Source organism: Chryseobacterium sp. OSA05B (assembly GCF_019970065.1).
Classification (GTDB): domain Bacteria; phylum Bacteroidota; class Bacteroidia; order Flavobacteriales; family Weeksellaceae; genus Chryseobacterium.
This window is the reverse complement of the sequence record NZ_JAHXYH010000009.1, coordinates 57,672-115,342: the sequence shown is the minus strand read 5'-3', so window position 1 is coordinate 115,342 and position 57,671 is coordinate 57,672. Positions and strand designations below refer to the sequence as shown.

42 protein-coding genes (1 of these 42 only partly in view) are annotated in these 57,671 nt (G+C 37.6%); 34 read left to right on the top strand and 8 right to left on the bottom strand.

Translation table 11 applies throughout. The annotated features are described in order from the left end of the window. Positions 1–319: 319 nt before the first annotated feature. Positions 320–601 carry a hypothetical protein gene (locus tag LC419_RS22800; RefSeq protein WP_223609517.1) on the bottom strand — a complete coding sequence of 94 codons (282 nt, stop codon included), beginning with the start codon at positions 599–601 and terminating at the stop codon, positions 320–322. Positions 602–1,503: 902 nt separating this feature from the next. Here LC419_RS22800 and LC419_RS22795 point away from each other — a divergent pair. The 6 genes from LC419_RS22795 to LC419_RS22770 all read left to right on the top strand — a co-directional run bounded on the left by LC419_RS22795 (position 1,504) and on the right by LC419_RS22770 (position 10,008). Then, positions 1,504–2,733, top strand: a complete 1,230-nt coding sequence (locus LC419_RS22795; protein WP_223609516.1) for an aspartyl protease family protein — start codon at positions 1,504–1,506, stop codon at positions 2,731–2,733. 172 nt (positions 2,734–2,905) lie between these two features. Next, positions 2,906–4,030: a hypothetical protein gene (locus LC419_RS22790; RefSeq protein WP_223609515.1), complete on the top strand. Its 1,125-nt coding sequence runs from the start codon at positions 2,906–2,908 to the stop codon at positions 4,028–4,030. A gap of 332 nt (positions 4,031–4,362) precedes the next feature. Continuing rightward, on the top strand, positions 4,363–5,235 hold the full coding sequence (locus tag LC419_RS22785) for an ABC transporter ATP-binding protein (RefSeq protein ID WP_223609514.1): 873 nt from the start codon (positions 4,363–4,365) through the stop codon (positions 5,233–5,235). 4 nt (positions 5,236–5,239) lie between these two features. After that, on the top strand, positions 5,240–6,805 hold the full coding sequence (locus tag LC419_RS22780) for a hypothetical protein (protein WP_223609513.1): 1,566 nt from the start codon (positions 5,240–5,242) through the stop codon (positions 6,803–6,805). An 840-nt stretch (positions 6,806–7,645) separates the two neighbouring features. After that, the gene (locus LC419_RS22775) at positions 7,646–8,758 is read left to right on the top strand and encodes a hypothetical protein (protein ID WP_223609512.1); all 1,113 of its coding nucleotides are present in this window, start codon (positions 7,646–7,648) and stop codon (positions 8,756–8,758) included. A gap of 266 nt (positions 8,759–9,024) precedes the next feature. Continuing rightward, positions 9,025–10,008 (top strand): hypothetical protein, encoded by a 984-nt coding sequence (locus LC419_RS22770; protein ID WP_223609511.1) that lies wholly within the window; start codon positions 9,025–9,027, stop codon positions 10,006–10,008. 335 nt (positions 10,009–10,343) lie between these two features. On the opposite strand, the gene LC419_RS22765 is transcribed toward LC419_RS22770, so the two are convergent. Continuing rightward, positions 10,344–10,625, bottom strand: a complete 282-nt coding sequence (locus tag LC419_RS22765; RefSeq protein ID WP_223609510.1) for a DUF3817 domain-containing protein — start codon at positions 10,623–10,625, stop codon at positions 10,344–10,346. A gap of 908 nt (positions 10,626–11,533) precedes the next feature. Between LC419_RS22765 and LC419_RS22760 the strand changes: the two genes are divergently transcribed. The 14 genes from LC419_RS22760 (at position 11,534) to LC419_RS22695 (ending at position 34,678) form a co-directional block, all read left to right on the top strand. Further along, on the top strand, positions 11,534–11,980 hold the full coding sequence (locus LC419_RS22760) for a hypothetical protein (protein WP_223609509.1): 447 nt from the start codon (positions 11,534–11,536) through the stop codon (positions 11,978–11,980). A gap of 322 nt (positions 11,981–12,302) precedes the next feature. Further along, complete coding sequence (locus tag LC419_RS22755) at positions 12,303–13,889, top strand: histidine kinase (RefSeq protein ID WP_223609508.1); 1,587 nt, start codon at positions 12,303–12,305, stop codon at positions 13,887–13,889. A gap of 124 nt (positions 13,890–14,013) precedes the next feature. Next, a complete protein-coding gene (locus LC419_RS22750) occupies positions 14,014–16,584 on the top strand; it encodes a zinc-dependent metalloprotease (protein WP_223609518.1) in 2,571 nt (856 codons plus the stop codon). A gap of 6 nt (positions 16,585–16,590) precedes the next feature. Then, positions 16,591–19,920, top strand: a complete 3,330-nt coding sequence (locus LC419_RS22745; RefSeq protein ID WP_223609507.1) for a SusC/RagA family TonB-linked outer membrane protein — start codon at positions 16,591–16,593, stop codon at positions 19,918–19,920. Positions 19,921–19,931: 11 nt separating this feature from the next. Further along, positions 19,932–21,251, top strand: coding sequence for a RagB/SusD family nutrient uptake outer membrane protein (locus LC419_RS22740; protein ID WP_223609506.1), 1,320 nt, complete (start codon positions 19,932–19,934; stop codon positions 21,249–21,251). A gap of 74 nt (positions 21,252–21,325) precedes the next feature. Further along, positions 21,326–22,090: a LytTR family DNA-binding domain-containing protein gene (locus LC419_RS22735; RefSeq protein ID WP_223609505.1), complete on the top strand. Its 765-nt coding sequence runs from the start codon at positions 21,326–21,328 to the stop codon at positions 22,088–22,090. Further along, positions 22,066–22,545 (top strand): hypothetical protein, encoded by a 480-nt coding sequence (locus LC419_RS22730; RefSeq protein WP_223609504.1) that lies wholly within the window; start codon positions 22,066–22,068, stop codon positions 22,543–22,545. Before LC419_RS22735 ends, LC419_RS22730 begins: the two co-directional genes overlap by 25 nt. Before the next feature lie 221 nt (positions 22,546–22,766). Continuing rightward, entirely contained in the window at positions 22,767–23,861 is a 1,095-nt protein-coding gene (locus tag LC419_RS22725; protein WP_223609503.1) for a hypothetical protein, read from the top strand. Positions 23,862–23,984: 123 nt separating this feature from the next. Next, on the top strand, positions 23,985–24,851 hold the full coding sequence (locus LC419_RS22720) for a hypothetical protein (protein WP_223609502.1): 867 nt from the start codon (positions 23,985–23,987) through the stop codon (positions 24,849–24,851). Between the two features lie 447 nt (positions 24,852–25,298). After that, on the top strand, positions 25,299–27,386 hold the full coding sequence (locus LC419_RS22715; RefSeq protein WP_223609501.1) for a type VI secretion system Vgr family protein: 2,088 nt from the start codon (positions 25,299–25,301) through the stop codon (positions 27,384–27,386). Between the two features lie 2 nt (positions 27,387–27,388). Then, the gene (locus LC419_RS22710; RefSeq protein ID WP_223609500.1) at positions 27,389–28,780 is read left to right on the top strand and encodes a hypothetical protein; all 1,392 of its coding nucleotides are present in this window, start codon (positions 27,389–27,391) and stop codon (positions 28,778–28,780) included. A 3-nt stretch (positions 28,781–28,783) separates the two neighbouring features. Then, the gene (locus LC419_RS22705; protein WP_223609499.1) at positions 28,784–33,112 is read left to right on the top strand and encodes a DUF6531 domain-containing protein; all 4,329 of its coding nucleotides are present in this window, start codon (positions 28,784–28,786) and stop codon (positions 33,110–33,112) included. A 25-nt stretch (positions 33,113–33,137) separates the two neighbouring features. After that, a complete protein-coding gene (locus LC419_RS22700) occupies positions 33,138–33,611 on the top strand; it encodes a hypothetical protein (RefSeq protein WP_223609498.1) in 474 nt (157 codons plus the stop codon). Between the two features lie 86 nt (positions 33,612–33,697). Continuing rightward, positions 33,698–34,678, top strand: coding sequence for a S41 family peptidase (locus LC419_RS22695; protein ID WP_223609497.1), 981 nt, complete (start codon positions 33,698–33,700; stop codon positions 34,676–34,678). A gap of 72 nt (positions 34,679–34,750) precedes the next feature. Here LC419_RS22695 and LC419_RS22690 read toward each other — a convergent pair whose 3' ends face one another. Next, positions 34,751–35,881, bottom strand: a complete 1,131-nt coding sequence (locus LC419_RS22690; protein ID WP_223609496.1) for an NAD(P)/FAD-dependent oxidoreductase — start codon at positions 35,879–35,881, stop codon at positions 34,751–34,753. 94 nt (positions 35,882–35,975) lie between these two features. On the opposite strand from LC419_RS22690, the gene LC419_RS22685 reads away from it, so the two are divergent. After that, positions 35,976–36,938 carry an AraC family transcriptional regulator gene (locus tag LC419_RS22685; protein ID WP_223609495.1) on the top strand — a complete coding sequence of 321 codons (963 nt, stop codon included), beginning with the start codon at positions 35,976–35,978 and terminating at the stop codon, positions 36,936–36,938. Here the strand turns inward: LC419_RS22685 and LC419_RS22680 are convergent, their stop codons facing one another. Further along, on the bottom strand, positions 36,939–38,297 hold the full coding sequence (locus LC419_RS22680) for a tol-pal system YbgF family protein (RefSeq protein ID WP_223609494.1): 1,359 nt from the start codon (positions 38,295–38,297) through the stop codon (positions 36,939–36,941). It lies immediately after the preceding gene. A gap of 310 nt (positions 38,298–38,607) precedes the next feature. Here LC419_RS22680 and LC419_RS22675 point away from each other — a divergent pair, with 310 nt between their 5' ends. The 8 genes from LC419_RS22675 to LC419_RS22640 all read left to right on the top strand — a co-directional run bounded on the left by LC419_RS22675 (position 38,608) and on the right by LC419_RS22640 (position 48,435). Continuing rightward, complete coding sequence (locus tag LC419_RS22675; RefSeq protein ID WP_223609493.1) at positions 38,608–40,410, top strand: serine hydrolase domain-containing protein; 1,803 nt, start codon at positions 38,608–38,610, stop codon at positions 40,408–40,410. A 178-nt stretch (positions 40,411–40,588) separates the two neighbouring features. Next, positions 40,589–40,933: a hypothetical protein gene (locus tag LC419_RS22670; RefSeq protein WP_223609492.1), complete on the top strand. Its 345-nt coding sequence runs from the start codon at positions 40,589–40,591 to the stop codon at positions 40,931–40,933. Between the two features lie 227 nt (positions 40,934–41,160). After that, positions 41,161–42,636 carry a response regulator gene (locus LC419_RS22665; RefSeq protein WP_223609491.1) on the top strand — a complete coding sequence of 492 codons (1,476 nt, stop codon included), beginning with the start codon at positions 41,161–41,163 and terminating at the stop codon, positions 42,634–42,636. Between the two features lie 4 nt (positions 42,637–42,640). After that, positions 42,641–46,252, top strand: a complete 3,612-nt coding sequence (locus tag LC419_RS22660; protein WP_223609490.1) for a response regulator — start codon at positions 42,641–42,643, stop codon at positions 46,250–46,252. Between the two features lie 3 nt (positions 46,253–46,255). Then, entirely contained in the window at positions 46,256–46,618 is a 363-nt protein-coding gene (locus LC419_RS22655) for a response regulator (protein ID WP_306666593.1), read from the top strand. Next, on the top strand, positions 46,619–47,449 hold the full coding sequence (locus LC419_RS22650; protein WP_223609488.1) for a protein-glutamate O-methyltransferase CheR: 831 nt from the start codon (positions 46,619–46,621) through the stop codon (positions 47,447–47,449). A 10-nt stretch (positions 47,450–47,459) separates the two neighbouring features. Continuing rightward, a complete protein-coding gene (locus LC419_RS22645) occupies positions 47,460–48,032 on the top strand; it encodes a chemotaxis protein CheB (protein ID WP_223609487.1) in 573 nt (190 codons plus the stop codon). A 40-nt stretch (positions 48,033–48,072) separates the two neighbouring features. Beyond that, positions 48,073–48,435 (top strand): response regulator, encoded by a 363-nt coding sequence (locus LC419_RS22640; protein ID WP_047456049.1) that lies wholly within the window; start codon positions 48,073–48,075, stop codon positions 48,433–48,435. Positions 48,436–48,796: 361 nt separating this feature from the next. Here the strand turns inward: LC419_RS22640 and LC419_RS22635 are convergent, their stop codons facing one another. Then, a complete protein-coding gene (locus LC419_RS22635) occupies positions 48,797–49,099 on the bottom strand; it encodes a hypothetical protein (RefSeq protein WP_223609486.1) in 303 nt (100 codons plus the stop codon). 190 nt (positions 49,100–49,289) lie between these two features. Here LC419_RS22635 and mug point away from each other — a divergent pair, with 190 nt between their 5' ends. Next, positions 49,290–49,814: a G/U mismatch-specific DNA glycosylase gene (gene mug, locus LC419_RS22630; RefSeq protein WP_223609485.1), complete on the top strand. Its 525-nt coding sequence runs from the start codon at positions 49,290–49,292 to the stop codon at positions 49,812–49,814. A 67-nt stretch (positions 49,815–49,881) separates the two neighbouring features. Here mug and LC419_RS22625 read toward each other — a convergent pair whose 3' ends face one another. The 3 genes from LC419_RS22625 to LC419_RS22615 form a co-directional block, all read right to left on the bottom strand. Continuing rightward, on the bottom strand, positions 49,882–50,283 hold the full coding sequence (locus LC419_RS22625) for a DoxX family protein (protein WP_223609484.1): 402 nt from the start codon (positions 50,281–50,283) through the stop codon (positions 49,882–49,884). Positions 50,284–50,392: 109 nt separating this feature from the next. Then, positions 50,393–51,013, bottom strand: coding sequence for a hypothetical protein (locus LC419_RS22620; protein WP_223609483.1), 621 nt, complete (start codon positions 51,011–51,013; stop codon positions 50,393–50,395). 67 nt (positions 51,014–51,080) lie between these two features. Beyond that, positions 51,081–51,680 carry a Crp/Fnr family transcriptional regulator gene (locus tag LC419_RS22615; protein ID WP_223609482.1) on the bottom strand — a complete coding sequence of 200 codons (600 nt, stop codon included), beginning with the start codon at positions 51,678–51,680 and terminating at the stop codon, positions 51,081–51,083. Between the two features lie 232 nt (positions 51,681–51,912). Here LC419_RS22615 and LC419_RS22610 point away from each other — a divergent pair, with 232 nt between their 5' ends. The 4 genes from LC419_RS22610 to LC419_RS22595 all read left to right on the top strand — a co-directional run. Then, positions 51,913–53,079, top strand: a complete 1,167-nt coding sequence (locus LC419_RS22610) for a cytochrome-c peroxidase (protein ID WP_223609481.1) — start codon at positions 51,913–51,915, stop codon at positions 53,077–53,079. Positions 53,080–53,176: 97 nt separating this feature from the next. After that, complete coding sequence (locus tag LC419_RS22605) at positions 53,177–53,965, top strand: SDR family oxidoreductase (protein WP_223609480.1); 789 nt, start codon at positions 53,177–53,179, stop codon at positions 53,963–53,965. A gap of 443 nt (positions 53,966–54,408) precedes the next feature. Then, positions 54,409–55,266, top strand: coding sequence for a DUF4240 domain-containing protein (locus LC419_RS22600; RefSeq protein ID WP_223609479.1), 858 nt, complete (start codon positions 54,409–54,411; stop codon positions 55,264–55,266). Positions 55,267–55,427: 161 nt separating this feature from the next. After that, a protein-coding gene (locus LC419_RS22595; protein WP_223609478.1) for a DUF2723 domain-containing protein crosses the window boundary here: on the top strand, positions 55,428–57,671 show its 5' portion. Its footprint extends 1,242 nt past the window's final position; only the first 2,244 of its 3,486 coding nucleotides appear in the window; it begins with the start codon at positions 55,428–55,430; its stop codon lies off the right edge, out of view.

The window sequence follows — 57,671 nt, the reverse complement described above, 5'->3', positions numbered from 1 at the left end:
AATCTAATTCTTTTTGTTGCATTCGATTCAGGAATTGTCATTTTCTAGCTTCTATATCCGGGACGTTATTTTTATCATTTGAATTGTGCAGATTTGCATTACTATTGTTGATTTTTTGGAGAATAATATAGGATATTCTTAATTATTGCAAGGATTTTATAGATCTTAAGTTTCTAATTTAAACTAAACTGAATTAAGCTATGAATATTATTTTGAATATAATCTAGATTATAAAGCCCCTAAATTTTTTAAAAATGACTTTTCAAATTAAACCATTAGTTGTATGCAGTATTTTTCTACAAAAAAGGGACTAGTGGAATTAGTCTTCACTGCATTTTATTTGACGGTATTCTGTTTCAGTGATTGTTTTATCACCTAAGAAATCAATTACCGAAGAGCTTTCTTTTACATCAGAAGTACTACAACCCCTTTTATCAATTTTTTCTTTGTTAACAAATTTCCAGCCAGAGTCATTATATACAGAGCCTGAGGGGCTTTTCTTAATTGTACGTTGATATTTGTCTCCATAACAGTCACAATTATTCTTACTACAAGATAAAATAGCGAGAATAATTCCCAACGTAGATACATACTTTTTCATAATTTTTATTTTATTATATCACTTTTTTTTAGTTTTATTATTGTTTTTAAGAAAATTTTAGACGTGTACATACTTTTGAAAATTAAAAACGTCTTATACTAAAATACTACTGTTCAAATTCTAAATTTTATTTAATTTTTAGAATTTGTATTTTTCTATGTATAGATGAACCTGTAATTTCGTCGTCATAAAAAATATGCCTAATTTAAAAACTAATATTATGGCGCAAAAATAATATTTCACTTTTTTTACAAGTTTATTTTTCTCGTTAATAATTGTTATGCGGTATTTAATAAATGTTATGCAGTGTTTATTTATTAAATATATAGTCAATATTTACGAATTATCTTGTTTTAAATTTTCGAATGACGAAAATAAAGAATTCAAAGTGTTTATATCATGATGATATTCGTTGTCTAACTCGTTTGTATATATTGCAATAATTACAAAATGATTTGGGGATTCATTAATTAAAACAAAATTTGCAAAATTGTAGATCGTATTTCATTTTCATATCGTATTGTGCGAATTTTAGTATTATTTAATTTTATTAACGTTATTTAGAAATGGAAAGTTAGTTGATCAACTTGTTATTTTTCTCTTTGATAACATTTTTACCTTTTGTTTAAAATTTAAGTAACAATTATTAATCATAATGATGGTGATTATTAGAAAATAATAACCTTAATTTGAATTCTATTATTGTGTTAATTTGATTAGATAGAATTTTTGATTAACCAAAATAAGTTTGGTAAACTTTGTTGTTTTTCAGCGGTGATTTTTCTTTATTATTCATCTATCAACGAAAAGCCATAATTAGATGATTATAACCTTCACGTTATGTATACAATAGTTTCTCTAAATATAGTATTTGATAATTAACACACAAAACTTTAAAATAAATGATTAATCTAATTTTTAAAATGTATTTTATTCTCGCATTGTTACTTGTGGCAGTGCCAGGAAAATTAAAAGCACAAAATTCTGATAAGGAAAAAGAATTGATCCGTATTCTCAATCTCGGAGAGGTTCATATAGACAAAGATGAGATTCTTCCAATAGAGATCATCGATGACATGATTGTTATTAAAATCAAAGTGAATGGAGTAGAAGAATCTTTTCTATGGGATAATGGTTTCTCTACATCAGCCCTGGACATAAGTATTCAAGATAAAGTCAAACTTACTAGTGTACCTTCATTGAAAGATTTTGATGCCAGGGATGGTAATGCTGTATTTGTCAAAATGAATATAAAATTTGCTGACAAAGTTGAGTTGGGCAGTGTAAAAATTACGAACACAACCTTTACAGATGTGGATTTTTCCAAGATGATTGGCAAAGTGAAAATTAAAGGAATTCTGGGTTCATCAATTATCAGCAAATTGAATTGGAGGTTTGATTTTGATCATAAAAAAGTAACTATTTCCAGGAATACTTTTACCGGACAGGGAATTGTTCTTCCTTTCGAAATAGATCCATACAATAATTATAAAATTCTTTTCGGGGTTAATTCCAGTATGGGCGTAGCGCAAATTGACTTTGGTTATAATGGAGATAAAATAGAAATGCCGATACAGACCCTGCCTATTTTTGGAAAAGTTAAAAAATCCACCACAATCGGGAGTATCGCTTCTTCAGTAAGTGGAATTTCGAAGGTTGATACCACATATACTATTAAAGAATTTGATTATAGAATAGGAGATAGTATCACCAAATTAAAAGATCCTGTAAAAATATTGCTGACAAATAAGGGCAGACCGGTCATAGGAAACCGTTTTTTCCGTCATTATAATATCTGTTTAAATAATTCAGCGGGAAGCATGATATTAACGCCCAGAATAACTTCTATTAGCAATTATCCGCAGAAAACATATGGGTTTTCTATCGCGATTCAAAATAATAAGTTTGTAGTAGTTGCTATCACAGATAATCCCAATGTTATTCGATATCCAGAGCTCAAGTTAAACGATGAGTTTATCTCGGTCAACGGCAAATCAGTTGACGACTTTATCTACGTATCTGATTTTAGGTTACTATTGATACAATCTCTATTGGCCAATAAATCTATTAAAGTTACAAGGAAGGACGGTAAAGAGTTTTTGCTTTCACCTAAGGAAGATATTTATAGATAATGCTGGAAAAATAGGTAATTATGAAAAATAGTCCAAAATTTTTATGTCGCTGGAATATGAACAGATCAAATGTATAAATTTAAGTTATACTGAATAATCAGATTTATTTTCTGCATTTAAATTAGGCGGTAAAAGGATATATAGAAACACGAAAATTTAATAGTATCAGATTATGAAAGAAAAGAATATTTTAAAAACAATTAATATATTTTTTCTGTTTTTAAGTTTCTTCTTAAATGCACAAAATCATTTATGGACGATTAACGATATCCGGCAAAATGAAGAAGAATTGATAAGATCATTGAAGAAATATGAGAAAAAACTGTCTAAAGATCAACTGAAAAAAGAATTTTTAATGCTTTTCAGGGAAAGACTGGCTTTTCACGAATCAATTGTTGATGGGATAATAAAAGAGAATGATGATAAAAAAGACTGGATCAATTGGATCAACAGAATAACATCTCTGAGGTATATCTACGACCTCTCAGCGTCCGCTCTTGCAAAGAATAATATTCCACAGAAAAATTTTAATACAGTCTTAGAACGTGTAACATCGCAGGCAGTCACCCATCTCTATGCAAGAGGTGTCAAAGCAGTTAACGATACCTCGGCCTCTAATCATCTTTCTGTGGCATACCGTACATTGAGTGTGGTGCAGCAATTACATCCTGGATATAAAGATACAGATGAATTATTGGCCGGTTTAAAATTATACGCAAACAAAACGGCCTATCTGGAACCTTTGGAAATGGGGAATAAAGGAAATTTTTTTCATGTAAAAATAGGCAGTTCTTCTTCTTTTGATGACCATATAAGAAATAAGATAGAAGAAGTGGTTAATCTAAAAGCTATTGGACTTAAAATTGAGAATGTGTCAACTCTAAAAAATGATTATGATATTTCAATCGAATGGACCCGCATTGATTATAATAATGGACATCATTTTAAAAACACCTATGAAAGAACGGGAACAGTCAGAAATAATACAGTCAAAGCGACTGTGGTTTATGAAACTCAGAGGATTAATTTAACTTCTTCTTTTGAGGTAGTAATCAAAGATAAACTAAGTAGAAGGACGATTAATTCACAAATTTTTAACAACACAGAATCTATAGATTACATTACGGCAAGTTATACTGGCGATAGTGCAGCTCTTACCCATGCAGATAATGAAGTCATTAACAATTCAAGATTTAATACGATTCATCAATTTAAGGGAGATTATCTTTATAGCTTTTACGATCAACATTTAAATCCTAAGATTGCTGAATTTATTATCGGGACTTTAGGTTGGTAGAAAGTTGATTTTATAATGCCTTCAAAATCTATTACGCAGTCATAAAGATATTACAATAATAATGTAAATTAATTGTTGAAAGATATTAAAGAAAAATGCTCAAAAGATTGTTAAAATAAGCAATTTTTAATCTAATATCAATTTATTTTTTTCATTTTCCAGTAAGGATAAGAATAAGGATGATCGAAAACCTTTTCAGGTAAGACTTTAAATAGAGAAAGATCTGTTGATACTATTATAATAGAGAGTGCATGTCTTATTTTTTTTAAATCACTCATCTCTATATATAAAATACTGAAAAACAAACAACTTGTAGTACAAAAATATTAATAATGCAACTTGAAATTAAAATAATCACAAAGATGTTTGGTAAAGGAATGGTAGGACTTTCAGACTTTTCCATCATCATTGAAAAAGGTGTGTTAGGACTTCTTGGACCTAACGGAGCTGGTAAATCTACTTTAATGAAAATTATTGCTACCATAAGCAAACCAACTTACGGCAGTGTATTACTGGATGGAGAAGACGTCGTTAAAAATCCGGATTTGATCCGAAAAATCTTAGGATATCTTCCGCAGGATTTTGGGGTATATCCAAATCTTAATGCTTATGAGTTTCTGAAATATATAGCGGCAATGAAAGGAGTTGGCGGAGCAGGTCTTAATAAACGTATAGATCTGCTTTTGGAAGGGGTAAATCTTACTGCAGATGCAAAACGTCCTATTGGCACCTATTCCGGGGGTATGAAACAGAGAATAGGCATTGCCCAGGCGTTACTTAATGATCCAAAAATATTAATTTTCGATGAGCCAACAGTAGGTCTCGACCCTGAAGAAAGGGTCCGTTTCCGTCAGTTAATATCAGAAATGGCTGGTGATGCTATTGTCATCGTTTCCTCACACATTGTTTCTGATATAGAAACAGTAGCCGATGAGGTCACTATCATGAAAAGCGGAATGCTTATCGAAAAGAATACAGCTCCGGAAATTATCAGTAATGTAGAAAATAAAATGTTTGAAATTACCCTTTCCCAGTCGGAGATTGAAAGGTTTAAATCACAATATCTGGTGGTGAATACCACAAGGCAATCGGACAAAACATTGCTAAGGTATATTTCAAGTACGAAACAGCCTGCAGCAAATTCCAGACCTGTTAATGCAACGCTGGAAGATGCCTATTTGTTTTTAATAAAAAATCAACCGTAATACGATGAGAAATTTATATAATATTATCAAGGGAGACTACCTGCAGCGCAGCCGTAGTTATGCCTTTCTCATCACATTAGCTGTGACAATCTATGCGGCGCATTCTTTTGTCCCGTTGCCTGATGCAAGCTATACAACATTGACGATCCCAGGATATAGAGGTGTTTACAATTCAGCCTGGGCCGGACATATTTCAGCGTTAATGAGTACGGTTATTTTATCTCTGTTTGGCTTTTACCTGATCAGCGGGGCCATCAAAAAGGATATTGATACAGAAGTGGGGCTAATTATAGCCTCTACTTCCATTACCAATTTCGGCTATCTTTTTGTGAAATTTCTGGGGAACCTAATGGTGTTGCTCACGATTTCCGCGATTGCTCTTCTCGCAGGCATTCTTATGTTTTTTATTCAAAACTCAGAATATCCTTTCCATATAGGAGATTTCTTGCGGCCTTACTTTTATATGGTTGTACCCTCCCTAATTTTAGTTTCTGGGTTAGCGATATTAGCGGAGGTTTTTCTAAGCCGGAAAACAATTCTTCAAAATGTACTGTACTTTTTTATCTTTACTTTTATGCTATCTGGTATGATGGAAAAGAATGATAAATACAGTTCCAATATACGGGATGGCTTTGGGATGGGAATTGTAACAAACAGTATTCAGAATCAGGTGAATGAACAGTTTAATGAAGATATTTCCGGGGTGTCTCTTGGCTACACTATCACAGAAAAAGAAAGTTTCAAGACTTTTGAATGGAAAGGTGTTTCATGGAATAAGTCATATTTGATAAGCAGATTGGTATGGATAGGATTTACCTTGTTGTTGGTTTATATTTCATCTTTTTTCTTTCACCGCTTCGATTTTAAAGTAACAATGAAAAGCAGCACGGTTCAAAAGACTTCACAAGAAAAATCAGCCGTAATTTCTTATTCTGGATTTCAAAGATCTAAATTGCCTCCCATAACGCCAGACTATGGTATTTCTTCATTTTTGAAAACAGAATTAATACTGATGATAAGGAAAGATTCCAAATGGCTCTGGCTTCTAAATATTGGTTTGTGGATCGCTATCATATTTGCTCCATTAAATACTGCCTATGTTTTTTTGCTTCCTGCTCTGCTTTTTCTGCAGGTGAACAGAATATCAGATTTGGCAACGAAAGAAGTGACAAACAAACTGTATTATTTTACTTTTGCTTCATACAAACCATTGCAAAGAATGCTTCCCGCGCAGATTCTTGCCGGAGTTTGCCTCTTAACTGTATTGGCATTACCCATGATCTTACGTTTATTACTAAACGTTAATTTTATATCGATCATACAGGTTTTAAATGGAGTGGTGCTTATTATAGCTTTAAGCATATTTTTGGGGATTGTAAGTGGTGGAAAAAAACTATTTGAAATCCTGTTTTTTCTACTGACTTATGCTGCTTTTCAGGCCCCTCAGATAAATTATCTGGGAATAATCGGAGACACCAATTATGCAATACTTATAGTTCTGTTGGGAACCAGTATTTTGTTACTAATTTTTAGTTTTATGATCAGAAAAATTCAGATAAGAAATGTTTAGATGAGAATTTAATTGGTATGAAAACAGGGAATTTTTTTCAATATTTTTTCAATTTCTGTATCGAAAGTTAAATTTGACTTTTACATATTGTTGAAATGTTCTATATTTACAACTAGAAATTAAAGCGTTCTTTCATTCAAGTTATAATAATTTTGCAGAAATAATATGTTTTATTATCTGGATCTATAATTTAAAAACCGTGGTGATTTCATCGTTTTTTTAGATTTGGAAAATAAAAGTAGCATAAATAAAGTATTTACTGAGCATGGGTAATTCCTTCACTCTTCGAAAAAAAAGCGATTGGAACAATAGATTTTTTAATCTGACTTTCAGTAGAAGTTGTGGCAATATCATGGCACCAATAATTTTGAAAGGCTAATATGGAGTACTGAAGCAGTTTTAGATGGGTAAGTTCGAATCCCTCTCTCTCCGCAAAAAAAGCCTTAGAATAAAATGTTCTAAGGCTTTTTTATTTCTGAATAAGATGTATTGATCTTATCTGGTATAGTCAAAATTTTCAAAAGCACTCAAAAGTAAAGGATCCAGGAAAGGCTGGGTACTGATTTATTTCTCATTTTAGATAAGGGTAATTTATTCGGGTTTTGATTGCCTGCCAATTCGTATATTTTTTAAAGCTCCTCCTCCTTATCTTTGACACTCATGAAAGTTTTTTATTAAGTACCTAATTCATAATAAATATTTATCTTAGCGACCAATGTCACGAAATGTGGATATAGGTATTTTTTTTTCGAGGTTTTTATATCTTTTGTTTCGTGGAAAATATTGCTAGGCGTCATTTTGTAAAAACAGTAACCAAAAAATATTAATTTAAAAAAATCTATGAGTTCAGCCGAAGTGATAAATAATACAAAATGGTTTTCGAAATTTTCATTATCGTTTTTAGCCATTGTTGGGGCTACAAATACTGCTCTTTTTATAATCTTACCTCTATTACCTTATAAAATTTCAAAGTTTATATTTCCTGTAGGATTTCTAGCATTAGGATTGGCCATACTATGCTCAATTGGTTTTTCTATTTATTGGCACAGAAAAGAAAATAACGGAACTTTTAATTCTATACAATACATTTCCTGGTTTTCAACATTGTTACGGTATTGGATGGCGTTTCTGCTATTGGATTTTGGCTTTCAAAAAATATTTGAAGTTAACTTTAATTATTCCTATCATATCAATGATTCTTTAGCAAGCGTATTAACGGGGCCGGAATTAACCTGGAAATATTATGGATTTTCTTACGGACTTGCTGTGATTTTGGCGTTTTTTCAAATTATTGGCGCTATTCTGTTGTTATTCAAGCGGACCACTTTATTAGGCATTACCATACTTTTACCGGTCATGCTGAACATTGTTTTGATTAATGTTTTTTATAATATTGGACCCATTACCTTATTTACTTCTATCCTGATAACATTAGGCTTGGTTCATCTGTTTTTACAGCAAAAAGTTGATATCATAAACTTCTTTAATCAACACAAAAATAAACTGCCCTCAATGGGTAATCATTTTTCACGCTCAATCGCTCGTGTGTTATGTATTCTAATTCCTTTATTGTTTGTCATTTACTATAATTATGACGTTCACCTTTCAAAAAAATATTTTGGAAAATGGAAAGTCACATCCATGATACGTAATGGGAAATTGGTTAAAGAAAATCAATGGCAACAGGATACTTTGGCCTGGAAAACAATTTATATTGAAGAAAGAGGAAAAATGTATTATTGTCCGAATCCATATATGTATGTGGATAGTACTTCACTATTTATGAAATACCATCACGATGATAAAGAACAGAATTTTAAGGTGATATCTTACGAAAAGAATCCGAATAAGCCTGACACAATTCCTGTTCAGATTAACAATTTTAGAAATAACTCAATGCAATGGAAAATGATTTTATACAAGGACACTATTCAAATGGAATTAAAGAAATAAAATTTTTAACAAAAAACGATGTTTAACAGCCGTTTGGTGAGATGGCGATATTTGATGCAAGATTAATAATCGTTTTGACGTATTGAAAAATAACTACAAAAAACTAAAACAGATCTTGATAAAATCTGTCCAATCGAATTTCCAGACATTTCCAAATATATCACTGTTTTTATAGTATGTTGTTTAGCTGGAAATACTCAATTTAATAGCATATAAACGTTGAGAAGAACGAAAACGTTATATGCCATCTTTATAACAAAAAAAATATGATCAGAAAATTATCCTTATTACCCTTTTTTATTTTTAGTTCTGCTTTTTCCCAGGAAAAATATGAAGACAGCATAAAAAACATTATTGAAAAAGACTTTGTTAACATTAAGGCAATGGATTTCAAAAATTTAGTTCCTTTTGAAACTGAAAAAGGAATGGGTTATTTAAATTCAAAAAACAATAAAATTGTTGTAAAGCCCAACTATTACAAATTAGATTTTGCTAAACCAAATTTAAGAGGGAATTACGATAATATTGCTTATTTTGAAATCAACAAAACAACTAAGAAAATGGAGGTGTTTTTACAGAATTGGCAAATTTTTGAAGATTCTCCAGGACAGGGTCCTATAAAAAAGGCATATGCAAAAGGGTTTTATGTAGTCAATAATTCAATTTTTTCTTTTTCAGACACTTATACTTACTGTCCGCAATTATTTAAATACAGGAATGAAGATTTTGCTATCGCGATTAAGGATGATAAATATGCAGTCATAAAACCAGATGGTGAAACTTTAAAAAACCTGGGTTTTGAGTATTCCAGTTTGCAAATTATAGACATAGGAAATGACAATATTTGGTTCAAGTACAAAACAATAGATGGAGAAGTGGGTTTCATCACAATGAATGGAGAGAAAAAGCTTATAAATGATATCATCAGCAATAGCAGAAGTCAAACAGAAGGTTATTTCTCTTTTATTGATTCAGAACATTCTACAAGAAGAAAGTACTACGGGTATTCTATTGAATCCAATGATGAATCATATGGAGTACTGGATTTGTTGACCATGACCTGGCTCATTAAACCACAGAAAGCACTTAAAATTGATGAAATTAATTACACAACGGATCAGAATGTAGACGAAAAATATGATTTAGAAGATAGAAAAAAATTAAAATTTTATTTTTTGGTTCGTGAAGAAGGAAAAGAAACAGCATATTATATTGACGACAAATTAAAAAAATACGTACCTAAAAAATAAAAAACCTATTTTTAAATGTTTACACTGTGATGTGTGATCACAAGAAGGCCGGATTCATGAAAAAAACGTACTGAACGATCAAATATTATTGTCTTGAAGTGTAAGGGTAGGAAAATCAATATTTTATAATTTCAATCCGCAGTTGTCAAAAACTACAGATAGGTTTGTCAGCTTGTAACTTTCCATTCTTAATTCAGAAGACGGTCGAATTATGACAGGACAAAATTTTCAGTCATTCAATGGTGTTGCCTTAAAAATTATTGAATGGATTGAGAAAAATAATTAAAATAACTGATCAGCAGGAAGATATGAACAGGGAACTGCCATCTCGTTCTTTATGAATATTCTTTTTTCAAGCTTCTATCCAGGATAAACGGAACAAACGGGAGTACCGAAGCTATGAGATACAACATAATTCTTTTAAAACTCCACCTGTATTTTATGGCGGCTAGCACAAGTGCTACCATAAATACAAGAAACAAAACCCCATGGATCCATCCAAAATATTTTACACCTTCCGGTATATTGAAAAAGTATTTTAAAGGCATTGCAATGAAGAGAAGAATCAGATAGGAAAGCCCTTCAACTAAAGCTGTTTTACGGTATATATTGATCATCTGAATCATTATAGTATCAAAAGATTATTTTTTGACAATAATAACTTATTTCATTGGAATAAACAACCGTGGAATCCTTCTTCTGAATGTAATCATGATTGTTTTACGTTGATGAAGAATGAAATTGGTGAAATGGTTCCTGTGAAGAATTATGATCAAAAGATCTGTTGTTTGGTGGCACTTTCAGATTCACATGATAAAAACAGTATCCATGAGCACATACAAGAGAGGTTCGAATCCTTCTATCTACTGAGAAGTAATAGGGAAGAGAAGTTGCAGGAAAAGGTTGGAATAATAGTCGCTGGTGACATACGAAGCGGTTTTATTTGATTTTGGCAATAGTTGCTAAAAGACGTTTTCAATATTTTATAGTATATTTGCAGCTCAATTTTTAATGGTATCAAATAAAGGTTAAAAGGGGCATCAAGTGCTCGAAAGTAATCTTCCCCATCTCCGCTGAAAAAAACTAATTCCATTAGAAGGCTAATGGAACTTTTTTATGTGAAAAAATCACGGATACAGGATGTAAATTTTTGGAGACCAGACGGAGTAGGATCCGGCATAACTGCTGAAAAAGCATATGGAAACAACACCCTCGTAATCGAATCAATACAATTGATTCCCTCTTTGCATCCTTTATAATAGGCAGAATGAGAATCAAAATTTGTGTTAGAAAAATAAACGGTCTGTAGTATGAATTAAGACTAGTTGATGCTTGATTGACGTTAGTGGCCCACGAAGTTAAATATGTTCTTAGAATTTTTAGTGAACAGAAATAGCTTCAGTAGAAAGAATTGTTCTTTTTTGTATTTTAGCATTCTGTAAACAGATAGATTGAGAGAGTTAGATCAACTTTATTGATCATTTAGGTTTACAGATTATTGTGTTAATTAAACTATTTAAATGTTATGAAAAAAATAACCATGGTAATGCTTCTTGTATTGGGAACTGCATTTGTGAATGCTCAAAAAATTGAGATAAAAGATGATAATGTTTTACTTGATGGTAAAGCTATACTCAAATCAGAGAAAATTAATACCTTCCAATACTCATTTTATACATTAGATGACAATGAAATCTTAATGTTTAGAATGTTTGATAATGAAACTCCACAATATCAGGCAGATGATTACTATGTTATCAACTTTATTGACCAGAGGGTCAAAGTTCAATGTACTGATTTCAGTCGTATAGTCAGTGGGCTGGGGATGAATTCAAAAAAAAATATGGAGAAACTCATGACTTGGCTTTTGAAAGAAAAAGTAATTACCCCTGAAGGAAAGGTGAATCCTGATAAAGTGGGTGTATTCTTTGATAAGTATGATGAGAAAATTCTGGAAAGAACAGTTAGATAGATATCAATAGTGGGTGGAATAATGATTATTGGAGATGATTTAATTAGCTAGATAATTTTCCGTTAAAAATAAATAGATCCATTAGATTTCTAATGGATCTATTTATTTTACTCTGTTGATTATCTGGGGTTAATACTGCTCAAAAATTAAAGGTTATATACAATATGATTGCATTTGAATAAGAAAGTTTAGATGACAAAATTTTAAGCACAATGTTGTTTTCACACTGGATTTATTTAAATGCAGAAGAGATAATTTCATTATCATGTTTGATAGATTAACTATTGAATGTAATGGTACAGAAGAAGCATAGAAGAAAAGAATGAAAATCGATTTTAAACATATATTAGCTCAGAAATCTATTTATATAGCGGCTTTGTCGGCCTGCTTCATTGCGGTGGTTGCGTTTGCTGTTTTGAGCTTCCTCATTACCCGTGACAGCCGGAAAAATAATGAAGGATTTGCGAAGAAGACCTTTTTTCAGAAATACGAAACGCTAGAAAAAGAATTCAGAAATATAGAAGAATATCAATACCTTCTGCGTGCCCTGATTCAGAAAGACGGATTGAAAAACTACAAAGAATATTCTTCCGTGCTAAATAATATGAACCGGAAAGGGAGCCTGCTGCCCTACAGCTGGTATTCCTATTATGACGCTGCTTCCGGAAAATCTGTAAGCAACAGGACGTTATCAGATGTGCTCACCAGGACGTCAGCAGATACAAAGTATACCAGAATAGAAAACAACAGATCCGGACATTTCAGAGATTTCCTGACCATGCGAAAAGATACCACTTATTGGGTAAGTTACGACTCGCTGGTGCTGCCGAAGAAAAATATACTCTATTACGGTTCTGCGGTAAGCCTTAACGACCTTCATGAGTATTTCTCCAATATCGATAAAAGCCTGAACAATTATGCCTATGTTTTCACCAAAGAAGGCATCTGTATTTCCCATCCGGAAAAGAAATATTTGGGAATGAATATCTTTGATTTTACAGATATTCAGCCAAAAGATACTCTATGCAGTACCATCAAATCAGGTTATACAGAAGGAACAGGGATTTCGGAGTATCTTAATCTGGAAGTTACCCGTTTCGTAAAACCTCTGAAAACGGATAATTTCGATGGCTATGCTGTGGTCAACCACGTGAATTTCCTGATCGATGAAAGTGTCAGCAATACAAAAATGTATACAGTCTATATTTTTCTGGCGGCTTTATTCCTTATTGTAGCGGTCTTTATTTTGTTTCACAGGGCTGCTAACATGGCATATAAAGAAAAAGAAAAGATACAGTCTGAGAAAAACCTGCTGTTGGTTGAGAATGAAAAAATGCACAGGGTAGAAGCCATGCACCAACTTCAGCAACTTAAAAACAATATCAATCCACACTTTCTTTTCAACTCGCTGAACGCTCTGTACATGCTTATCGGGATCAATAAAGATAATGCACAGCGGTTTACTATGAACCTCTCCAAGATCTACAGATATCTTATTGTGCCTCCACAGGAGAATATTGTTCCTGTAGCGCAGGAAATCAAGTTTATCCGGCAGTATATGGAGCTTCTCAAAAGCAGATTTGATGAAGAGCTGACCTTTGATCTGATCGTTCATCATCCCAAAAGTCTGGAAAAGCGGATTCCTTATCTATCCCTTCAGATGCTGGTGGAAAATGCCATCAAGCACAATATCGCGACCATAGATCATCCATTGGACATCCTCATTACCGTAAACGATGAAGAAATCACAGTGAGGAATACCTGGCAGCCCAAAACAGATGAAGATGTGCGGGGAGCTAAATTTGGAATTGACTATTTGAATCAGGTTTATGATTTTTTTAAAAAGAATTCTGTTAATATTTCTGTAGATGGTGAATATTTCATATGCATTTTGCCATTATTGGAATAAAAAATGAAATCCATTCACTCCCGAAATACTGCCTCTCACTCCCTAACGCTGTTGATATTATTTCTTTACGTATAGTTTTGCGAGCTGAAACTGAGATATCTAATAATTTGGAATGAATCGGACTATGGTAATGAAGAACTACAGACTTGCATTGTACTTAGGGCTGGCGTTAGCCTCACCGGCAGTACTGGCACAGAAAAAAGACACATTAAAAACAGATAAAGAAAAATCGGAGAAAACGGATGTTTCATCAAAAAAAGCAAAGAAAATTGATGATCTGATAAAAAAAGGAACTTATAAAAAAGGTCTTTTTAATACCATCCAGGTGAAGACTGATGTGTATTTTGAAATCCCAGACAGTTTAATGGGACGTCAGTTTTTGGTAGTCAATAAACTGTCTCAGGTACCGATGCAGGTGAATGAAGCCGGCCTGAACAAAGGAATGAACTATGAAAACAAAGTCATTTCCTTTCACCGTGATGCAGTAGCTAAAAAGGTATGGGTGAAAACAGTGGTTCCACAGGTATCATCACCTAAAAACGATGTGATCACAAAATCTGTGAAAGACAATTTTTCAGAATCTGTGATTGAGGTTTTTGATATTGAAGCGCAGAACAATGATTCTACGTCTGTAGCCATTAAAGTGAATAAGATTTTTGACGGAAATCAGAAAAGCTTTAATGATGTTTTGGCTAATGTAGGTCTTGGAGGATCTGTAAAGTCCAATCTTTCCTATATCGAAGGTGTAAAAACCTTTCCTCAGAACCTGGTCGTTAAATCTCAGCTGACAACATCTGTCAATGAAGGTGGAGTAGATCTGCCGGTTACCCTTGGAGTCACCACGAATCTGGTATTGCTTTCCAAAATACCGATGCAGCCGAGAATTGGAGATGCAAGAGTGGGGTTTTTCAGTGAAAAACACTGGGCATTCAATGACCGTCAGCAGAAAATGGATGAAAAACAGTTCATCACCAGATGGCGTTTGGAACCTAAAGATGAAGATAAAGAAAAATACTTAAGAGGTGAGCTGGTAGAACCCAAAAAGCCGATTATTTATTATATAGATCCTGCAACGCCTATCCAGTGGCGTGAGAAGATTATTGCAGGTGTTTTCGACTGGCAGGCCGCTTTTGAAAAAGCAGGTTTTAAAAATGCAGTGATTGCAAAAATGCCGGATGAAAACGATAGAGACTTTGACATTGATGATGTAAGATATTCGGTGATTACCTACGTGGCTTCCCCAAAATCGAATGCCATGGGACCTTCTGTGGTAGATCCGAGAAGTGGTGAAATCATCGAATCGGATATCATCTGGTGGCACAATGTGATGACTTCTCTTCAGGAATGGATGAGAATTCAGACCGGACCCATAGATGAAAAAGCACGCGGAAATGTATTCAGCGATGAGCATATGGGCGAGGCGATCCGTTTTGTATCGTCACATGAAGTGGGCCATACCTTCGGGCTGAAGCACAATATGGGATCTTCCTTTGCCTTTCCTGTAGAATTTCTGCGTTCCAAAGAGTTTACGGATAAAATGGGTGGTACTGCACCTTCCATTATGGATTATGCGCGATACAATTATGTTGCTCAGCCGGAAGATGGAGTTACCGCAATCACTCCAAAGATCGGAATTTACGATAAACATGCTATTGAATGGGGTTACCGTTGGTACCCGGATGCAGTATCGGAGAAAAAGGCGCTGAGAGACTTAATAGAAAAGCATGAAAATGACCCAATGTATTTCTACGGGGAGCAGCAAAGTTATCTGGAAACCATCGATCCGCGTTCGCAGTCTGAAGATTTGGGAGATGATGCAATGAAGGCCAGCGAGTACGGAATGAAAAACTTAAGAATCGTTGTAGACAACCTTCTGAAGTGGACCTATGAAGACGGAAAGACGTACACGGATGCAGGAAAACTGTACATGGGTGCTATCGGGCAGTGGGATCTGTACACAGGTCATGTGATGGCGAATGTAGGAGGAATTTACCTGGATAATACAGTTTTCGGAAGCAAGAAAAAAGCGTATGAAGCGGTACCTGCAGAAATTCAGAAAAGAGCGGTGGACTATTTGGTTAAAAACTCGATCCATCTTCCGGAATGGTTATTCTTTAACCCGATTACGGAGAAAACATATTCTGTGAAAAACTCCCCGATGGGACCATTTGAGCAGACTCCGTACACCTTAGCAAGAGGAATGCAGTATGCCAATATCTATTCCCTGCTGATGGACGACAGACTTCTGAGAATGATAGAAAACCAGTTGAAAAATGAAGTTTCAGGTTCAAAGGAAGAGATCTATACGGTGGAAGATTTATTCGACCAGCTTCGTGGATCGGTTTTCAGCAAAAAAGGAAGCCTGACGATTCTTGAAAAGATGACGCAGAAAAACTATGTAGACGCCTTGATCGTTTCCGTGAATAAATTATTTGAAAAAACGGCAGTGAAAGCCTTAAAGGTAGAAAATACACTGAACATCCCGATGATCTGTAATTTCCATGAAGAAGACCACGGTTTGAGGAATATCAACTACTCATCGATGAAAAGAGTATCTGAAGTCACTACCTATAAAAGGGCGGAACTACAGAAAATATTGAACTTATTAAATAAAAGTAAGAATAAAGGAGATGAAGCTTCCAGGGCTCATTACGCAGACTTGATCATCCGAATAAAAGAGGCTTTAAATAAATAATCAGCTATGAAAAAAACTCTAATACTTTTACCTCTTTTGGCGGCTCAGGTTGCATTGGCCCAGGAAAAGAAGACTATTACCGGAAAAATAGAAGACGGAAATACAACGACAGTTATTTCCGGAGCTTCTGTGAAGATAGAAACCCAGTCTGTTTCTACAAAAACTGATCTGGCAGGCATTATTGAAAGCGTATCTGTAGGGACAGTAACCGACAGTAACGGGAAATTTATTCTGGAAATTCCTGCAGACACCAAGTCTGTACTGGTAAGTTATCCGGGCTACGAATCCAGGGTGATTCAGATCAGTGATGGGCAGATCAATTATACGATAAGACTGATTCCTGAGGTTTCAGACAAAAATAAAATCCAGGAGGTGATCATTACCGGATATCAGAAGATTGAAAAACGTAAGCAGACTTCTGCCGTTACTACGGTGAAGATGGATAATATCAATCAGGCAGGTGTTGCCAGTGTAGACCAGATGATGGCGGGACAGATCGCCGGAGTAGTGGTGACTCCTGAGACCGGAGCTCCGGGAAGTCCGGCAAAGATAAGAATCAGAGGTACAGCTTCTCTTTCAGGACCGCAGGATCCGCTTTGGGTAGTGGATGGTCTTCCATTAGAAGGAAATGATGTTCCCAATTTCAGCGATAAAGATAATATAGACCAGCTTCAGAATTTTTCTATTGCAGGACTAAACCCTAATGATATTGAGGATATCACCATCCTAAAAGATGCTGCTGCCACTGCTATTTATGGAGCGAGAGCGGCCAACGGGGTGATCTCTATTACCACCAAAAAAGGAAAAAAAGGAAGCATGCGAGTTAATTTCTCAGCGGATACTTTTGTCACCTCACGTCCGGATTTTGACAAGCTTAATCTTCTGAATGCTTCTGAAAAAGTAGATCTGGAATTAATGCTTGCGAGCCGTGCAGATTTAACCTACCGTGCCGACAAAGGGGAGGTGATGAGAATTCTAATGAAAAACGGACAGCTTGATGCTTACAGAAGCGGAGGTTTGGGCGCATTGAATTCAATGACCCGTCAGCAATTGGATGGTTTAAGAAGCAATACCACAGACTGGGGGAAATTATTGTACAGAAACGCAATCAATAAGCAATACGGATTAAGTGTTTCCGGTGGAAGTGATCGTTCGGATTATTATTTCTCTCTGGGATATTATGACGAACAAGGAACAACGATCGGGACAGGTTTCGAACGTTATAACCTGACTTTAAAAAACAATTATAAATTAAGCGATAAATTAAATGCTGGAATCTCTGTTTTCGGGACCAGTAGCGAACGTACATCGTTTGTAACAGATGTGGATGCATCTATCAATCCTATCAACTACTCAAGAAATGCCAATCCTTACCTGAGTCCATACAATGCAGACGGAAGCTACAGATATGATCAGGATATAGATGGTGTAAAAGATGCCTATATCCCTTTCAATTTTCTTGAAGAAAGGGAAAATACAAGTTATACGCTGAAAAACCGTTCATTAAAAGCCATATTGGATTTAGAGTATAAAATTACCAAAGATCTGAAGATTACATCTCAGTTTGGCATGCAGTATGACAGCAACAAGACAGAAAAATTTGCCGCTGAAAATACGTACTCTACCCGAAAAATGAAAGAGGGAACGCGTTATTATAAAGATGGAGCATTCCGTTATTTCCTTCCCGCCGGAGGGGTAAAACAAAACTGGGATAATGAATTTTTCCAGTACAACTGGAAATTACAGGCAGCCTACAGTACAAAAATCAATGCAAGACATGAAATTGATTTAATGGCCGGAACAGAAATCCGCAGAACGGATGACAATACAACACTGACCAGAGCTTTTGGGTATAACAGCATTACCAGAACCGGGACACCTATCGTTTTTCCAAGTTCGAATTTTGCAGGAGATAAGAAGTATGAAACCTACCGTGAAATGGCACCCGTTGAGAATGCGTATGCTTCCATGTTTGCTACGGCTTCCTATACTTTCGATCAGAAATATACTTTCTTCGGAAGTGTGAGATATGACGGAACCAATTTATTCGGGGTGAATAAAAAATATAAATACCTGCCGATATGGGCTGTTTCAGGTTCATGGCTGGTAACGAAGGAAAACTTCATGAAGGATCTGACGGCTATTTCTAACCTTAGACTAAGAGCTTCTTACGGTCTGCAGGGGAATATAGACCGTAACACGTCACCGTTCTTTATCGGTGAATACAAGGAAACTACTATTCTTCCGGGAAGTAAAGAGAATATCATTAACGTAATCAGTCCTCCAAACGATAAACTTCGTTGGGAAAAAACAACCAACGTCAACTTTGGTCTTGATCTGGGAATGCTGAAGAACCGTGTGAACCTTACCGCGGATATCTACAGCAGAAAAGGAACGGATATGATCAGTATGAAAGAAACGCCACTCGAAACCGGGTTTGAATATACGATGATGAACTGGGGAAGCTTGACCAACAAAGGTTTCGAACTGGCGCTATCTACAAGAAATATCGATAAGGAAAATTTCAAATGGAATACCACCATCAACTTCGCGCACAACAAGAGTAAAGTACTGAGTGAGCAGCCCCGTAACAATGCCCTGCTTCCTTCAAGAGAAGGTCTTCCCGTAAATGCTGTATTTGCCTTAAAAACAGCTGGAATGGATGAAAACGGAAACCCGATGTTCTGGAAAGGAAATGAAAAAGTAAAAGCCGAAGATTTCTTCAAACTGTATGACGTATATGCAGACTTCCTTCCGGGGCAGCTTGTGGACACTAAGCTTTCCAACGAGGAGCTGAGAAACCTCTTCACATATGTAGGAGACAGAGATCCTAAATTTACAGGAGGTATTATCAACACATTCAAAATACACAATTTTGATCTGACGGTTTCTGCAACTTTCAATTTAAAACAAACCGTGATGAGAACCACTTCTTACCGTGGAATGGATCTGGACAGAGGGAGAAATTATACCAAAGATATCTACGAAGCCGGAACAACACTTCCGGGAATCACCAGTCCTGATATGGAAAGCAATCCGGGATGGATGGCCAATAAATGGTTTGCCGATAACCGTTCCAATGCCTACAGCTTACTTGATGTGTGGGCAAAGGAGATAAGTTATGTAAGAATCAGCAGCATCCGTTTAGGCTATACACTGCCTAAAGAATTTACCAGCCCAATGGGAATCAGCAGTCTGAGACTGAGCGTGGAAGGACGTAACCTTTTTGTGTTCAGTAATGGGTACAAGGGCTATTTTGATCCCGAAACCTATGGTAACATCTATGCACAGCCGATTACCAAATCAGTGACAGTAGGATTTAATGTTTCTTTTTAAAACTTGAAAAAATGAGAAAAATTACAACATTCATTGCGATCGCAGCCTTAAGCTTTTCCAGTATCGGATGTGACCGTTTTTTAGATATACAGCCTGAAGGGAAAATTATCCCGGTGAGCGTAGAGGATTACCGAAAAGTGCTTACATCAGCCTATTCCCAATATCCGGTGCATAAATCTTTAACCGCTCTGCGAACAGATGAGCTGAATATAGATGAAAGTCTGAATGAATTTAATGTCTACCGCGAAATTGCGATGTGGAAAGATTCAAATAATGATCAGGCCACAGCCGAGTTTCCATGGGTAGCTTTTTATTCCGTGAATTTTTATCTGAACCAGATCATCAACGAAGGAAGCAAGACCATGGCAGATTCTCCTGAAAAAAAGCAGATTCTGGCAGAAGCTTATGCACTTCGTGCGTATTTATATTTTGACATGGTTAATCTGTACGGGAAGCCTTACAACAGTGTTACAGCCGCTACAGACAGAGGGGTGCCGATCAGTCTTGAAATTGATCTTGAGCAGGTATTGAAACCTTCTTCCGTACAGGAAGTCTACGATCAGGTGCATTCCGATATCATAAAGGCAGAGGGACTAATGGTGGAAGAGAAGCAGCCGGCTGGAATCAATTACAGATTCTCAAAGGTAGCTTTGAAAGCATTTCAGGCGAGAACGGCCCTTTATCAAAGAGACTGGAACAAGGCTTTGAGCTATGCTGAGCAGACTCTTGCCGTTAAAAGTGAATTGAGCAATTTAAATACGACTGCTACTGCGCCTAACCATTATGCTTCTGTAGAATCTATTATGGCTTTGGATAATGCCCTGAATATTGGAGTGCAGAATGTATCTTATGCATCCACAGAACTGATTTCAAAATATAGTACGACGACAGACAAAAGGTTTAATCTTTATTTTGAAAAGAATGGCAGCAAATACAAAGTAATCAAAGGAGGAACTACAGATTTCAGAGTGTCTTTCAGAACAGCAGAGATGTATTTTATACAGTCTGAGGCATTATTAAAACTGAACAGACTGAGTGAGGCTAAAGAAGCAATCCTCAAAGTCCTGAAGAACAGATACACACCTGATGGATACATCACCGTTCAAAGCCAGATCAATCCAATGAACACTTCAGAATTCATGAATTTCATACTGGAGGAAAGATTCAGAGAATTTGCTCTGGAAGGCCACCGCTGGATGGACTTAAGAAGAGCAGATCAGAGAAAAATCATTCATAAAGTGAATGGTACGGAATATATTCTTCAGCAGAATGATGTGAGATATACCATAGAATTTCCTATGAGTGCTAAGAAGAATAATCCCAATTTATAACATTTCATATTAACAACCCGTGAAACCGCTAGAACTTAATCGTTTTAGCGGTTTTTTTGTACTTTTGTAATGTTATGAAAATTGCCATTATAGAAGACGAATTGCTGGCTGTGAATTATCTCAGAAACCTGTTGGACCAGCAAAGCATCGTCCCTGTGACGGAGATGGTGATTCTGCGGTCAAAAAAACAGGCCATAGACTTCTTCGAAAACCATTCAGCAGATCTTATCTTTATGGATATTCATCTCGGAGACGGGATGAGTCTGGAGATCTTTGAATCTGTGGAATTATTCACACCCATCATTTTTATAACCGCTTTTGACGAATATGCCATGAGGGTGTTCAGGCATTTCACGATAGATTATCTTCTGAAACCTTTTGAAGAAGAGGATTTACATAAGGCACTGCAAAAATTCATTTCCATCAGGTCTAATTTCGATCCAGAACCCGTCCTCAGATCTATTTCCTCACTACGACAGGCTGAAGGCCCTGAACTGATGAAACGCTTTATGGTCCGCGACGGAAATAAACTGAAATCAATAGATGAAGGAAATACAGCCTATTTTTTTGCCTCAGGAAAATATCTTTTTCTGACGACCGTGGACAACCAGACTTATATTTACGATGATACCATTAAAGATGTCATTCATAAACTGAATCCACAGCTGTTTTTTAAAATCAACCGTAAATTTATCATCAATAAAAACGCAATTGTTGAGATCATCAAGCATTCCAGCCAGAAAATAGAACTGAAACTGGCACCTGCTCCTGAAATCAATTCAGATGTATTTATCAGCAAAAGACAGATCACGGAATGTTTAAACTGGCTGAAAAGCTGATAGATTCTTATGAAAAATTCTATGGACACCAAAGCAAAAAATGCCCTGTGATGGATCAGAATGTGATCAATACGTATGCGGTTACGTTCGAAAATAAAACCATAAGCTGGGACGGATTTCGGGGAAAAGAAAATTGTAAGGTCATAGAAACCAATAATTTTTGCTTAACCTGTTTCTTAACCAGCTGGAAGTCTGTGTCACAAATCAACGATTCATTGCTGCCGGATATTAATGCAGCTTTGGCGGATCCCGCCTCAGAAATTGAAAGCGAGACGGCGCCAGTAGATATCATCATGTGTAATAATCTGGTAGATTTTTATGATCGTCAGGGCTATGTAAACAGTATACCTTTGCAGGATTTCAAAGAAATTGTAACAGGATGGAGAGATTTTCTGAACACACGTCCTTTGAACGGCGCAAAAATTTACTTTACCTTCTTTGGATTCTCTTTCTGATAATCAGATCTTGATAGGTAAGTTTAAAATATCAATCAAAATCCTGGATTTCTATACGTTGCTGTTGGGTAGAAATGAAATTTATCTATCTTAGTGGTTCATGTAAACGTAATTCCGAACACATTATATTTTATGTCAAAACGTGGCCGTTTTATAGTTTTTTATTCTATTTGGATTCACGGAAATGTAAGAAGTTTGGAGTGAGACAGAAATAAACGCCTATGAAAAATCCAGATCAAATACATTCATTTCAATCGACGATTAAAAAAACAGATTTTGGAATACTGACCACATTGTTGTCAGAAGCCGGTGTCTCGGCACATGGAAGTATTTCTTACGGGGATAAAACCCTTATGGCTAACTACGTTTACAATAAAAGCGGGACCTATAAATTAGTCTACACCATCATCGATAAAAACGGAAATGCTGAAAGTTTTGTAGAAGATGACGGGATTTTACCCACCTTATTTTTAAGTCCGAATCAGGAAAATTATGTTTCATTGGTCCCTTACCATCCTGATAAAGAATTAGAAATCAGTATTCCTGTTTTTAACCGTGAAAATACAGATTTGCCGAAAGGAAACAGACCTTTTACCGGGAAGTTCATTGGTACTACCGATCAGTTTTCAATCTTTCATGAGGCAGATATCTGGTCGGAAACCAAACCTGACAAAATGCTTTCCATTGAATTTAAAAACGATGCGGTAAAAAAGAAACACAATATTAAAATAGATTTGCCAAGGAATAATAAAATATTCATCAATAACGGTGAAATTCATTTACTGGCCAATGATAAAAAAGGTTGGTTGCACAGGCAGATTGATGAATTGGGAAATGTAATAAGGGAAAGATTGATCAATCCCAATAAAGAATGGTTTTGGGAGATACTCAGTTTGTCTTTCGATGAAAATTCCTACATCCTTTGTGAAGAAGAAGGGAAAATATCGGTGGAGGTCATCTCGCCGGATCTTCACTGTACCACTACAGATATAGCGGATATCGGAGATGAATTTTTCAATACCTGGCAGCCTGTAAAAATGGCTGAAAATACTTTTATCATCCAATTCAACGGAGAATTCGGAAACGGCTGGTTCACAATTAAAAATGATGAATTGTTGGAATTATTCTACAGCAAAAATGAAAAAGGCTATAAAAATATAATGACCGATGAAATAATACCTATGGATAAGGAAAATCTGATTAGTTCCAGTATCAACAAAACAGAGGAAAACAGTTATGCCGTTATCTTTTACTTATCAGATAGCCAGAAAATAAAAAATAAGGAATTACTTATTTTAAACCGAAGCCTTACATAATATCAGCAACCAACTTTCACAACTAAATTTCTAAAAATGACCATCAAATCAATTGTAATTATTCTGACCTGTATCATCTTTCAGACTTCCTGTTCTCAGAAAACAGAACAGAAAAAAAGTGAATTGAAAAATGAACAGACTAAAGTAAAAAAGGACTTAATTCCAGATAAAGATGATAAAGTTTATCAGGGAACTGTCAATTTAATTACTCAGAAAGACATTGATGAATTTGGGAAAAACAATTATACTTTTATTAATGGAAGTATGAATATTTGTGATATAAATTCTTCCGAATATTCTAAAGAAGAAATCAATCTAGATGCTTTAAAAAGTATCAAGATTATTAATGGTGGACTGCTTATTACAAGATTAGAAAATCTAAAATCTGTCAGGGGATTGGAAAATCTTGAAAAGGTGAACGGAGATTTTGTTCTATCCGGCTGTGGATTAAATTCAATCAGTACATTTGAAAAATTAGCGACCATAAGTGGTGACTTAGTTTTTGGAAATAATGATTTTAATGATGTAAAGCTTACTGCAATAACCGGATTTAATCATTTAACCGAGGTCAATAGTATCTTTATTTCGGGAAATTCGGGATTACAAAAGCTGGATGCTTTTCACAAAATAGAGAAGACCGGAACCATTCAGATTATGAACACCAGCCTTGAGAAAGTGGACAATTTTATAAATCTGAAAAATGTAAAAAACTTCTCGGTGGAATATTCATCGCCTTTAAAGGAAATTAATCTGGAAAAACTTGAAACCGTAAGCGGTTTATTCGCATTGAACGAAAATACGTACTACAATGGAAAAATTAGTATGCCCAACATCAAAAAAATAAATCACCTCTTTATTGTAGATAATAACGGGTTAGAAAATTACTGTGATTTTTCAAGTGCAATTAAACAAAATAAGATAGACACACTGTCTGCTGGCGGCAATAAAATAAACATGACAAAAGAGCAGATACTTGCAAAATGCAAATAAGGAAACGAGTAGTGCTGGCTCCCTGGTAATTACAATCATCAAAGTCATGTTCATTATTCTTGAGTATTTGTAATGTGTTAACCCATAGAGTTTTATTGTCTCATCATGATCCCGTGTTTTCCCCCTGAATTCAATCGTAGAAATACGACAATTTTCTAAAAAAGGGCTAATTCATTTGCCTGTGATTTTTTTATGTGATAAATTTCCACTACCAAACCACAGAAAAAACTTATGAAAAAAGCCGCATTAATCCGGAGCTGCCAATGATAAGCAGTTAGGCAGAGCTTACTCTTAAAAAGGCTCTGACAGAACCATCTCAGAACAATCAAACTGTACTTGCAACGGAGACCGATGCGGAGTACTGATTATTCATATGAGTCGAATGGTCTCATTTCTAACAAGGAAGAAATTCCTGTTCACATCCACACTACCGAAAAAAAGTATACCATGTTTCAAGAAGAAAAGAATCTGTCCAAGAAGGGACTAGATTCAGCTAAAATAGACATAGCAGACAATATCCAGGAAGTTGCAAAAATTAAAGATTCTAAAAAGGCCATATCACAGATCAAAACAGTAAGTGATACGGCGCAAAGTTTTATGAATCAGCCTCTTTTGCAAAATTCACCGACTGTTATAGAAAATAAAGTATGGGCAAAGCAGCCGACCTCCAATATCTTCAATGCCCAGGCCATACCTGAAAGTGCTGTTGCAGGAATAAACAGAGTGGTCAAACTTGAAATTTTTGTCGAAGGAAAACCAATCAAATTTTTCAAGCATTTTAAGCTGACCCAAAGTGCCGTTAAACATCATCAGTTTGATCTTACCCTGGCTCACGATACCTTAGGGAGCGCTGAAAACCATAATCTGGAAGAAGCCCAAAGCTTTCTGGGAAAAAGAATCACTGTGGTCTTCAAATACAAAGATGTAGAGGAGGGTCCTGAAAGAAATTTCGTCGGAGTCATTACCGAAGTAGGATTCGATCAGGATAACGGAAGCCTTGGAAATGTTATCCTTACAGGCTATAGCCCAACGATTCTGCTGGATTCCGCTCCGCATACGCAGAGTTTTGGAGGTAAGCAGGAAATAAGTCTTAATAATATTGCAGATCAGGTCATCAAAGAAGGTTTAGGCGCCAGTAAATTCGATGTCCGGGTAGATGCACAGTATGGGAATATTTCTTACAGTTCCCAGTATCACGAAACCCATTACAATTATTTGTCAAGAATGGCAGAAGCTTATGGCGAACAGTTCTTTTATGATGGTGAAGTGTTGCATTTCGGAAAACTGCCTCCTCAGCAAAAACCGGTAAAGCTTACCTACGGAAGCAATGTAGCTGATGTGAAAATCAAAATGTTAGCCCAACACGTAAAGCCTACGTTCTATGGCTATAACAGCAGTAAAAACGAAAAACTGACCGCAGGAGCTTCAAAAATCAGTCATACTTCAGATATTGCGAGACGTGCTTACGAAATTTCAGAAAAGACATTCATCACTCCATCATTAAGTATAGCCCCTATAAAAGCTTCAAAAGTGATGGATATCGATGTGTCCCAAAAAGGGGCTGCCGGAAGCAACTCAGTGGACGTATTCACCACTTCCGGAACCACTTCTGTACCCTTTTTATACCCGGGCTGTACTGCTGACATCGAAATGCGTAAACCGGACTCCAATGAGACCTCTTATTTTACAAAACTCATGATGACGGAAGTACGGCATGAAGTAGATGCAAGAGGCTATTATACAGGATCTTTTGATGCCATAGCTGCGGATACGGGATTTATGCCGAGACCTCAGTTCCATTATCCAAAAGCGGAACCCCAGTTTGCCAAGATTATTTCCAATACGGATCCACTCAATCAGGGAAGGGTACAGGTACAGTTTGACTGGCAAAACGGTCCCGATACCACAGAATTTATCCGTGTCATGACTCCCGATGGAGGAAGCAGTGATAAAGTAAGTAAAAACCGTGGATTTATGGCCATTCCGGAAGTGGATGATCAAATTATGGTCAATTTTGTTCACCAGCATCCCGACCGTCCTTTTGTCATGGGCGGAATGTTTCACGGTGGTGCCGGAGGCGGCGGCGGTCAGGGCAATAATATCAAAAGCCTCAGCAGTAAAAGCGGACATATCGTAAGCCTTGATGATGCCGGTGCGATCACCATCAAAGACAAATCAGGCGGAAACATCATAACGGTAGACGGAACCAATACAATTTCCGCCGTAGCCAGTAAGAAAATTTCTTTGGACAACGGAAAATCCTCTATTGTGATTGAGGATGAAACCATTACCATTCATGCTAAAAACATACATGTTGTAGGGGATACCATCGTTTCTGTGGGAAGCGGAAAAGCTGGTGTAGAACTGAGTTCGAAAGAAAATGTGGCAGCCATAAGCGGAGTGACGGTCACTGCATCCGGAAGTAAAGAAGTCCAGATCACTGGAAAAGAAACCAGCATCAGCGGAGCCAAGGTTTCAATGAATGGAGATGGGGAAACTATCATTACAGGAGGTTTGGTTAAACTGAATTCTTAACTATGGAAACATCTTCAATAGCACAGGAATATTATAAACTCCGAGATCTGTGGTCTGCTGCCGAAAAAAATAAGTCATGGAAACTGGCCGTTTGGGTAGCACAGTATGCAGATGTGGAGATTATCGATAAGTTTATGCAGATCGAGCAGTCTCCTGTGGGAGAAGCCAATGATATTTTTTTTCGTTTCGAAACCGAATACAATGGCAACAGGGAATGGTTTGAAGAACACTTATGGAATGAATTTCTCACCTGGTTTGTGCCCCATCCGGAAAAAGATAAAGACCTTCACCGGGCCCTTTGGGAAAACAATATGATCAGCGAAGCTTTTGTTCCGGATGATATGTTGCCTCCCAATATATCCAGTCTCTTTAGCGAGCTGGAACGCCTCAAGATGAGTATAACGGATCAGAGCGAAGATTTTTGTTTCTGTCTGTATTTTCCTCTTTCAGCTCATAGCAAGGAAAATATAGCCCACTGGTTTCAGCAGGTCATCGAAACGGTTCCGGATAATCTCCGCCTAGTAACCATGGATCTTGCGGAAGAAAGACGTGTGGAGCTGCAGGGTAAAAAGAACGGCGAGTCTCTTTATTATTATCTGCATCCAAAGCTCAAAATGGCAGAGGCTATTAAAAACGAGATGTACAAAGCAAGTGACAGCTATAATACGGTAGATCCGGATGCCAGATTCAGAAAGCAGGTCATTGTGGTCATGGATTCTACCACGAAGAAAATACAGAACCGTACAGATGTAGAAGTAAAACGTCTTTTAAATATCACAGACGAAATTGGAACGGTATCTTCTAAAATAGCAGGTTTACTTGTCGCATCACAGGCTTATTTTGCCATACAGAACACAAAAAAAAGCGAAGAATATACAGATAAAGCCCTTGAAGAGTCTTCAAAAGCGATGCAGGAAGATGATGCTACTGGATATCCGGTCTGGAAATCGTGCATGCTTTTAAAAGCCGCATTATTATATGGAAACAAAAAAACGGATGCAGCCTTAGTGATTTATGAGGAGCTATCGGAAAAAGCCTCCGAACGTCAGGATGTCTATTACATCATGGAGGCCAACAGGCTTATCGCTCATATTTATTACGAAAAAAATAATGTACAGAAAGCCTTTGAAAATGTCCTGTTTTCTTTGTCGGCAGGAGCATATTTAGATATCCGTGTAAGAAGACAGTCTACTTTTTTACATGCGGCTTTTATGGCACTTTATTTAGGCGGACAAATCAAAACACCCGCAGAAGTAAACGAAATAAAACTGCAGTTGGCAGATTGGTTAGGTGATGACTGGGAAATTTTATTAGCGCAGGCTGGAGTGGATTCAGCATCGTTAAAAATGGACCAGTCTGTTTGGAAAAAGCAATTATCAAAACTTAAAAACTAACCTATGTCTGATTTAATAGGAAAAGTAGCCACATCACCCGCCCCGCGAAGAGGCTTTGGTGAGCTTTTTGGAGAAGCCAAAAACAAACTGGATCATTTGCAGAAAGACATGGCCAGTATTTTGCCTGCCATGCCCGGAATGCCGGTTGGGAAATATTTTGATCTCGCGATCGGGATCGATTTCCATGAAACCATTTTTCCGCCAATGCCTTTGTTGCCGGTACCTCATATCGGGATGGTTTTCGATATTATGAGCGCCATCATGAATGCCATTTCAAGCGTTTTACCCGAACCTCCGGCTCCTCCGGCAGATGGCTCTGAGCCGCCAACAAGTTTAGCTTCCGTTTGTACAGCTATCGTCAATGGAATGAAGCCATCGGTTCAGGTTCACGGGCAATGGGTAGCTAATGCAGGTACGGGAATTCAGCATTTACCCGGGATCTTTTTACATATTCCGTTTCCGATCGTAAAACCTATTGCAAGTTCTGAAATGTTTTTGGGAAGCAGTACCGTTTTAGCAGATGGCGGGCCGTGCAGTACCCAGTTTCACCTGGCTTTATCATGTAACCTGATTGGGATTCCTGCACCGTTCCGTATTACAAAGCCAAAACCAAAGGTTGCTTTAATGGCACCTACCTCCATGCTGCTGATCATCACTTCAGCCGGAAAACCTGTTTTAGCAGGTGGTCCGCCGACTATTGATCTTTTCCAGCTGGCCATGAGTCTTGGTTTAAAAGGAATGGGAAAATTATGGAAAAAAGCAGGCAACAAATTACAGGATTTCATCCACAGAATTGAACCCAATAAACCTAAGCTGGCAAAAGTTTTACAGCCGGTAAAATGCCGCCTGTTCGGTGAACCTGTAGACGCCGCTACCGGAAGAGTATATTCTACAAACACCGATATTGAGTTATCCGGACCTATCCCATTTGTATGGCAGCGTACTTATTACAGTGACGCTGAGGTAAACGGGCCACTGGGCTTTAACTGGCATCACAGCTACAATATGGGGATTTTTGATCTTCAGAATGATTTTGCTTCTGTGCGTTTGTCAGACGGACGGGAAACTGTAGTTCCGTTGATAGGTTTAGGCGAAAAATATTTTAGCAGAAAAGAACAGTTAACCTTTAGTAAAGATGAAAAAGGCTATGTATTAACGGACTCCAATAAATTACAGTACAGATTCAACGGAGCATTGAATCAGGAAGGCTACAGAATGCTTTCTTCAATAACCACTGCAGATGGATTTACAATAAGTTTTGATTATCATTCCAACGGATGTTTAAAAAAGATAACAGACAGTACAGGCAAAATCATAAAGGTAGAAACCGATTCTGATCATCGCATTACCCGCCTCTATACCATTGCTGAAAACCGGGAGATCACCTATATTCAATACAGCTATGACGACCTGGGAAATATGGTACACAATAAAGACGTGATAGGAGCAGAAAAACATTTCCGCTATCAGGGGCATTTATTGGTTCAGCTGACCAACCAGACCGGACAGAATTTTTATTGGGAATACGAAGGAGCAGGTGATGATGCAAAATGTATTCATACCTGGGGTGATGGCGGAGTACTGGAATATTTTACAGAGTATCATCCTGGACACACCATTACTAAAAACAGTTTAGGTTTCACATCAGAATACTTTTATGATGAGAGCAAACTGATCTATAAAATAATAGACGAAAACGGAGGCGTTACCCATCAGAAATACAATCAGTATCAGGAGCTTGAATTAATAATCAATGCGGAAGGTTTCACTCAGAAATACCTGTACAATGAAAATGGTTTACTAAAAACAATTGAAAACGAAAATAACGGGCAGAGTCAGTTTCAATATGATGATGCATTCAATTTAGTTAAAATAACAAGTCCGGGAGGTGCAGAAATAGAATGGACCTATGACGAATTCAACCGGATTATTCAAAAGAAGCTTCCTTCCGGAGAAAAGTTGTATTATCAATATAAAGATAAGCACCTCAGAAAAATCACTGACGACAAAAACCGCGCGGTTCATTTTTTCTATGACCAGTCACATCAGGTGGTACAGATGATTTATCCCAATGAAACTTACAGCAAATGGGATTATGATGAATTGGGAAATGTGATAAGTGAGCGTGATCCAAGAGGAAATGTAACGTTCTTTCAATATGATGATGCCGGAAATGTGATCTACTTAAAAGAATCCGACGGAAACGAGCATTATTTCGAATATGATACCTCGTATAATATTATTCATGCGAAGGATGACTTACATGATGTGAGGTTCAGATATGGCAGTTTAGGGATTTTACTGAGCCGGACACAGAACAATCGTACAGTAAAATTCAGATATGATACTGAATTGCAGTTAAAAAGCATCAGTAATGAAAAAGGTGAAGTATATCGCTTTGCGCTGGACGGAGTAGGTGATGTGATCAGTGAATGGGGATTTGACGGATTGCACCGTCAGTACGAACGCGATGCGGTAGGCAGAGTGAAAAAAGTAGTCCGCCCGGATAACCGCTGGACAGAATATGACTATGACGGCATTGGAAATATCATTGCCGAACAGCACAGTGACCTTTCATTCACCGGATACAGCTATAATAAAGACGGATTTTTAATCGGTGGATTAAACCAGGATATCAGCATAAAAATACAGCGTGGAAAAGATGGCCGTATTATTAAGGAACAGCAGGGCCAGCATTGGGTCAGTAAAACGGCTGATAAACAAAATGATTCCTTACTGACCGAAAGTTCATTAGGAGCCTATATTACCAGCCAGTATAATCATTTCGGACAGCTCAATACCATGGAAAGTGGAAGCTGGAAAGCGCAATGGCAATATGATGCCACGGGGTTGGAAATACAACGGGATCTTACCGGCGGGATCAGCCAGATCACTGAGCATGACCAACAGGGACGGGTGATTCGTCGCAGCATCAACAGTCATAATGTGGAGAAAAACCGTACCCGGTACATGTGGGGAACGGCGAATCGCTTACTGAAAACCGTCAATGAAATCACAGGAACCAGTGCCAGTTTCAATTATGACGCGTGGGATAATCTGGTAAGTGGTACCTATCAAAGTGGTAAGGAGACGGATACCATTTATAAAGCTCCGGACGCTATCGGTAACCTTTTTGAAACTCCTAACCAAACTGACCGAAGCTATGGACCGGGTGGAAAACTGTTGACAGATATACGGTATAATTATTACTACGATGCAGAAGGAAACCTGATTTTTAAAGAATTCAGGAAAAGCACCCAACAGGCAGCTATTTCTTCTTCCCCTGTAGAGCATAAATACGGAATCAGCCTGATGGGAAGCGGCGTTGGCTGGCAGTATGAATGGAAAGGAAACGGAATGCTTGCCAAAGTGATATTGCCACAGGGCGGAGAAGTAAGTTTTTCATATGATCCTCTGGGAAGGCGTATTGCCAAGCAGTATAAAAATAGAGTGACCCGCTGGGTATGGGATGGAAATGTCCCTTTACATGAATGGCAGTATGAAGGGGAATTCCCGCCAAAGCTGAGTATTGATGAAGAAAATAATGTAGAGGAAGCTTCTGAATCTGCAGAAAATGTAATAACTTGGCTGTATCAGGAGGGAAGCTTCGTTCCTTGCGGGAAAATTGTTGGAGAGGAGGAGTTTAGCATTATCAGTGATTATCTCGGAACACCTACGCATGCCTATGATCAGGAGGGTATTCTTGTCTGGGAAAGGGAACTGAATGTATATGGTTCTCTGCGAAAAGGGGATAATGAATTTGTTCCGTTTTTGTATCAGGGACAGTATGTTGATAGAGAAACAGGATTGGCTTATAATCGTTTTCGGTATTATGATAATGAGAGTGGGAATTACTTAAGCCAGGACCCGATTGGGTTGAATGGAGGTTTGTCTTTATACTCTTACGTTAAAAATAGTAATTCTATAATAGATTCATTTGGGCTTAATGATATAGAATGGGTTGATCCTTCCAAATTAAACTATTCTCAGGCGTATGTTTCTGAAAACGTAAATGAGTATGTTAGAGATATGAAAAACGGTGACTGGGATTGGGAGCGATCAGGACCATTAAATGTTACGGATGTTGATGGGCAGCTTTTATCATTGGATAATAGAAGATTATTGGCAGCTCAGGAAGCTGGAGTAAAGAGTGTACCTATTAGAAAGGTAGATTTAAAAGATCCATTGCCTAAACCTGCTACCGGAGGAACCTATGGTAGTAATTTAAAGAAAAAATTGAATTCTAAACCTAAAGGATCAGATGTTCCAAGAGTACAATTACCTAATAACGGAACGCCGAATAAACCACAGATTGTCCCTAAGAGCCACTAGATATTTAATAAACAATAATTTAATAATGAGTAATGTTTTACAAGAGCACTGGAGCCTCTTAGAATTAGTTGGAATAGATTCAATGGTTTTTTCAGATGGGAGGATTAAAATAATTGATATTTTTTCTAAAGAGAATAAGGAAATAGTAAACACCTTTGGGAAGGAATATTATTTGAGTATGGTAAGAGAAACGGATCTGAATGAAATTGTAGAAAAATACGATGATGATATTTGGTCCAATTGTCAGATCAATGATCAGATTATAATAGATAATAAGTTCGTTTTCGTTTGTGGTGAGGGGGAAATGGGGAATGAAGGTTTTATAGTGAAACTTGATATGGATGGGACTATGATTTGGTCACTTTATAGTACAACATCAAATCCCTTTCTTAAATTTATTTGTTACAATGGACAATTGCAAGTGGTTTCATCCGCCGGATTTGCTGTTGTAGTAGATGTATCCACAGATAATATATCAATAGAAAATAATCTGTCATAAACAACAAGCTGTGCAAAGTCCAACTCTGCACAGCTTATTTTTTACCAAAAAGATTATCTTTACCGGATTCCAATGAATCCATAATAATGAAACAATTTTACATTCTGATCACCGGTTTTCTGATGTTTACAGGGATCAATACCAATGGGCAGTCTGACAGCGTCAAAAACTATGTAGTGAGCGCGCTTGATGTCATGAAGGCCAAATCGGTCAACAAACACCGGATCAACTGGGACTCTCTTTATACGGATTCCCGCAAAAAAGCAGAATCTCTTCATACGATTAGAGAGACCTATCCACTTATTAAAAATATATTGGGTGCTCTGAAAGATGCCCATTCCAATTTCTTTCCGCCAGAAATGGTTAAGGCCTATACATTAGGTTACAGAGCTACCGGGCAGGAATTTCCTGTTATTGAAACAAAAATGACGGAAAACCAGATCGCTTATATCAAACTTCCCGGAATTGCCTGTTATCATTTTGCAGAATGGGATGAGTTTGTCAACACATTTTATAAAAAAATTGAAAAGCTGAATGCACAGAACCCAAAAGGGTGGATTCTGGATCTCAGAGACAACGGCGGAGGAATGTTTTATCCCATGTTTGCTGCTCTGTCACCAATGCTGGATAAGAAAAATGTGATTGGAACCATAGATTCAGAAGGTAAATATGCGTTTTATGATTATGACGGCAAAGGAAACCTGTATGAGGGTAAACAGCTTGCCCATCATTTTAACATCAAAAAATTTCCTCAGCGCATTACGAAGCCAATTGTCGTAATGGTCAACAAAAAAACGTCAAGTTCTGGCGAATTCTGTACGGTTGCGTTTGCCGGACAAAAAAATACAATGATTATCGGGCAGAATACAATGGGACTGACCTCCGGAAATCAGGAATACAAGCTTTCCGATGGAGCATTTCTTATTTTAACGATAGGAAATATCGTAGACCGTAACAAAAAAGAATATGCCAAAGTAGGTGAGGGATTTACTCCAAATATACTGCTGGAAGACCTTTCAGATGATAGATATATGATCACGGCATCTGAGATATTGTTAAAAAAGTAATCTTTAAATTTTTATGGAGCGTTTCTGCGCGAAGTCGAAGACTTCGCGCAGAAACGTTTACATTTTAAATTTCTAATGAATCAGCTGTTTAAAAGAAAAATCAGGCTGTCTCATTTCAATTTCGTTTGTGTTTGAGGCAAGTTGTGCTTCACGGGCATAGATGAACATTTCAGTTTCATAGCTTGTAATAGCAGTTTCCAATGAATCATAGGACGCATTAGTGAGCTTTTCAGATAGGATTAATGCATCCAACAAACCGGTATTCACACCCTGACCTGCAAAAGGAGGCATCAGATGAGCTGCATCTCCGATAAGCGTTATAGGTAGAGGACGGTTATCATTCCACGGTTGGTCCAATGGAAATTTTCTGGTCGGAAGACAGCTAAATGAAAATGTAGAGCGGAATAAGTTTTTGAACCCATCATCCCAGTCAGAAAATCTTTCCAAAAGAAATGTACGGATGAGGCTCGTATCCTGAAAGTAAGATTCATTATGAACAGACCATTCTTCAGGCCTTTTAAAAATGACCCCGTAGGTCAGCATTCCATTGTTGTTGGGATTAGCCACTAATAAATTACCTTCATAAGCAGCCATCAGCCTTTTACCACTACATAATTGATAAAATTCCGGACATTCTGTTTCGGGCTGAGGAATATCTCCCTGGATGATCATAGTTCCGGTATCTTCTACCTGTATGTTCGTAAGATAAGATCTTACCTGAGACATTCCGCCGTTCGCTCCAATAACCAGATCTGCAGTTTCCTGAATTCCGTTTTCAAAATGCAGCAGCCACTTTCCATCCAGAGCTTCAAGTCCGGTGCATTTTCGGTCCCAGATTACCGTATTGCTGGTTAAACTTTCTAATAACATATTCCTCAAAACATTTCTATTGATTTCAGGATTGTCATATTGATTTTTGGGAGTAGCCTGTTTCGTAAACAAGGTTTCTCCTTTTTCATCAGTCATAATGATCCCCATCGGTAGTGCCAGTGTATAGTAACTGTCCAGCAGTCCTGCTTTTTTCATAGCTTCCTGACCTGAACCTTTATGAAGATCCAATGTGCCGCCCCAGATTCTGGCTTGTGGATCTTGATCTCTTTCGTAAACGGTAACGTCTGCACCATTTTGTTGTAATAATCTGGCTAATGTGAGACCAGCGGGTCCCCCACCGATAATTGCTGTTTTTTTATTCTTAAGTAACATAATTTTTTGTATTGTTTAATATCAATACAAAATTGAGGGTCATTTTAGAAATAAAATAACTACATTAGACTTAAAAATAGCCGTAAAAGACTTTATGGAAATAGATGATCAGACCATTCCGGGTGTTCTTCAAAAGCTTGCCCATGTATTAGGAACAGCAATAAAAAACAGAAAATTAGAAATCCCTTCCGAATTTGGAAACGGGTACTGTATCGGATTTGTCTTCAATCCGCAAATGAGGATGCTGATCAGTAACTATGAGCTTAATAATGATATTGTAATTGAGAATACGGAGCGGAATACTGACAAAAAGGTCATATTTTTTAAGTTTCAGAACATTTTTCCAAAAACCGAATCATTATCTGCGGGAAAGTACCCCAGGGAAATACCTTCTGTTTTAATTGCAACCAGCCGCATCAATACCGATAAAATTATTTCCATCCATTCCAATACATCTACTATTAATATTGAAGTAGAAGCAGATTATCTGAGTCAATTGTTTAATGTATCAGACCAGTCAACGGTTTTACAGAGCCTCCTGCAAAATAACAAACCTTATCTTTTTGAGCAGATTATTTATCCTTCTTTGCAGAAAGTGGTAGATGAAATGGTATCAGAATCGGTTGGTGAAACTTTCGAACTGTTTTTTATGAGGATCAAAGCGGAGGAAATGATCTGTAGATTGCTGATGGAGCTGGAAAAGCGGGAGGAAAAACACATATATGCCCTGAACAGTCACGACATAGAAATCCTTTACAAAATAAGGGATCAGATCCTTGACCATCTCGATATTCCTCCTGTTATCGGTGAGCTGGCAGCTGATGCCGGAATGAGCCCCACAAAATTGAAACGACTGTTTAAGCAGGTTTTCGGTGACAGCATATTCAGCTATTACCAGGAATTCAGGATGAAAGAAGCTGCTCTTCTGCTGCAAGACAAGAAATATTCTGTTTCAGAAGTCGGCTATAAACTTGGTTTTACCAACCTGAGCCATTTTTCAAAAATATTCAAAGAACATGTGGGAGTGAATCCGAAACAGTATGCGATGATGCAGTGATTATTTCAATGAGTTGTAAAAATGAGTTGCAGTAATATGGGTAGCTATGTTTTTAATGAATTCATCTTTTACATAAAAAAAACTTGTTGTATTTCTAAAAATAAATGAATAATAATTGGTCTTTAGTTTTTTAAAAGTAACTAATGACTGATCTATTTCTTTTTTCAGTTGATTCTTATCTACCTGATCAAGTATGATGAACTGATTAAACTTCTTCTCCTCAACACTTGAAATGTAATCGCAGGAATAAATCATACCCAATAGCGAAGCATAGGCATCATTGATCTTACCCAACTGCCTGTATGATGTTGAGATGGATAACAGTAAATCTTCAACATGACTGCACACCCGCGATTCATCCGAAAGCGGAAAATCAAAAACAGCTTTCTTATAATATTCAATGGCTTTATTGTAATCCTGTCTGGAAAAATAATAATCTCCCAAAGTATGGGCAGACACATGTTTAAGACCATAAATGTCAGTGTTCTCAGCACCATCTTCCAGGAGTTCTTTTGGGAATTTGAGTTTCAGAAAATAATTAAACATGGCAGATTGATTGCCCAAACTGTCTCGCTTAATTCCTTTTTCATAGCTTTCAGTGTTTTTTAAAAATTCTTTGTCATTACTGAAGGGACCGCTTTCCCTGAGACGTTTTACGTAGGAATAGATGTTATGGCCATCAGAGGAATGGGCGAACGGATATTTTTCTAAAAAAGCAGTGAATTCCTCTTCTTTTTCCTGTTTAATTTTCTCTACTACTTTCTTCCCTGAAATTTCTCCATCCGCCAGACTTAATTTAAAAGCATAGATAATAATGCCCTCACTTCCAAAACTAACAGCGTACATCCAGTCATCATCACCACGAATAAACGAAACATCTGCAGGGCTGACTACCTTATACTCGTTTGGCAGTTCAGTATAAGTGCTTTCTGCCTTAGGATGATCGACTAATAATGACTTAAAGATTTTTGTTTTTCCTATGCTTCTCCAATTATTCAGAAAGGCATCTACATATTCTTTCATGTCATCATTGGGCTTTTTAGTAACACCTGATCGAAGAGCTGAAATATCTACTTTATCTTTATCATAAGTATACACTGCAGGAAATAGATCCAGATTGCTGTTTCCTTTATCTAAAAATATTGCAATACCGGTAACATCTTTGGTAAGATGTCTGGAATTTATTTTTTTAGCCGTTTTAAAATGGGTTACCAGATCCTCAAGATATTTAAAGTTGGAACTTTTGCCATAATTTTTTAAAGCAGTATCCAGTTTAGGTTCATAATCTGAAAATACTTTTTGTTGTGCTTCTGCGGTAAAACAGGTTAAAAGCATCAGTATGATGAATAATTGTTTCATGGGTTACATTTTTATTACTTTCGATTTTTGAAGAAAGTATTTGGTATGCTGTGTTTTCATAGTAAACATAAGGATTAAAAATTAACAAGATTATAAATAAATGTAAAAGATTTTATCCGCATAAGTAATTGTTTAATAGGTATTTAAAGTAAGTGTAAGAATGAATCTTAAAAAGTACGTGGTGATGTAATGAACAATGGACCAAGAATGTCATATAAGCAGGATCCTCCTGATTTAAAAAAGCCTTATAAATTCGGCTGATACGTAATAAAACTTAAGTATTTTTGACAAACTAAATTTCAAAAGATAAATGAAACCCAAAACTCCATTTTACGCTGTGCTTATGATCGGAATGATATATACTCCGGCATCCGCACAGACAAAATCCCAGTTCAATACCGAAATTGCCAAAGTAGAGGCTGGATTAATACCTGCCGTCCGTTTTCAGGGTGAACCGATGTGGACATTGGAGTCCAGGATGAAACATTACAATGTTCCGGGAGTAAGCATTGCTGTAATTAAAGATTCAAAAGTGATCTGGATCAAAAGCTATGGCTTTTCAGATGTGGAATCTAAAACTCCGGTCAATTCCAAAACACTGTTTCAGGCAGCATCCATGAGCAAGCCGGTAAGTGTTTATGCGGCATTGACAGAAGTGGAAGCCGGGAAAATAAATCCCGATGCGGATGTCAATTCCTACCTGAAATCATGGAAGGTTCCGGAAAATGAATTCACCAAGGAGAAAAAAGTTACTTTTAAAAATATAGTCAGCCACACAGCCGGTTTTACGGTGAGCGGATTTCCCGGATATGAAGTCGGAAAGCCCATTCCTACCTTAGTTCAGGTGTTAAACGGGCAGACTCCTGCAAATACTCCCGCAGTTCTCGTAGATAAAGCTCCGGGAACCCCTTTCCGTTATGCAGGCGGCGGATATTGCGTACTGCAACAGATGCTCATCGATCTGGAAGGAAAAGATTTCACCTCCATTATGAAGGAAAAAGTGCTTATGCCGCTGGGGATGAACAACAGTACTTTTTCACAGCCTTTATCTGATGTGCAGTCCCAATTTGCGGCTACAGCGTATAATCAGGACGGGATAAAAGTTCAGGGAAAATCACATACTTATCCTGAGCAGGCCGCTGCCGGTTTATGGACGACACCCGAAGATCTGGCTAAATTCGTCATTGATGTTCAGAATACCCTGAGCGGAAAAAGCAGCAAGGTTATTTCACAAAAGACAGCTGAACAGTTTACGACTTCCTTTATCGATCCGTTTATGGGATTGGGAATTTTTCTGGAAGACCGAAGAGGCCATATGTATTTTCACCATGGTGGATGGAATGAAGGGTTCTCCAGCAGATTTATTGCCAGTAAAACAAGCGGTGACGGAATTGTCGTATTAACGAATACCAACAAACCTGAGTTTGTAGAAGAACTCGTGCGTTCGGTGGCAGAAGTTTATCAATGGCCTTTATTTAATGGCCCTGTTCAGAAAATATTGCCTTTAAATCAGGATGATTTTAAAAGTGTAGGACGTTACAGAAACGGGAAATATGGTTTTTCCAGGGTCTATAGTGAAAATGGAAAGCTGATGACGGCCACTAATACAGACACTCCGATAGAAATGATTAAAGTAGGGGAAAACAAGTATGCATTTCGGGATTGGGATTTGACTACAAAATTTGTAAAAAATGCCGCTACCGGAAAAACAGATGTCGTGCAGGTCTTTTCCAACGGAAAAATAAGATCGACAGAGGCACAGATGGGGCCTGATGAGAAAGCTCCTTTAGAATGGGTACTGGACGGAAATTATGACAAAGGTCTGGAAGCTTATCAGAAAGCCAAAACTGAAGATGCCGGTAATGATCTTCTCTCAGAAGGTTACCTGAACGGAGTAGGCTACACCATGTTGAAGAATAAAGACCTTACAAAAGCTATAGATATTTTTAGAGTGAATGCCGCATTGTATCCTAAGAGTGAAAATGTCTACGACAGTTTGGGAGAAGCTTATCTGAAAGTAGGTCAGAAGGATAAAGCCAGACAGAATTACCAAAAGGTTCTGGAGATCAATCCCAAAAACGAAAATGCTGCAAAGGTTTTAAAAACATTATAACCTGAGCTCGGTTAGATGGCTGGAAGTTGGAAGGGAGAAACTGATTTAACCCTGTCAAGGTTCAAAACCTTGACAGGATTCACTGAATGGTCAACTCATTATAAAAGCAAATGTCTTATCCCGAACTCAGGTTAAGAAAATAAAAACATTGGTTTTCACAAAATACGGAATAAAAAAAATGAGTAAAAAAGATCAGTACGGACTGGAATTTCTGAAAGTAACGGCAGGCAGTGATGTTGGTTATGATTGTATCCGCAAGAACGGAAGGGTTGATGAAAATAACCTGCTGCAGTTTTTACGGTATTTAAATATACAAAAGACCGAATTTCTTTTAAGGGAAGTAAATGAGTATCTGGATTATACTCCCGATCCGTTCTGGGAACCTTACGATTCAATGGTGCTGGAGCATATTGATTTACAAATTAATTATCCGGATTTTATAATTGATGGGCAGCCAACTTCTTTTCCATTGGTGGATATCAGGGATTTATTGCAGGAATGGTTGGAATTTTTACAAACTTGAATTTCTGGAATAAATAAACCTCCTGTTCGGTGTCATTTATGTAACAGATTAATGCTTTTTTTGACAATAAGAAAATATATATAAATATTTCTTTTAAAAATTGATTTATAAGTGTATATGTGTGGTATGTGGCCATAAAATGATTAAAAAATCAATGTTTTTCGAAATTTTGTGAGTATTTTTGGCGGGATTAATTATAAACAAACCACCAAGTACTGATTCATCTTATGATCTTAATTGTTGATGACAACCAAAGTAATCTTTACTCACTGAAAAAACTGCTGGAATCCAAAGATTTTCAGGTAGATACAGCCGATTCCGGAGAGGAAGCATTAGGAAAAGCCATAAAAAATAATTATGCATTGATTATTTTGGATGTGCAGATGCCCGGCATGGATGGGTTTGAAGTGGCTGAAACCTTAGCCGATTACAGCAAAACGAAAGAAGTTCCCATTATATTTTTATCCGCAGTCAATACGGAGAAGAAATTCATCACCCGCGGTTATGCCTCGGGAGGGAAGGATTATGTAACAAAACCTGTGGATCCCGAAATTTTATTGCTAAAGGTTAAAACTTTTTACAACCTTCAGGAGCAGAGTCTTGCCATGAAAAAGACCCAGCAGAGTCTGGAACTGGAAGTCAAAGGCAGGAGAGAGTCTCAGGTGACTATGAAGTCTCAGATCGATCATTTTCAGTTGATGCTGGAATCTCTGCCGCAAATTGCATTTACGCTTAACGAAGAGGGAGAGATAGAATTTGTGAACCTTAAATGGTACCAGTATTCAGAGTCAGATCTTGATTTCCCGGAAGTTCATCCGGACGACTTCAACATCAGAGAAGAATTTGAACGTTGCAGAAAAAAAGATAAAGCCCTTGAGCTTGAAGTCAGAATAAAAAATATAGATTCCGGAGACTACCGCTACCATCTTCTGAGAGTAACACCGGTAAACGATGGAAATGGAGTCAAAAACTGGGTAGGAACCTTTACCGATATCGATGATCAGAAAAAAGTCGAAAAAGAAAAGGATGAATTCCTGAGTATTGCCAGTCACGAACTGAAAACACCTTTAACCAGTATCAAAGCCTATGTTCAGCTGCTGGACCGTAAATTAAAACTGGATAAGCAAAGCGCTGAAGCCGGTTTTATGGGCAAGGTGCAGGATCAGATTGAAAAACTGAATACATTGATCACCGATTTGCTTGATGTTTCCAAAATAGAAAACGGAAAGCTGAAGATCAACAGAAAACCCACCAGTCTTGAAAACCTGATCAGCAGTGCGGTGGAAACCATTATACAGACCCATGACGAAAATAAAGTCAAAATAAAACGACACGGAATAAAACCCGAGATCCTGATTCCGTTGGATGAAATACGCATAGAACAGGTCCTGATCAATTTCCTGACCAATGCCATTAAATATTCTCCTCAGAACAACCAGGTGATTGTCACCACATTTGTAGATGAAGAAAAGCAGGAAGTTAAAGTAAGTGTCACCGACTTTGGAATAGGAATTCCTGACTTTAAACAGGATGCCGTATTCCGTAAATTTTACCGTGTAGAAGAATCATCACTGCAGTTCCAGGGAATGGGAATCGGACTGTTCATCTGTTCCGAGATCATCAAACAACATCACGGAACTATTGGGGTATCAAGCAAACTGGAAGAAGGATCTACATTTTATTTCACCTTACCTTTAAATTAATCTCATGCCGAAAAAAATAATCAGAAATCTTCAGTTTGGGGTCGCATTATCGTTACTGATCCTGATTGCCAGTTCAGTAGCATCCTATATGAGTATCCAGAAACAGATGGATCATCGCGAAAGCCTGTCTCAAAGCAGAAAATCTATAACGGCTGTAAAAGATGTTCTCGTGGCTTTACTCGATGCCGAAACCGGAAACAGAGGGTATCAACTTACAGGTAGAGAAAACTTCCTGGAGCCGTATAATCGTAGCTTAAGTGAATATTCAAAGGCGTTTGAGCGTGTGAAGGCTTTGGATATTACCGATGAGAATCAGCTTGAGCGTCTGGATGCTTTAGAAAAAAATGTAAATACCAATATAGATAATTTAAAGCAGTTTGTTCAGAACAGAAGAAACGGTACGGTTATGACGCAAGAGCAGATCCTGATGAGCAAAAGCTATATGGATAAATGCCGTCAGATCGTTCGCGATTTCGTCAAATATGAAGAAACGCAGCTTGATATTAAAAATAAAGATCTCAACCGTTCATCCAGTACCACTGTGATGTTCATCGTCTTTTCGGCGATAGCGGCGGTAGTGGTTACTATTTTCTTCTACATTAAACTGAGAGCAGATCTGATCCGAAGAGATAAATTAGAAAGTGAGTTACGTGCAAAAGACCTGGAAATAAGCAGACGTGTAAGCGCTATTCAGCAGATTGCCAATAGAGTAGCTAATGGTGATTACAGTCAGAAGGTGGTGGATAATTCAGAGGACGATTTAGGAGATCTAGTAGATTCGTTGAATCATATGACTGACTCACTGAAAAAGTCTTTTGATAAGATTAATAAAAGTGACTGGCGTCAGAAGGGTCTTGCTTTACTGAACGAATCTTTAGTAGGAAATAAATCCGTGAAAGAAGTGTCCGATGCCTCTTTAAACCAGCTTGTTGAATACGGAAAATGCATTAACGGAGCTTTGTACCTGTTTGATGAAGGAACCCTTAAGCTGAGTACGGCTTTCGGCCTGGAAAATACCATGAAGAAAACTTTCGAACCGGGAGAAGGAATGGTAGGACAGGTCTTTACAAATGAAAAAATGCAGGTGTACAACAATCTTCTTGAAGAGGATTTTGTAGCAAGTTTCGCCAGCAGCAGAATAAAAATAAACGGGATATTATTACTTCCGATCCATGCAGACGGACACTGTATCGGCATACTCGAATTGGGATCCGGTTCAGATTTCGATCAGGACAGACTAGACTATTTCGAAGAATGCAGCAGAAATATCGGTATTGCATTAAATGCAGCAAAAGGCCGCGAAAAAGAACAGCAGTTACTGGAAGAAACCCAGGCGCAGTCTGAAGAATTGCAGGTACAGCATTCCGAACTGGAAAACCTGAACACGGAACTGGAAGCCCAGACCCAAAAATTACAGGCCTCCGAAGAAGAGCTTAAAGTACAGCAGGAAGAGCTGATGCAGGCCAATGCCGAACTGGAAGAACGTTCAAGACTTCTTGAAGAAAGAAACCACATGATCGCCCAGAGAAACGGTGAGATCCAGAAAAAAGTGGAAGAGCTTGCTTTAAGCACCAAATATAAATCTGAGTTTTTGGCCAATATGTCTCACGAACTGAGAACGCCACTGAATTCTATCCTGCTTCTTTCCAGACTGATGGCTGAAAATCCGGACGAAAATCTAAACGAAGATCAGGTAGAATCTGCAAAAGTGATCCAGAGCTCAGGAAGCAGCCTGCTGACCCTTATTGATGAGATTTTAGATCTGGCCAAAATAGAATCCGGTAAAATGACCCTGGAATACCAGGATGTAGTGGTGAATGATGTCATCAGAGATCTGAGAAGTCTGTTTAACCCGATTATTCAGGAAAAACAGATCAAATTTGATATTCATGTGGATGAAGAGGTTGAAAAAACCATTGAGACGGACAGGCTCCGTGTAGATCAGGTATTGCGTAATCTTTTGTCGAATGCGATCAAGTTTACGACGGAAGGAAGCATCAGTTTAAACATCAGAAAAGATACAGAAAACAGGGACTTCATTGTTTTCAGTGTAAAAGATACAGGAATTGGGATTCCGGAAGAGAAACAGGCTATTATTTTTGAAGCATTCCAGCAGGCGGATGGTTCTACAAGACGCAGATTTGGCGGTACCGGATTAGGACTGTCCATCAGCCGTGAAATTGCAAGACTACTCGGAGGAGAATTGACCCTGAAAAGTAAAGTGGATGAAGGAAGTGAATTCAGCCTGATTATTCCTATAACAGCAGTTTCTGAAGTCATTCAGCCGGAAAACGATCAACATCTGGTGGCTACCATTCGTGAGGATGTGGAAGAGATCCAGAATATCCTGGAAGATACGGAAGCTTCCACGGCATTACATTTAGAGAATCTGGAAATTCCTGAAGATGTAGATGATGACCGTGATGGAATTACAGCTGAGGATAAAGTGATCTTAATCGTAGAAGATGATATCAATTTTGCGAAAGCACTCCTCAAGTATACCCGTATGAACAATTATAAAGGAGTTGTAGTGGTAAGAGGAGATTATGCATTGTCTGCAGCGGTTCAGTACCATCCGCAGGCGATTTTACTGGATGTTCAGCTGCCTGTAAAAGACGGCTGGAAGGTAATGGATGAGCTTAAATCCAATTCTGCCACAAAACATATTCCGGTGCACATGATGTCTGTCCTTCAGCTTGAAAAAGAGAGTCTGATGAAAGGAGCTATTGATTTCATCAACAAACCGCTGGCCTTAGATAAAATGACAGATGTGTTCAAGAAAATTGAAGACGCCCTTCTGATGTCTCCACAAAAAGTTTTGATCGTGGAGCATAATGCCAAACATGCCAAAGCATTATCATACTACCTGAGCAATTTCAATATCTCTTTATCCGTAGAAAATAATGTGGAGGACAGTGTTAAAGCACTGACTTCAGACCAGATCGACTGTGTGATTTTAGATATCGGAGATTCAAGAAGCAGCGAGTACAAGGTGATTGAGTCCATCAAGAGCCACGAAGGACTGGAAAACCTGCCGATCATTATTTTTACGGAACACAGTTTATCCAAATCCGAAGAACTTAAGATCAAGCAGTACGCAGATTCAATCGTTGTAAAAACCGCTCATTCTTACGAAAGAATTTTAGATGAAGTAGGTTTATTCTTACATTTGGTGGAAGAAAAAAACAACTCTATTGAAACGGTAAGGAACAAAGTTTTAGGTTCGCTGACAGAAGTATTAAGCGGGAAAAAAATATTGATTACCGATGATGATGTCCGCAATATTTTCTCTCTGACGAAAGCCCTGGAGAAATATAAAGTAGAAGTCGTGGTGGCAATGGACGGAAAACACGCCTTAGAGCAGATCAAAGAACATAAAGACATAGACGTAATTTTAATGGACATGATGATGCCTGAAATGGATGGCTATGAAACCATAAGAGAAATCAGAAAGATGCCGATGTTTACAAGGCTTCCTATCATCGCAGTGACAGCGAAATCCATGATCGGGGATCGTGAGAAATGCATCGTGGCAGGTGCTTCGGATTATATCTCAAAACCGGTGGATATCGATCAGTTATTGTCCTTATTACGCGTCTGGTTATATGAAAGTTAAATGATGAATAAGAAGATTTTGATTGTGGACGATGATCCACGTAATATATTTGCACTGAAGCTGACGCTGAAATCAAGAGGATATCAGATTGAAAGCTGTACAATGGCTCAGGAAGCCATTCAGATATTAAAAGAAAAGGCAATAGACATCGTCCTTATGGATATGATGATGCCTGAAATGGATGGATATGAAGCCATCAAAATGATTAGAAATACACCGTCTATAAGCCAGATTCCTGTGATTTCCGTTACAGCTCAGGCCATGCCGGAAGACCGTCAGAAATGCCTGGATGTGGGAGCTCAGGACTATGTCTCAAAACCTGTGGACGTAGACCAGTTAATGATTGCCATCGAAAAACTGTCATAAATGCTGGAACCAAGTATCGTAAAAGATGAAGAAGTAGAATACTTGATAAAAGATGTTTATGAGATGTATGGGTATGATTTTTCTGAGTATAGCAGAGCTTCTTTTAAACGCCGGGTCAATCGGATTTGTCTGATCGACAGATTCACCAGTTTCGCGGAGCTGAGGTACACCGTTCTCAATGATCCCGAATACCTGAAACGTTTTGTAGAAGAAATCACGGTGAACGTTACCGAAATGTTCCGGGATCCGCTGTTCTTTAAAAAGCTCAGAGAAAAAATTTTGCCGCAGCTGGGAACGTATCCGCTGATCAGAATATGGGTGGCGGGATGCTCTACAGGGGAAGAAGCCTATTCAATGGCTATTTTGCTTAAAGAAGCCAATCTCTACCACAAATCACTGATCTACGGGACAGACCTGAATCCTACCGTTTTGGAAACGGCCAGGGCAGGGGTTTTTCCTCTGCAGCAGATGAAGCTGTATTCGGAGAACTATATTTTGTCCGGCGGGAAAAAGGATTTTTCAGATTATTATACGGCTAATTATGACAGTGTGAGATTTGATAAAAGCTTACAGGAAAAGTTGATATTATCCACTCATAATCTGGTTTCAGACAGTTCTTTCAATAGTTTCCAGCTGATCATTTGCAGAAATGTACTGATCTATTTTGACCGGGAACTGCAGGAGCGCGTTTTTAAACTTTTTGACAACAGCCTTGAAAATTTGGGATATCTGGCTTTAGGATCAAAGGAAACCCTGAGATTTTCAAAACTGGATAAAGTATACCACCAGGTCGATGACCAGCGAATCTGGAAAAAAACAGAGCACATCTAATATATTGACCATGGAACCTGAAAACACAAAGACAGAATTGGTAGTGATAGGAGGATCAGCAGGAAGCCTGCAGGTCATTCTGGAAATGCTGAAAAAAATAAAAACCGAATTAAGTTTCCCCATACTGCTGGTCGTACACCGTAAAGCATCCTCAACCAATGTTTTACAGACCTTACTGCAGCAGTTTGTTCCGATGGAAGTGATCGAGGTGGATGACAAAACGGAGATTGAAGTTAATAAAATATATATAGTCCCTGCAGATTATCATTTGCTGTTCGAAAACAAAAAAATGATGTCGCTGGATTTTTCAGAAAAGATGAACTATTCCCGCCCGTCAATTGATGTAACCTTCAAGTCTGCGGCGGAAGTATATGGTGAAAATCTTGTCGGCGTTTTGCTGTCAGGAGCCAATGCTGATGGCGTGGAAGGTTTGGGATTTATTAAAAAGAACAAAGGAAGAGTCTGGATTCAGGAGCCGGAAACTGCAGAGGTTGATTATATGCCCAAACATGCGGTCCAGGAAGTTGACTATGATCTGATCATTAAGCCTGATAATTTGGCGGACTATATCAATCAGCTGTAAAAAAGAAATTAAATAAACTTAAGATTTAAATAGAACTACTATGAGTACAAAGAAAATTTTGATTTTTGATGATGATACAACTATTTTAGAAGTTATTACCATCATTTTCGAAGAGAATGGTTATCAGGTCGAAATTTCAGAAACATCTCATGACATATTGGAAAAAGTGGCGCAGTTTCAGCCGGATGTTATTCTTATGGACAACTGGATCCCGAAGATCGGCGGAGTAGAGGCTACTAAACTTTTAAAAAGTCATGATGAGTTCAAATCTATTCCTGTCATCTATGTGACGGCCAACAATGATATCGTGAGACTTGCTGAGGAAGCTCAGGCTGATGATTATGTGGCAAAACCGTTTAATCTGGATGATCTGGAAGATAAAGTGGCTAAATATTTAAAATAATAGATTGAAATCAATTGTTATTTCTAACAAAGAAGAGCTTTTGTTTGTAAAACCTTTAGGTTACAAAATGGTCTGGATGCGACCTGGAAAATGGAACGTTAAGAAAATGAATTCTGTGAACGTTAAAAAAATTCTATTGTTTGAGTGCGGGATCAATATTGATTCTAAACATAGATTGCTACCGCACGAGTTTTAGAATTTTTAAAGAACAGATTTCATTTTTAGTGGAAGTTTCCAGTCTTGAATTTTTGGTTCATTTTGCTTCAAGGCAAAAGAACATATAAAGAAATAAAGAATCAACTCTTATCCGAACAATTATAATACAAAAAAGAATCCTTACAGCATTTGTAGGGATTTTTTTCTAAATAATCCTTCTGGCAGGCCGCCGCCTTATTTCTTCATAATGTCTGATCCTTTCACGGATAAGCTCAAACGTACATCTTCCATTATTAATTTCAGTAATCAATGCTGATAAAAATAATTTCAACTGACGATCAGACAGTATTTTATCTGTAAATGTAGTGGCAATGATGATCTTTTTAGAAACAATATTCTGTGTAAAGATATATTCACCTTCCAAATCCACATTGATATGAAACTGATCTGCTATACTGACTGACAGGTACCGATGGATCAGGTCGATATTTTGTAACATATTTTCCATCTTGGTGTATTTAGATGATATACAATAATATTCATGCCATAATTGTTTTTTTAAATTTTTTTTAATTGATAATCAATGACAACAGAGATGATCACTGTATATTTTAAAATAAATATTATCTTGCTGTCTGTGGTAAGTTTTCAGAATGACCTTTGAAAACTCGGATCCATACAAGTAGAGCTTCATATTTATGTTAAAAGATATTATTGCCAAAGACCTTACTGTTATTTTTTGCGGAATTAATCCCGGATTGAAATCTGCTGAAGACGGGCACCATTTTTCGGGAAGAAGTAACCGGTTTTGGAAAGTAATGCACCAGGCAGGATTTACCCCATACCAGATTGAAGCGGAGAATGACAGAAGTATTCTGGATTTCGGATTGGGACTCACGACTGCTGTAGCAAGAGCAACCTCCCGAGCCGATGAGCTTTCAAAAGATGAATTTGACAGTTCATTAGAATCTTTTAAAGTGAAAATAACAGAATTTCATCCGAAATATATTGTATTTCTCGGTAAAGCTGCGTACCAGGCGTTCTCCAAAAAGAAGCAGATTTCATGGGGGCTGCAGCCTGAAGATTTCTGTGGTTCCATCGTTTGGGTTCTGCCCAATACGAGCGGCCTGAACCGTGGATTTTCATTAGATGACTTGGTTGAATATTATAGTGGGTTTTATGTTGAAATTCAAAATGAGCAGAAAAGGATTTCTTTACTATAAAAACTGAAAAAGACTGCCCTGAGACAGTCTCTTCCATGGATTATACATTTCACATTGGAAATTGACCTTAATCCCATTTACTTTTCGTCGAAACTGCATATTTTCCAGCGCCGGCAAAAAAGAAGCTTAATCCTACCAGCATATAGATCGCCAGGAGTTCCAGCGCCCATCCTCCGAATTCATTAAGTTTGAATAGGCTGCCGGTCTGTGCAAGGATAATTGCCGTAAAACAGTTGGCTGCAAAAATCAATCCCGCCAGTCTTATACGGAATCCCGCAATGATCATAACCGGTGCTATAATTTCACCCATAAAGACACCATAAGCAAAGAAGGGTGGAAGACCCCGCTGTACCATCATATTTTCTATAAACCCGACTCCGTGTATCAGTTTACTGATTCCATAAACCAGCATCGGAAATCCGATAGCTATTCTGGTGATAAAAAGTCCTAAATCAATGTTTCTGTTCATGTTGTTATATTATTATTATTATTATTATTATTATTATTATTATTAATCAGAGAGGCTGGCTCAATAACTTCTTTCTTCCTGCTTCTGAGTTCCAGTCTTCCTGTATTACTTAAAAATTATATTTTACGAATGCTCCGATATTTTCCAGGGTCTTTTTGGCATTATTAAATTGGTCAAAATTAGTGGCAACACCATACATCATTTTATCCTGCTTCAAACCTAGTCTGACGAACTGCAGCCCTCTGGGATAGCCGCTGTCATCTATATTTCCGATCGCCAGCACACTAAAATACCCCTGAAGGTTCTCCTTCAGGTAAGGAGCATATTCCAATGATACAGACTGTTCAAGAGAAAACCCTTTCTGATAGGTAGTTCCCAGAGAATAGGAAAAAGAATAGGAGGGACCGGTGATCTTGTATTGTGCATAGACACTGAAAAAAGCCCCGGGATTTTTCATTCCGAAAGCAGCATTCACGTTAAACCTTTTATGAAGGCTGTAGGATAATGTATTTCTTATGAAAAATATGTTGTCTTTATCCCTGGTGTATTCAGTGTCAAATAAAGTAAGGTTGTTGATTTTCAGTTGTTCATTCAGCTGATAATTGATATTGTGCATATAGGTATAGGAACGGTGTCCCACAACAATATCAGGGGTATAGGAAATTTTTTGTGCATCCAGCCCGGATAATGCCGATGCAAGAGCCAGTGCAGCTGCATATTTTGCCGTCATAATTTTACTCGTTTGAAATTCTGGGAGCAAAATTATCCATGGCAGAACGGAATCAACTTAAGAAATCTTAAGAAACGTCAGACAGGTGTTTTTTTCGTAAATAACTCAGGTATTCAACGGTAATTCCCAGATAGGAAGCGATCATAAACTGTGGGAAGCGCTGCTCGATATTACGGTAGGAAGAAACAAAATTCCTGTATTTGGTATAAGCATCAACTCTTGAATGCTCGAATGTTCGTTCCTGCAGGGTAACGTAAGCAGTCTGCATTTTCAGGCGCCAGAAATCAGAGATGGCGGGAACTTTTTTATACAGCATTTCAAGATTTTCCTTGCTGATCTGTATCACGGTAGTTTCTTCATTGGCCTGAATAAACATTCTGGAAGGCTGCCCGCTCAGATAACTGTACAGATCATTCACCCACCAGTTTTCAATACCCAGCTGGGTGGTGTTTTCTCTGCCTTTTTCATCCAGATAATAGGCATAAAGACTGCCTTTTACAATAAAACGCATATGTTTTGAAACCTGTCCTTCACTCAGCAGAAAGTCCTTTTTTTTGAGGTGTATAATTTCTAATGCTGGAATGATGGCTTCAATATCTGCCTCTTCCAACGTAATGATCTCTCGGAAATGTACTGTTAACTGTGAAAGTATTGTATCTGTATCCATAATAAAATAGCGGTCTGCAAAAGTAAGTAAATATTAAAATCTGTCCTTTTCAAACATTGCAGATTGAATTATACAGTACCTTTTATTTGTGACATATTTTTACATATCAGGCTTAAAAAATTGTGTCATTCGTGTTTAAAATCAATGAATTGAGCAACTAAAATTTAAATAAACAATATCTGTTTAAATGAATTGATCCAGTTTCCCTATTTTTGCGGAAACTCCATGATTCATGAAAAGTGTCCTAAGCTGGATATTAATTGCATTTCTTACGGTTTCCCTTTTGAATAACTGTTTCAGCAACAGTGTTCAGAAGGAGATCAGAGAAAAAGCCTCGTTCCTTGCCGAACTGAGGAAATTATATTCTTCCGGAGATTCTTCAAAATGGCCAAAACCGATCTTAGACCCGGATGCAAAACCCTATTTTGCTGAGATAGGTCATCTTCCTGACATTCAGTTTCCCGCAGATAATCCCTATTCTGAAAACAAAGCAGTATTGGGAAAAACGCTTTTCTTTGATCCACGACTTTCCAAATCCAATCAGATCGCCTGTGCTTCCTGCCATGATCCGGAACTGGGGTGGTGTGATAACAGAACCTTCTCTTTCGGGCATGATAGACAGCTTGGTATCCGAAATGCGATGAGTATCCTCAATGTAGCGTACGCAAAATCTCTATTCTGGGACGGACGTGCTGCATCTCTCGAAGAACAGTCGGAAATGCCAATCAGTGACGAAAGGGAAATGAGCGGGCACATTGATCTCGCAGCCGGAAAAATTGCCAGAATCAAAGGATATGAATTATTATTTGAAAAAGCTTTTGGCGATAAAAAAGTATCAAAAGACAGGATTTCCAAAGCCATAGCTGCTTTTGAAAGAACGATTAAAAGCGGAACTTCAAAATTCGATCAGTTTATTGATGGAAAATCGGAAATTTATTCTGATGATGAGTTGATGGGACTGCATCTTTTCAGAACCAAGGCGCAGTGTATGAACTGTCACAGCTCAGGGTATTTTTCCAATAATCAGTTTGAAAATGTCGGGACTTCTTTATTAGGTTCAAAGGGAGAAGATTTGGGAAGATATCTGGTAACAAAGAAACCTGAAGATGCCGGTAAATTCCGTGTACCGGGTCTTCGTGAAGTATCAAGGACAGGACCATGGATGCACAATGGCTCTATGACGACACTTACGGAAGTGATTCAGTTTTACAGCAGAGGAAATCCGGAGCATTCCCAAAAACGCTCAACAGTTCACCAGGGCATTACACTTTCCTCGGAAAAATCAAGTTTTGTGAGATTACTGGATCTCACTGATATAGAAATTGCTCAGCTGGAAGCTTTTCTACGGACTTTATCTACGAAACCGGAAAGAGTCCATCCTCCTGCACTTCCTCAGTAATTAAAGCTTAAATCCGTAATTATTAATGGTTCATTGACCAGAATGTAAAGCTTTTTTGCTACATTTATCTGTAATCACTCAGTAATACCATCAATTCATGAATATTCAGCTTTTTTCAAAGAATGCTTTAGTAGGAGCAGCCACCCAGGGAATCGGTCTGGGAATAGCCCTGGAACTCGCCAAATGCGGTGCTAATGTTACGGTCATGGCGCGTAATGAAACGAAACTTAAGAGCGTGGTAGCATCACTTCCGGTCATCAATCCTAATCAGAAGCATCAGTATCTCGTGGCGGATTTCTCCAATTTTGAGGACTACAAAACCATTATTTCTAATTATTTTGAAAGTCATTCTGTAGACATTCTGGTTAATAATACCAACGGTCCGGAACCGGGCTTGGCTGTAGATAAAGGCGTGGATGATTATCAGAAAGCATTTGATCTTCTTTTTAAAACGGTTTGTGAGACAACACTGCTCGCTTTGCCACATATGATTCAACAGAAGAGCGGACGTATCATCAATGTATCTTCACTGTCTGTAAAAGAACCGATCAATAATTTATCCCTTTCAAATTCCATCCGTTCGGCAGTGATTGCATGGGCCAAAACATTATCCAATGAAATAGCGGAACATCAGATCACGGTTAATAATATTTTAACCGGATATTTTGATACGGAGCGTATTCAGAATCTGATCAGCCATGAGGCCCAACAGACCGGGAAATCTCAGGAAGAAATCAAAAAAGGAAGAGAAAATAAAATTCCAATGAAAAGACTTGGAAAAACTGAAGAGTATGGCCATCTGGCAGCTTTCCTGGCGTCAGAATACTCATCTTATCTTACCGGGACCAGTATTCCTTTAGATGGGGGACTGAATAATACATATTGATTCAGAGGGTTTTAAACACAAAATTTGAATATTATGCTTTTATATTTTAGGGATGCACAGGAAAGAATCAATTAAAATTGATTCTATGAAGCGTATGAAAAAACGTTCTCTTATTCAGTGACGCAGTCACACTTCTTTGCCTTCCTTGAAACTCTATATTTAGCATTAAATCTTTGCGTTTTAAAAAAATCCCCCCGAAACATACAGGAATCAACATAATCATCTGCGTAAATCCGTGCAATCTGTTGTTAACTACCTTTACTTTAAAAAAGCTATTGGTATTTTTCTCAATGATACACTGAGCTATTCAAGATTGTAGTAGATATCCAAATGAAACTAAGCATTCATTAAAAACCGGCATCATCAGGCCATTCTTCCCTTCCGGTTCCGATGTTTTTTCGTAGTTTCACTTTCTTTTAATAAAAATACCACCACAATTTCCTATGAAAAGAAACTTTATCAACCAGAAAGAACTGTCCGACAAATTTTGGAATATTGAGTGTTCCGGAAATGTACAGAAAATATCTTTTGGGAAAACCGGAACCAAAGGCCGGGAAACAGTTAAAGAATATGCCGACGAAAAAGAATGTATTCTGGAATCTGAAAAGCTGATTAATCAGAAAATAAAAAAAGGCTACACTGAAATTCAGGAAAATGATGCCATTCCTCAGAAAGTTGAGCTTTCGGATAATGAAAAGGCAGATATTTATTTTTGGGAAGCCATTGAGAAATCCAACAAATTTAAAAAAGCCCACTGGAGCGAATATGACATTGAGGAACATATTGAAAACCTAACCGATTATTTATCCAAGTTCGGAAAGGAGAGAATGATCCTTTTTGAAAAAACACTACAGGAAAAGCTTAGTGAACTGTATACTGCTGAAATCGCTGAGCTTTCAATCATTCTTGAATGTGATTTTAAGAAAGAAAATGGAGTATATATCTTTGATGACTATTTTTCAGATGACGGATTTATCTATTTCAGATGCTGGCTGATCTTAAAAGGGAAAGAGTTTTTTGATGACATACAATCAGATATTCAGTCGTTTGTAAGCGGGAAATACAGCTTTAATGTTGGAGACTGCTGGGCGGAAGGGTTGCTTTACGTCGCTGATGATGCGTATGCCCAAAACCATGACGATGAAGAATCCATCATAAAAGATACGGTATATGAATTATACCCTGAAAACGACTACGATGGCATGGATCGAAGCATGAGCCGTGAACCGAAAGGAGGTGCCGATTTACATACAATGTATCCGAAACTAGTAGAAGAAATAAGTCAATTAAGGAGTAACTAATATCAGATTGAACAAATAATGCAGAGAGTGATCTTGCATGATTGTAGCTGAATTCAGAATTAATAATCAATAAATTCTTTCGGAATTCAATTATATTTAAATAAGGATGTAATAATTCACCTGTCTGGGTTGTCTTACTATGTATTGAAATTACATAGTATATGAAGAACTGGTCTTTTAAAAAATGGAACACCGTTTTAGGATGGGTGATTTTCACAATTGCCCTGATGACTTATCTCTCCACCATGGAGCATTCCTTCAGTTTCTGGGACTGTGGAGAGTATATTTCCTCGGCTGCCAAACTTGAAGTAACGCACGCTCCCGGAGCCGCTTTATTCCAGATTGTGGGTGCTGTGGCCAGTATATTGGCACTGGGGAATGAAGAGAATTATGCCATAGTAATCAATTCAATGTCTTCATTGTTCAGCGCATTCACCATTCTGTTTTTGTTCTGGACTATTACCCATTTTTTAAGAAGGCTTTTAAATAAAGACTTTGAAGAAATAACCAAACATCAGGAAATTTCCATTCTTTTTGCCGGAGCGATTGGGGCATTGTGCTTTACCTTCTCAGATTCGTTCTGGTTTTCTGCAGTGGAAGGAGAGGTGTATTCCATGGCTTCCATGTTTATCGCCTTGCTGGTATGGCTTGTGACCAAATGGGAAAACGAATACAAAGTGGTGGATAATGAAAGATGGGTCATTCTTATTTTCTTTATACTGGGACTTTCCGTTGGGGTTCACATGATGTGTATGCTTGCAGTACCGGCTGTATGTCTGGTCTATTACGCAAGAAATTACAAATTCACCTGGAAAAACTTTATCTGGGCCAATGCGATCACACTGGGAATTTTGATCATTGTTTTCAAAATTATCTTCCCATTGATCATGACGATGTTCGGAAGACTTGAAATATTCTTCGTGAACGGACTTGGACTGCCTTTCCACTCGGGAACGGTAGCCGCATTTGTTCTGATGGCTACAATCTCTTATTTCCTGATTAAATATGCCAGAAAAGCTAAAAGAAATGTATATCAGACAATTGCTTTATCAGTAGTGTACATGGTTGTTGGTTTCTCATGCTGGATGGTGATTCCCGTAAGAGCCAATGCCAATCCTCCGATGAACCTTAATGATCCGGATACGGCAATCGGTATGCTGGATTACTACAACAGAGAACAATATGGTGACTGGCCAACCATTTATGGGCAAAATTATACCGCTTTCCTTGATGCGAACGGAATTGAGAAAAACGAAGACGGAAGCTTCAAAACCACCAAAACAGGGGAAATCTACGAAAAAGATGAGAAAACCGGAACGTACAGAAAAACCGGAGACCGTTTCAACTATGTTTTCAGCAAATCTCAGATCAGCTTACTGCCAAGAATGTTCAATCAGGATAAAGACGTCATGGCCAACTATATTTCGATGTACGGAGCTCCGGATTTTACCTTCAATTACGATAACGAAGAGGTGGCAGACAATCCTCAGGCAAAACAAATTTTCGATGAATTAAGATCCAAATACGAAGATAAATCCATTACAGCAGAAGATTATCTGAAAGTAAAACCTTATAACCTGATTAATGTTCAAAAGCCTTCATTGGCTCAGAATATGGATTATTTTATCACCTTTCAGAACGGGTATTATTTCGTGAGGTACCTGATGTGGAACTTCGTGGGAAGACAGAATGACCTTGAAGGAAAAATGGAAAACACAAGAGGGAACTGGATCTCGGGGATTCCTTTTATAGATAACGCTTTGCTGGGAAATCAGGACAAGATACCGGCTAAATTCAAAAATGACAGCACCGTAAAATTCTTCTTTCTACCCTTAATATTAGGATTGATCGGATTTTTCTTCCAGCTGAACAGAGACTTTGGAAGATTCTATGCACTTCTTTCACTATTTGTTTTAACAAGCTTCGGAATTGTTTTTTACACCGGGGTTAAGCCTTTTGAAGTAAGGGAGAGAGATTATGCGATGGTAGGCTCGTTCTACGCATTTGCCATCTGGATCGGACTTGGAGCAGGCTCTATTTTATGGTTGATCCAGTCCAAAGTAAAATCCAATACCGCTAATATAGTTTTAGGTATCATCTTGTTGGGCGTTCCTTTTATGATGGGTTTCCAGAATTATGTACCGCATGACCGGAGCAAAAAATCAGCGGCGCGGGATTATGCTTATTCATTCCTCAAATCACTTTCTAAAGATGATATTATTTTCATCTACGGAGACAACGATACTTTCCCGGTGTGGGCTATTCAGGAGACGGAACGCTTCCGGGATGATGTAAAAACGGTCAACTTTACGCTTTTAGCAACTCCATGGTATATTGACCAGGTGAAAAGAAAAACGTATAATGCAACGGGGATTCCTACTCAACTGAGCCATGATGATTACAGA

What these genes read in the sequence shown, in the direction of transcription:
- LC419_RS22800 (WP_223609517.1), bottom strand. Translation starts at nt 601, where the DNA reads ATGAAAAAGTATGTATCTACGTTGGGAATTATTCTCGCTATTTTATCT.
- LC419_RS22795 (WP_223609516.1), top strand. Translation starts at nt 1,504, where the DNA reads ATGATTAATCTAATTTTTAAAATGTATTTTATTCTCGCATTGTTACTT.
- LC419_RS22790 (WP_223609515.1), top strand. Translation starts at nt 2,906, where the DNA reads ATGAAAGAAAAGAATATTTTAAAAACAATTAATATATTTTTTCTGTTT.
- LC419_RS22785 (WP_223609514.1), top strand. Translation starts at nt 4,363, where the DNA reads ATGCAACTTGAAATTAAAATAATCACAAAGATGTTTGGTAAAGGAATG.
- LC419_RS22780 (WP_223609513.1), top strand. Translation starts at nt 5,240, where the DNA reads ATGAGAAATTTATATAATATTATCAAGGGAGACTACCTGCAGCGCAGC.
- LC419_RS22775 (WP_223609512.1), top strand. Translation starts at nt 7,646, where the DNA reads ATGAGTTCAGCCGAAGTGATAAATAATACAAAATGGTTTTCGAAATTT.
- LC419_RS22770 (WP_223609511.1), top strand. Translation starts at nt 9,025, where the DNA reads ATGATCAGAAAATTATCCTTATTACCCTTTTTTATTTTTAGTTCTGCT.
- LC419_RS22765 (WP_223609510.1), bottom strand. Translation starts at nt 10,625, where the DNA reads ATGATCAATATATACCGTAAAACAGCTTTAGTTGAAGGGCTTTCCTAT.
- LC419_RS22760 (WP_223609509.1), top strand. Translation starts at nt 11,534, where the DNA reads ATGAAAAAAATAACCATGGTAATGCTTCTTGTATTGGGAACTGCATTT.
- LC419_RS22755 (WP_223609508.1), top strand. Translation starts at nt 12,303, where the DNA reads ATGAAAATCGATTTTAAACATATATTAGCTCAGAAATCTATTTATATA.
- LC419_RS22750 (WP_223609518.1), top strand. Translation starts at nt 14,014, where the DNA reads ATGGTAATGAAGAACTACAGACTTGCATTGTACTTAGGGCTGGCGTTA.
- LC419_RS22745 (WP_223609507.1), top strand. Translation starts at nt 16,591, where the DNA reads ATGAAAAAAACTCTAATACTTTTACCTCTTTTGGCGGCTCAGGTTGCA.
- LC419_RS22740 (WP_223609506.1), top strand. Translation starts at nt 19,932, where the DNA reads ATGAGAAAAATTACAACATTCATTGCGATCGCAGCCTTAAGCTTTTCC.
- LC419_RS22735 (WP_223609505.1), top strand. Translation starts at nt 21,326, where the DNA reads ATGAAAATTGCCATTATAGAAGACGAATTGCTGGCTGTGAATTATCTC.
- LC419_RS22730 (WP_223609504.1), top strand. Translation starts at nt 22,066, where the DNA reads ATGTTTAAACTGGCTGAAAAGCTGATAGATTCTTATGAAAAATTCTAT.
- LC419_RS22725 (WP_223609503.1), top strand. Translation starts at nt 22,767, where the DNA reads ATGAAAAATCCAGATCAAATACATTCATTTCAATCGACGATTAAAAAA.
- LC419_RS22715 (WP_223609501.1), top strand. Translation starts at nt 25,299, where the DNA reads ATGTTTCAAGAAGAAAAGAATCTGTCCAAGAAGGGACTAGATTCAGCT.
- LC419_RS22710 (WP_223609500.1), top strand. Translation starts at nt 27,389, where the DNA reads ATGGAAACATCTTCAATAGCACAGGAATATTATAAACTCCGAGATCTG.
- LC419_RS22705 (WP_223609499.1), top strand. Translation starts at nt 28,784, where the DNA reads ATGTCTGATTTAATAGGAAAAGTAGCCACATCACCCGCCCCGCGAAGA.
- LC419_RS22700 (WP_223609498.1), top strand. Translation starts at nt 33,138, where the DNA reads ATGAGTAATGTTTTACAAGAGCACTGGAGCCTCTTAGAATTAGTTGGA.
- LC419_RS22695 (WP_223609497.1), top strand. Translation starts at nt 33,698, where the DNA reads ATGAAACAATTTTACATTCTGATCACCGGTTTTCTGATGTTTACAGGG.
- LC419_RS22690 (WP_223609496.1), bottom strand. Translation starts at nt 35,881, where the DNA reads ATGTTACTTAAGAATAAAAAAACAGCAATTATCGGTGGGGGACCCGCT.
- LC419_RS22685 (WP_223609495.1), top strand. Translation starts at nt 35,976, where the DNA reads ATGGAAATAGATGATCAGACCATTCCGGGTGTTCTTCAAAAGCTTGCC.
- LC419_RS22680 (WP_223609494.1), bottom strand. Translation starts at nt 38,297, where the DNA reads ATGAAACAATTATTCATCATACTGATGCTTTTAACCTGTTTTACCGCA.
- LC419_RS22675 (WP_223609493.1), top strand. Translation starts at nt 38,608, where the DNA reads ATGAAACCCAAAACTCCATTTTACGCTGTGCTTATGATCGGAATGATA.
- LC419_RS22670 (WP_223609492.1), top strand. Translation starts at nt 40,589, where the DNA reads ATGAGTAAAAAAGATCAGTACGGACTGGAATTTCTGAAAGTAACGGCA.
- LC419_RS22665 (WP_223609491.1), top strand. Translation starts at nt 41,161, where the DNA reads ATGATCTTAATTGTTGATGACAACCAAAGTAATCTTTACTCACTGAAA.
- LC419_RS22660 (WP_223609490.1), top strand. Translation starts at nt 42,641, where the DNA reads ATGCCGAAAAAAATAATCAGAAATCTTCAGTTTGGGGTCGCATTATCG.
- LC419_RS22655 (WP_306666593.1), top strand. Translation starts at nt 46,256, where the DNA reads ATGAATAAGAAGATTTTGATTGTGGACGATGATCCACGTAATATATTT.
- LC419_RS22650 (WP_223609488.1), top strand. Translation starts at nt 46,619, where the DNA reads ATGCTGGAACCAAGTATCGTAAAAGATGAAGAAGTAGAATACTTGATA.
- LC419_RS22645 (WP_223609487.1), top strand. Translation starts at nt 47,460, where the DNA reads ATGGAACCTGAAAACACAAAGACAGAATTGGTAGTGATAGGAGGATCA.
- LC419_RS22640 (WP_047456049.1), top strand. Translation starts at nt 48,073, where the DNA reads ATGAGTACAAAGAAAATTTTGATTTTTGATGATGATACAACTATTTTA.
- LC419_RS22635 (WP_223609486.1), bottom strand. Translation starts at nt 49,099, where the DNA reads ATGGAAAATATGTTACAAAATATCGACCTGATCCATCGGTACCTGTCA.
- mug (WP_223609485.1), top strand. Translation starts at nt 49,290, where the DNA reads ATGTTAAAAGATATTATTGCCAAAGACCTTACTGTTATTTTTTGCGGA.
- LC419_RS22625 (WP_223609484.1), bottom strand. Translation starts at nt 50,283, where the DNA reads ATGAACAGAAACATTGATTTAGGACTTTTTATCACCAGAATAGCTATC.
- LC419_RS22620 (WP_223609483.1), bottom strand. Translation starts at nt 51,013, where the DNA reads ATGACGGCAAAATATGCAGCTGCACTGGCTCTTGCATCGGCATTATCC.
- LC419_RS22615 (WP_223609482.1), bottom strand. Translation starts at nt 51,680, where the DNA reads ATGGATACAGATACAATACTTTCACAGTTAACAGTACATTTCCGAGAG.
- LC419_RS22610 (WP_223609481.1), top strand. Translation starts at nt 51,913, where the DNA reads ATGAAAAGTGTCCTAAGCTGGATATTAATTGCATTTCTTACGGTTTCC.
- LC419_RS22605 (WP_223609480.1), top strand. Translation starts at nt 53,177, where the DNA reads ATGAATATTCAGCTTTTTTCAAAGAATGCTTTAGTAGGAGCAGCCACC.
- LC419_RS22600 (WP_223609479.1), top strand. Translation starts at nt 54,409, where the DNA reads ATGAAAAGAAACTTTATCAACCAGAAAGAACTGTCCGACAAATTTTGG.